Here is a 56,503-nt window from a genome sequence, read left to right on the forward strand (position 1 = left end):
CTCGAAGCACGTCATCTGGAGGCCCCGGCGGCGGAGTCCGACGCCGACGTGAAAGACTGAGGCAATGGCCCCCGCACCCCCGGCGCCCAGAATCCACTGGTTCGCCCGCCTCGAGCACCGACTGCACGTGTGGCGCGAGGGACGCGCGCGCCGTCGCGGCCGCAACGCCACCGTCCTGCCCTTCCCGGGGTACGGGGGTCCCGGGTGGGTGCGTGTGCTCGGCCGCGTCCTCATCGTCCCGCCGCAGCGCCGCAACCGCGACGGCGAGCCGGCGAGCATCCGCGGGTGGCGGAGCTTCGTCGGCATCCCGGTGGGATTCGCCTCGGTCAGCGTCCATCTGGGAGACGGCACCCACCAGGTGGTCGCCGATCGCGGCGGTGTGATCGACTCCGTCATCCGTGCAGACCTCGAGCCCGGCTGGCAGACCTTCACCGTCACGGTCGAGGGACAGGAGCCCATCGAGGCCCGCGCGTTCATCGTCGCGGAGAACACCCGATTCGGTGTCGTCTCCGATGTCGACGACACCGTCATGGTCACGGCGCTCCCCCGCCCGTTCATCGCCTTCTGGAACTCGTTCGTCGTCGACGAGCACGCACGCATCCCCGTGCCGGGCATGGCGGTGCTCCTCGATCAGCTCCTTCGGCAGCACCCCGGCGCGCCGATGGTCTATCTCTCCACGGGTGCCTGGAACGTCGCGCCGACGCTGTCGCGGTTCCTCGGCCGGCACCTCTTCCCCGCCGGCTCGCTGCTCCTCACCGATTGGGGTCCGACGCACGATCGGTGGTTCCGGAGCGGACGCGAGCACAAGCTCACGAACCTGCGGCGCCTGGCCACCGAGTTCCCCGACGTCAAGTGGCTCCTCATCGGTGACGACGGCCAGCACGACGAGGCCATCTACACGCAGTTCCAGGAGGAGCATCCGGACTCGGTCGCCGGAGTCGCGATCCGGCGACTCCTGCCCGCCGAAGCGGTGCTCGCCGGTGGACGTGCCGAGATGGAGTCCCACGACGCCGACGATGCGCCGTGGGTCAGCGCCGAGGACGGCGCCGGACTGCGCGACCAGCTCGGCGACGTCGGCATCCTGCACTGACATGATCCTGACGCGCGACGACTGGCTCCAGCGGGAGCAGGTACACAGGGACCGGGCGGATGCGCTGACCGCGGCGCACCGGGACCGCGTCGCGCGTGGTGAGAAGCACCCCGTATGGGATTTCCTCTTCACCTACTACGGGTACAAGCCAGGGCAGCTCCGTCGCTGGCACCCCGGAGCCGGTGTGGAGCTGCGAGACGCCCCCGAACGCGTCGGCTGGCGCTGGTATCGCTCCGGAGACACGCGAGACGCAGCACGACCTGACCCGGAGCGATTCGCCGCCGAGAAGCCGGAGCTCGCGCGCCTGGTCGAGCTGATGCTGCGCCGTACCGGTTCCCGGCCGGGGCAGTTCGGCTGCTTCGGCTTGCACGAGTGGGCGATGGTCTACCGCGCGCAGGAGCACCGTCATCCCGCGCCGCTGCGGCTCGGTCAGGCGGGCACGGACGCCGTGGTCGAGGCCCATGACCTCCGGTGCACGCACTTCGACGCCTTCCGGTTCTTCACCCCCGCGGCGGTGCCACGCAACCGAGCGGCGCTGACGCGGGACGACCAGCCCGCGATCGAGCAGCCTGGCTGTCTGCACGCGGGGATGGACCTGTACAAGTGGGCCACGAAGCTCGGCCCACTCGTCCCCGGCGAACTGCTGCTGGACTCGTTCGAGCTGGCGCGGGACATCCGGCTGCTCGACATGCAGGCGGCGCCGTACGACCTCTCCGCCTGGGACATCGAACCCGTGCGCATCGAGACGGTGGAGGGCAAGGCCGAGTACGTCCGCCGCCAGCGTGCCTTCGCCGAGCGCGGCGGCGCGCTGCGTGCCGCTCTTCTCACGGCCTGGCTCGGTCCCGTGGGCCGGGTCGCGGCCTGAACGTCAGTTCACCGGCGCGCAGTCGGCGCAGGCCGTCCAGGAAGTCGTCGCCGCGGAGAGCCGGAGGCGTAGTGCGAGCACCCGGGTCGCGGCATCCGCCACGCGGTCGGCGGAGAGCGTGCCCGCGTCGACGGCCGCGGCGATCCCTGCGGCCATCTCCCCCGCTGTCTGCGCGTCGGAACCCGCGATCATGAGGACGAGGTCGTTGCCCGCGGCCACGGCGGCGACGCCATTCGCCACCGGATCGGCATAGGCGGGGTCTCCCGACGACAGCAGCATGCCGAGGTCGTCCGTCACGGCCACACCGTCGAAGCCGAGTTCCTCGCGTGCGATGCGATGCCATTCGGCCGACAGCGAGGCGGGACGGCTGTCGACGCTCGTGTACGCCAGGTGCCCGTACATGAGCATCGAGGCTCCGGCGTCGATCCCTGCGGCGAACGGCACGGCGTCGGCCGCTCGCCACTCGTCCTCGGTCATGTCCGTGCTCGGGATGGCGTGGTGCGAATCCCCCGGCGCCGCTCCGTGTCCGGGGAAGTGCTTGAGGGTCGAAGCGATGAGCTGCTCCTGCGCCTCCGTCGCGGCAGCGGTACGGTCCGCGGCGCCCTCCGGGTCGGCCCCGAGGGCTCGGGCGAAGATGAAGGACTCGGGATCCGCAGGCACATCGGCCACGGTCCCGAAGTCCACGGTGATCCCTGCTCGCGCGACCAGCGCACCGCGCGCGGCGAACGCCGCAGAGGTCTCGTCGACCGGCCGGTTCTTCAGCGTCGGCGACGCCGGGAAGGTGTCCCACGGCAGCCGCGACACGACGCCGCCCTCCTGATCCACGGCGATGAGCGGCGGCATCGCAGGATCGATCGTCAGGGCAGCCGTCAGCGTGCGAAGCTCGGACTCTGTCCCCGGGATGTTCCCGCCCATGAGGATGAAACCGCCCAGTCCCGACTGCATGTAGGCGCGCAGCGCCGCGGGGTCGGTCCCTCCGATGTGTCCCATCACGAGGGACGACGCTTGCTCGGCGGTGCTCATCTCGGCCACGAGCGCGGCCGCTCGCTCCCGGATCGCGTCGGGCTCCGCCGCCCGCACCGTCACGGACTCCGCGGCCTTGTCCGAGGCCGATTGCGCCGCCGTCGGCAGGGCGACGGCGACAACGGCGAGGGCCAGCGCGGCACAGGCGTATCGCCGCGCTGGCCGCTCGAGGAACCTGCGCCGGTTCATCGTCCTCAGCGTGCGAGCGCGTCGGCGATCGGAACCGAGGTCTCCTCGTCGCCGTTGCCGAAGCGGATCGTGCGCCCGATCGTGCCGGGGTCGTCGAGGGCGGCGACGATGACGGCCGCCACGTCGGCGCGGGAGACCTCGCCGCGCCCCTCCGGGTCGATACGGATGCGCCCGGTCGGGTCGTCGAAGGTCAGTGTGCCGGGGCCCAGGATCGTCCCGTCGAGGCCCGAGGCGCGAAGGTGCTCGTCTGCCGCCCACTTCGCGTCGGCGTACGGGAAGAACGAATCGTCTTCCGGAACACCGTGGTCGGCCGTGGAGCCGATCCAGGACACCATGACGTAGCGCCGCACGCCCGCGCGCTCGGCGGCGTCCATGGACCGCTCCGCCGCATCGCGGTCGACGGCGTAGGTGCGCTCGGGGCTTCCGCCGCCGGCACCTGCGGACCAGACAACGGCGTCGTGCCCGCGGATGATCTCCGCGAGCGCGTCGACGTCCATGGTCTCGATGTCGGCGACGAGCGCGATCGCGCCGCCCTCCTCCACTTCGGACACGTGATCGGGGTTCCTGATCACCCCGGTGACCTCATGACCCCGGGCGACGAGGAGCGGTGCGAGCAGCAGGGCGATGCGGCCGTGGCCGCCGAAGACGAGGATGCGCGACATGTCTTCACCCTACGCGCCCGGACCGACGTCAGCCCGGAGTCTGCGAACTGTCGATCACGAAGGCCTGCGGGTGCGAGGGCAGGTAGCGGACGACCACGGGCGCATCGCTGGGGATCCAGGCATCCCGGTCCGGGTACACGGCAGGAGTGAAGAAGTCGCTCTCCAGCGTGTACTCGGTGCCGTCGGCGGCGGTGAACGTCACCCAGTCCCCGTCCATGGTGCCCGTCGTCGGACGCCCGTTCTCGAAGATGTAGGCACGGGTCACCGGCACACCGGTCAGACTGAGGATGCCGATGATGAGAGACCCGAGCATCACGAAGGCCAGGACTCGGAAGACCACACGGATCACAGCGCCGGCGGCGTTCCCCCTGGTTCGCGTCTCCGCCGGAAGCAGCCCTTCGCGCTCGCGAACGGTGCGCAGCGATCCGCCTGTCGCCGTGGATCGCGCGGATATCCCGAACAGCCCGAGGATCGAGAACGCCGCGATGAAGACCATCGCATAGCCGTGCGCAGCCGGGAAGTTCACCAGCCACATCAGCGTGTCCAGGGGGTTCATCGGCCCGCCTCCTTCTCGATCGTGACGGCGACGGTGTGCGGGTCCTCCCGCCGATAGAACGCCCAGACCGGTGCCCCCACCTGCAGGCGTGACACGGCCTGCGGATAGACGAACACGGTGGTGTCCGCCTCCCACGGCTCCGCGCCCTCAGGGGCGAGGAGCACGGTGAGCGCGAGTTCGCTCTGCCCCTCCCGGCGTCGACCGGTCGGACGGACCTGAACGACCGACGCAGGGACCTGCGTTCCCGTCGTCCGGGCTCGTACCTGGGACGGGTCGATGAGGCCACGGTCGATGCGCCACTGCAGCATCGCCTCCCGGACGGCCGGGTCGCTGAGATCGGCGAGCTCGACCGTGTCCGGATCCTGGACGCTGTAGCGGACCGGGACGGGCTGTCCGACCTGCAGCGCTCCGACGTCGCCGGCGTCGAGCAACATGCGGAGTTGTCCGATGAAGTCGTCACCCGCGTTCGGGCTGACGCGGACGAAGAGGTCGTACTGGGGCACGTCGTTCACGGTCAGGCCGGTCCGCGACATCTCCACGATGGTGCCGACGCCGATCTGTGCCGGTCCGCGGACCTTCTTGCGCCGCGTAAGGCCCGTCATCGACCCGCCGAACGTGAGGAGGAGACCCCACGCCACGCCGATCACGATGGGGCCGCCGAGACCGTCGTCGCTCGCGAACGGGAGGATCGACTCGCGCTGGTTCACCCCGAAGAGCCCTTCGCCGACCCACACCACCAGCCACGCGGAAAGCAGCAGCCAGACGACGGTCAGCACGATGCGCAGCATGCCTCCCAGCGTATCCAGAGGTGCCACGCACGGATAAACCGGTCAGGAGGAGACGGGCGTCCCCACCCCCTCGAGGGCACGGATCACGCCGGCGGCAGCAGCCCGCCCCGCCCGGTTCGCGCCGATGGTGCTCGCGGAGGGTCCGTAGCCGACGAGCTGCACCCGCGGATCGGCCACCGCCGTCGTGCCGCGACCGCCCCGGTCGAGTTGGATCCCGCCCGCCGCGCTGCGCAGGTGAAGCGGGGCGAGATGGCCGATCGCGGGCCGGAAGCCCGTCGCCCAGAGGATCGTATCCACGCGCTCGAACGATCCGTCAGCCCAACGCACGCCGTCGGGCTCGATCCGCTGGAAGAGCGGGCGCCGGTGGGCATAGGCACCGAGGCGCTCGGCCTCCCGCTCCTGAGGGCGCAGCATGAGGCCCGTGACGCTGACCACGCTCTCCGGCGGCAGCCCCGCCGCCACGCGCTTCTCGACGAGAGCCACCGCCGCAGCGCCGGCTTCCGGCGTGAAGTCGTCGTCCCGCCACACGGGTGGCCGCCTGGTCACCCACAGGGTGTCCGTGATCGGGGCCAGAGCGCCGAGGAACTGGACCGCGGACGCTCCGCCACCGACCACGAGTACCCGCTTGCCGACGAAGTGCTCCGGTCCCGGGTAGTCCACCGTGTGGAGCTGCTCTCCGAGGAAGGTCTCCATCCCCGGGTAGTGCGGGACGAAGGGCTGCGTCCAGGTGCCGGTCGCATTGACGAGGGTGCGGGTGCGCCACTCCCCCTCCTCCGCCTCGACGAGGAGAACACCCGCGTCGTCGCGAACCCGACGGACGTGGACCGGCCGCAGCACCGGAAGGTCGTGCGCCTCCTCGTAGGCGGCGAAGTACGCGGGCACCACGACGTTCGCCCGACGCTCGTCTCGAGGCGGCGGGGTGTCACCGGGAAGCTCGGCCACCCCGTGTACGTCACGCATCGTGAGGGCGTCCCACCGGTGCTGCCATGCTCCTCCGGCCCGCTCGTCGGCGTCCACGACGAGGTGCTCCACTCCCCGACGCCGCAGATGGAACGACGCGGACAGTCCGGCCTGGCCGGCACCGATCACGAGGCTGTCGAGGATGTCCACGATGGATCGAACGCTCGGGCGTGGATGGATGTTCCGGGCTCCACGACGCGCCCGGGCGGCCCGCCCCGATTGGTGCGGATGCCGAATCGTGTAGTAGTGTTTTCACGTTGCCCGGGGTTCCCGGAGCAGCGTCTGGGCCTGTGGCGCAGCTGGTAGCGCACCTGCATGGCATGCAGGGGGTCAGGGGTTCGAGTCCCCTCAGGTCCACGAAAAACCCCTGGTGATCCAGGGGTTTTTGCGTTTCTGAGGAGCACCGTTTCGAGGCCGCTCACGACTTACTCACGATTTTCCACGAGTTCTAACCATCTCGGACGAAAAGCAACGAGCGCCCACGTGCTGAGCATGCTGAGCTGCCAGTGCACCCTCACCGGCGACTTGCGCCGCGCGATGCGGCCTCGAGGATCTGGGGGGCTCTGGCCGCCCCACTCGCGCACCCTGCTATGAGGCCACGCTAAGGAGGAGACGCTCCGCCAACCCCGACAGTGTCGTGATCGCTGCGGATGCCACAGCTATCAGGATCACCGCGTATGTCGCGACTATTGAGCGCGGCAATTTCTCAGACCAGGCGTAGATCAGTACCCCAGCGGCAGCGCAAAAACTGCACACTGCCGCAGCCACTTGCGCGAAAGCCATTCTCACGAATGCGATTGGCTCCTCGCTGGGGCCAGCGTTAGAGAATACCACCGCCACAAGGATGGGAATTATCACGATTCCGAAGAATGCTACCCACCCTAACCTCTTGGTCAATCGTGCAATATTCCGATGTGCAGTATCCCGATGTGCAGAATCACTCGTTTCGACCATAGGACGAGAATATCGCTATATGCTTCCGCGTACGCCAGTCACCCTGATAGACAGTTGACTCATAGGCATATCAAACGGCACCCGAGTCGCAGCAAAGGTGCCCCAGCACAGGGAGGCAATCATGAGAAAGCAGTCGAATCAGGCCCCCAGGACTCGCGCAACAGCAGCAATCGGAGCCATCGCACTTGCCACAATGATCGCAGTCAGCGGAGTAACTGCAGCTCACGCTGACGGATACAACGTCGTGGGCTCCCACGGCGGCCTCGGCCGCACCGAGCTCAACGTCAAGGGTTCCGGTCTGTACGTCAAGGGTGCGGACATCAGCCACAATCACGCGGCCGAGTTCTATCTGAACTTGTGCGGTCACCAGACGAAGTCGTGGGGGACGCTGAGGGACGGCGGAGGCACCAAGACCTCGTACTCATTCAAGAACAGCGGCTGCAGCTGGTACGCGTTCTGGGGATACACCTCCCCCGCGGCATACTTCAAGCACGGCACGACCCTCAAAGGACAGGCCTACCACGACAAGGATTGGGCCGCGGGCATCCCGCAGGTCGGTATCTGGAGATAGCAGTGACGAGTAACATTCGCGCTTGGCACCGGGCTCAAGTCCTCGTGCCAAGCGTCGTCCTCCTCGGCGCCCTTGCCCTAGCCGGTTGTGCCGCCGAGGCTCCCGTTACCGAACTCGACGTCAGCGAGATCGCGGCTGACACGACCCCATTCCAGGCGAAGATCCTTGAGGACGGGATGGTGAGCCCGGCCGAGTATGAGCGAGCGCTTCTGTCACAGCGTGACTGTGTGGTGTCCGCTGGAGGTGACGCAGGGGAGATCGTGGACATCGGAAACGGTGAGAAGGGCTTTGAGTACTCAGTTACCGCTTCCACAGAACAAGAGCGGCTCAAGCTGGAAGCCGCCACGGAGGCGTGCGCTCGCGACTATATCGAGGACATAGGACTCGTTTGGGGCTTCCAAAACCTCCCGTCCCAGGAAGACCTCGACGACATGCGACCCCAGGTCGCTGCCTGTCTGCGTGGGGTCGGCATCGAAGTCGATGATGACTTCACGCGCGACACGCTAAAGGAAGAGGTGGGAGCGTCTGAGGCGAAGTACGAAGCGATGCGGCCGTGCGCGGAGGAATTCAAGGAGTTCTTCGCAGGAAATCCAGCTGAGCGCGACGAGACCAGCCATGTCGAGGAGGACGGGGGATCTTGAGGTTCCTCCGAAACTGGCTGATCATTCTCTCCTGCGTAGCCATCCCTGTAGTTGGCCTCCTCGCCGGCATCAGCATTCTTCGTGAGATTGAACGCGCAGAGTCATCAGTGGTCCCCGAACGTGTGTGGCTTCCTATAGAGGCGCAGGTACTCGACTCATCCCAAACGCTGACTCTCGCTCTCAAATGGCGAGATGGAGCGCCCGTCGCTGCGCCCGCTTGGGAAGGAACCGTGACGAGCGTGGCAATCGCGCCCGGAGACACTGTGACGACCGGGACACGGGTCGTACAGATCGACGGCATTTGGCGTATCGCGGTCGCATCATCGATTCCGCTCTACACCGCGGTGAATGAGACAAGCACCTCCGCAGAGAAGACACTCGGCGTGGACGTGCTGAACCGTCTCGGATACTCCCATGTAGATCAGTGGGACTGGGATGCCGTTCTCGCGGTCCGAGATCTCGCCTCAAACATCGGTGTTCCACACTCAGAGCTGGCGGACACCCTCGACCCAGCTTGGTTCGTGTGGCTCAGCGCCGAATCGATCAGCGTTGGAGCCGCGTCGGTACGAGCTGGACAACCAGCACCCACGACTGGGGAACCCGTGTTCACGACCAAACCTTCGCTGGCATCAGTCACAGCCGATGAGCAAACGACAACGCTGCCTGAGTTCGACGGCAAGACGGCATGGACCCTCGCGGTCGATGACGCCGAGGTGTCCCTGAAGACGTTGCCGCTCTCTGACACGCCCGCCCTCGAAAAGTTGAGCAGCACGGTGGACGCCGGCACAGAGGAAATCACCGCGACGTTGGCATTGGAGAAGGCACCGACAGGCTGGTCCGTGCCGACCAAGGCTGTCGTCGCGCAACGGGACGGAAAGCAGTGCGTGTTTGTCAAAGGCGGAAAGAACGCCAGCGAGCCAGTCCTCATCACCTTGCTTCCAGGGGCGCCGCCGGGCATTTCGTGGGTTTCTGCTAAAGGCTATGACCCAAGCATCCTCCTGCTCACGAACCCAGGCGAGTTTCGGTCGTCCAGATCATGCAGCTAGTGGTGAATCAGATCCGCTTTCGATACGCACGATCAGGAAGCCCGATCGTCGAGGACCTGACTTTCGCTGCGAAAGCGGGAGAAATCACCGTGCTGAGTGGCCCAAGCGGATGCGGCAAGTCAACGGTGCTCGATCTCCTAGGCGGGCTGCGGGAAGTAGAGGCCGGCAGAATCGAGCTCCAAACGCGCGATGAAACACTGCCCCCAGGCCACTACGGAGTGTCATGGGTGTCCCAGAGCAATCCGGTGATGGGCGGACGGAGCGCGAGGGACAACGCCGCTATTCCGCTTCTATCACTAGGTCACAGCATGCGGAGCGCCCGCGCCTCTGCCGATGAGGCACTCCACCGAGTCGGGCTCGCGCATCGAGCTTCAGCACTCGTCAGAGAGCTATCCGGCGGTGAAGTACAGAGGGTCGTCATCGCTCGGTGTCTGGTTGCTCCCGCAGCAGTACTCCTTGCTGACGAACCAACGGGCCAACTCGACGGGCAGAACACTCGCCTCGTCATCGACGCGATACGCGCAATCGCTGAATCGGGCCGTGTGGTGATCCTCGCGTCTCACGACCCATGGGTGATGAACCAGTGCGATCAGCATCTTCCCCTGCGCACCGGTGCCAGCTATGAGTAACATCAGGGCGAAGGAGATTCTCGCCGAAGCACTTAGATCTGCGGCAGCCAGGCCAGCTAGATTCCTGGCACTGGCCGTCCTGTCCATCTTGCCTCTGGCTGGACTCATCCTTCTCGAGACAGCTGAGTCCAACACCATCCGAACCGCAGAAGAGGACGCAGTCGCCACAGGCGCATATGTTCTCACTGTCACCAACGACGGCAACAAGTTCGACGGCAGCTCGTGTGCCCGCGCGCAAGACCTCGCGATGGTCGTGCGCAGTGGCGTGATCTACGAAACCCGGTCTGCCACCCTCGTCGATTTCCCAACCGTACCCCTCCAGTTAGCGGTGGTGAGCCCCGGTCTCGTCCAGGTCGCGGACCCGAACATCCGCTATGAAGCAGTCGGGACATACGTGCTGGGAGACGCCGTCTCCGAGGAGCTGTCGCTGCAGGCCGGCAGCCCCCTACGCGTAAAGGGCGAGCGAGTAGGCACAGTGGGTGGCTTCGATACCGACACGCGCCGCGCCGAAGCTCAGGCCCGGTGGATGTACCGCGTCGATCAGAGGGCGTTGGATCGACCCATCGTCCAATGCTGGCTGGAAACCGCCCCCGGACAGCTCGCCGAACTCACCGCCTTAGTGCCGCTTCTGTTCGATGGACTCGATACCCTGCGGGCATCGACACTCGCCTCGTCCGATGCACTCGATCAGGTGAAGACACGATTCGAGCAGCGCCCATCGAAGTATGGATGGATCGCCTTGGGCGTGCTGTTGGGCATGATCACGTTCATCTCCATATCGAGCAGGCGATCTGAGTACGCTATCTACATCACATCCGGGCTAGCACGCCACGAAGTAGCGTTAGTAACAACCGTGGAGTACTGGGTTCTTGCGACATTCACTGGCGCTGCGAGTTTCTGCATCGCCGTAGGAATCCAGACCACTTTTGGTGCGCCGTTATACAGCGTGATGGAGGTAGCCCTCCAAACTCTGCTGCTCACTCTCACCACCGGCGCGATCGTGTGCGGATCTCTCAGCGCTTTCGTATGGGCTAACGACCTTTCCCGCGCGCTGAAGAATCGAGACTGACTTGTTGATAGGTCGTCGGGCGGTTGCTCGGCGTCGCTGACGAGCGACTCCGATTCGGTCAACGCGAGGGCGGCCCGCTCCTGCTCGGAGAAGAACGCGGACTCGGCGGCAGGGGTTCGCCCCCATCGAGCTCGCCTTGACGCGAGCGTGAACCGTCACACGCCGCCTCCCCGCAGCCGGCAAGGACTTGGTCGATAGCGTGACGGTCCGCGTCGGCGATCGACAGGCTGTACTTCGCGGAGATCTGCACGTACGAGGCCACATACGTGCACGCGTACGCGGTGTTCGGCGGCATCCAATCCGAGGGGCCCTTCGCGGACTTCGACGTGTTCGTGGGACCGTCGACAGCTAGCAGCACCATCGGGTCGTTTGCGTACGCCTCGCGCTGCTCGTCGGTCCACGCGTACGCGCCCGCCGCCCACACGTCCGCAAGAGCATGCCTACATATGTGCGGCGGCGGCGTCGACGTGCGCAGATGCGCATAAGGCAGTGGCGACAGGATTTGCACCGGACTCCCGGTCTCGGACACCGGCGCTTGGGTCCGCTAGGCGACGCCCCCTCGTCCAGCACGGTTCGCAGACGAGGTGCCGGACATCGTATCCCCTGGACCAACACAGGGACCGGGCGGTGTTGGGTGGCGCGACCTGCATCAGTCGGGCGATGACGCATGGTAGTGCTCGTGGAGGGAGGCGTCGGGCGGGGCGTTCCGATGATCTTGCGCAGGCGCCGTGACTGACGAAGAGGCGGCGCGGCCCACTCCAGCGGTACCTCGGCACGGCCTCACGAGGTCACGTTCGTGAATGTCCCGTCGCACGACCGAAACACAACAGCCGCCGGGGTCAGCATTCCACCCCGGGGCGAGCAGGAACACCAGTAACAGCACCAGGGCTCGGAACGGCGAAGGAGGACGCTGCGACGACGCCACCTGCACCGCCCACGGGCTGGCTCCTAGCGATGACCGAAGTGTGTGCCCGAGACGCGTGCTCGTTCGCTGACTTCAAGGGTCAGTTCATCCTGTGATACCCGAGTGCAGGTGGCGTTGTACAGGCCGGCTACTACAGTCTCGCCTTGTCTGCATGACACCACGAGGGCGTCGAGGGCGAAGCGAGACTCGGCTCGATCGCTCTGCAGAAGGCGGATAACAGGCCCTCCGTCAGTCTCGATTATTCTGATGCTTCCGGCGCTCTTCTTCGCCTCCAGGCTCGTTCAGGGCCGCGGCGTCGGGTACCTGTCGTCCGTCACCGGCCGGCTGCGCATGAGATGGCTCGGGGTGAGCGTCATCATCGCCGCGAGCGTCCTCCCCATCGTGTTGTTGGCCGCTCTGGGGCTCCGGCTGGCCATGGGCGCGCCTACCCGCGTCGACCTCACCCATCCGAACGTCTGGTTGCTGAGCGTTCTCGTAATCGTGTTGATCCCGTTCCAAGCAATGGCAGAAGAGTATGTCTTCCGCGGCTACCTCATGCAGCTCGTCGGTGCCTGGCTCCGCCGCCCCGTCTATGCCATCCTCCTCCCCATCCCGCTGTTCACCTTCGGGCACTACTACGACCTCTGGGGCATGCTCGACGTGACCGTCTTCGCCATCGCCGCCGCCTGGCTCACCTGGCGCACTGGCGGCCTGGAAGCTGCCATCGCTCTCCACGTCGTCAACAACATCCTCGTGATGCTGCTCAACGCGATGGGCATCGATCTCAGCGACGGCGTCCTCGGACTCCCCGGACTACTGATCTCCACCATCGGCGTCGTGGGCTACACCGTCCTCATCGTCCGTTTCGCCGACCGACTCCGAATCGAACGCGGTCGCGCTCTCATCGGAAGCGACCAGGATGGGAGCCTCTCACTCCGCGCGAGGCCCGGTCAGGCGGCACCGCATGGCATTGGCTGACCGCCGCAACATCTGGCGCCTCCCCGCGTGCCGTCACCGCCCGCTTTCTCCCGACCTCCGTTAACTGGGGATAAGCCCCCCGTCAGCGTCACGTCCTCGCCCCCGGACACCCGGAGCGAGCGGCGGAACCGTGCTCGCTCCCTGGCACGTACCCGACGCGAAAGCGGGTGATGCACCAGGTGTGACCTAGGATCCACGCCAGCCAGACACCGGAGAAGTCCCGACTTACTCACGCTAAACAGCAGCAACTAGCGGTAACCAACCCGACTGTTGCCGACACCGAAGCCACGGCAGTTGCTAAAGTCCATCGCAGATCAACAACAACCAGAAAAGACCAGACTGCACGCAAGCCATGCAGGGGGTCAGGGGTTCGAGTCCCCTCGGGTCCACGAAAAACCCTCGGTCCGCCGGGAGTTTTTGCGTACCCGGGTCGGTTGCCGAGGCGCCGCATCAGGCGTTGACGCCGTAAGGCCCGCGCTCGGGGACGACCTGCCTGCTGTGGCCCGATCGCCTGACGCTGCGTGACCTCCTAGCGGCCGCCGGCATGCCCCGTCAACCGCCTCCCCCGCAGACGCGAGCGCGCGTAGACAGAGGGCGTCCGACGAAAGGAGACGACATGTCCAACACGACTCCGCCGATCCCGCCTCTCCCACCGATCGCGGACGGCGACGAGGAAGACGTCCCGACGCGCGAAGTCGACGGCGACGAGGTGCTCGACGAGGACATCGACGACGCACGGATCGACAGCGCGGAGGCCGACCGCGCCGCGACCACCGGCGAAGGCGACTGACTCCGACAGCGATGATGGGCGCCACCTCGGCGAGGGGCGCCCATCTGTCGTGCCGCGCGGACTAGGTGGCCAGCAGCGGCGGACGGTGCGGGATGGAGATGGGCCGTGTGGCCCGGCTCGCTCCCTGCATCCTCTCGACCTCCTCCAGGACCTCGAACGCCGTGCCGTAGCGGATCGCCAGCGGCAGATCACGAAGCCACGTCACCTCGACCTCGGTGTCGGCGAGTTCGTACACGCAGGCGACGACGTGGCGCGGGTCGTTCTGGGGATAGCGCAGGTCGTTGATCACCCACTCCGACGGCGTGATCCGGTGAAGCACGAAACGGGGATCAGGAACTTCTGACATCAGTCGGCCCTCCAGGACTCTCTGACAGGAGTTTTACTATCGCGCGTCCAGGAAGGAAGGCCCTTGACACCCCGACGAGGAGGTGCAGGAGAATAGTCTGATCGGCCGTTCTCAGCCCTGCGGACGCACCGTGAGATCCGTCAGCTGCGCATCGCGGGGAAGGTCGAGGGCCGTGATGATGGTCGTCGCGATCGCCTCCGGCGTGATGAACAACGACGCGTCGTAGTCCTGACCCTCCTGCCGGTGAACGCGCTCCTGCATGGGGGTCGCCGTGCGCCCAGGGTAGACCGAGGTCACTCGGACGCCGTGCTCGGACTCCTCCTGCCGGAGAGCGTCTGCCAGCGCCCGCAGGCCGTGCTTCGACGCGGCATACGCCGACCACCCGGGATTGGCCCGCAGTCCTGCTCCCGAATTGACGAAGACGACGTGCCCACGCGATACCCGCAGGACGGGAAGGAGAAGCCGGGTGAGCTCCGCCGGGGCGACGAGGTTCACGGCCAGTTGCTGATCCCACAGCGCGGGCGTGAGTTCTCCGACCGTGCCGAGGTCCACGACTCCGGCGGCATGCACGAGGGAGTCGATGCGTTCGGGAAGACTCTGCTTCGACAGCGCCCACGAGAGACGCCCGGGTTGCGCGAGGTCGCCGACGACCGTCGAGACCCCGGGGAGTGCGTCCGCGATCTGTCGAGCGCGCCCCGCGTCGCGCGCGAGCGCCACCACCGCGTCGCCCCGCTCCAGGAGTCGACGAGCCAGCGAGGCTCCGATGCCCGAGCCTGCACCGGTGAGCAGGTGCGTCGCCATGTCAGCGCGGATCGGCGGTCGGTTCGGCGACCTCGAGCGGAATCACCGGGCAGTCCTTCCAGAGGCGCTCGAGTCCGTAGTAGACCCGCTCCTCCTGGTGGAAGACGTGCACGATGAGGTCGCCGAAGTCCAGCAGAACCCAGCGAGCCTCGGCGCGACCCTCACGACGTACACGCTTGTGACCAGACTCGACGAGACGGTCTTCGATCTCATCCGCGATCGCGGCGACGTTCCGTTCGCTGTTCCCCGTCACGAGGAGGAAGATGTCGACGAGCGGCAGCGGCTCGGAGACGTTGAGCGCGACGAGGTCCTCGCCGCCCTTGGCGACGGCGGCCTCGGCGGCGATGCGCAGCATCTGTTCGGCGGTTTCGGGTGATTGCATCAGAAGACATTCCCTGTAATGGCGAAGACGAGCGCCGTTCCGAGCCCGAGCGCCAGCGCACCGGCGATGATGGCGGCGACCAGCATCAGCCGGTTGCCCTTCTCGGGCGCCGGCGGGCGGATCACCTCACCCGCGGGCTTGATGGTGCTCACGGCGGAACTGGCGGCGATGGGGGTGGGCGACGACGCGGGAGGCAGTTCCCCGTCGATGAGAACGGCGTCGACCTCTTTGCCGTCCGTGGTGCCGTGGGCGTGGCCCTGTGAGCCCAGCCCCTTCGGAAGCTCATACGAACCCGTGACGAGGATCTCGCCCGTCGACGCGACCGGACCGGACAGCGACCCCTCACCGGGCGAGGGGGTGAAGATCAGAGCGTTCGGTGCCGAGTGCTGCGTACCACCGGAGTCGTTGCTGGTGAGCAGCTCATCGAACGAGGCGCGGAAGGAAGCGCGCTCGGCGGGAGCCTCCTCCTGCAGCACGCCCTCGCCGAAGGATGGGCTCACGGTCGGACGGTCGCCCTCCTCGACGTCGTCCTCAGACTCCTCTGCGAGGAGGTCGTCGGCGGGCTCCGCGTCCGCGGTCACCTCGTCGTCCGAGTGCTGGGGGCGCTCCGCTTCCGGAGCGAGCGGGACCTCTCCCCCGCTCTCAACGACTCCGGACGCGCGCACGGGCGCGATGGTGGCGTCCTCGTCGACCGCGTCTTCGTCGACTGCGTCCTCATCGTCCTGCGTCCGCGCCGCTGGAGCGAAATCCGGAATACCGGACACGATGTCGTCGGGGCTCTCGACGACGGCGGGCTCGTCCGCCGTGTCGGCGGCGGCAGCATCGGGCTGCGCCTCCTCGGGGATCTCCGCTGCCTCGCCGCCGACCACCGGGACGGACGCCGTCTTGATCTTCTCCTGCTCGCGGGCCTGACGCCGCGTCAACGGCGCGGCACCGAGGTCGACCGACGCGTCCGCGACGGGCGCAGGGGGCACGACGACCGGCTCGGCGGCACGGGGCAGCGGCGCGACCGGAGCCGGGGGTGCGGACTCCGCCGCGGCGTTCGCCTGCTCCTCGCTGATGATCGGGGTGGATCCCGTCAACCGGATCTCCCGCAGCTGCTTCCGCGTCAGCGGACCTCGCTGATCCGATGTGCTCATGCCTTGCTCCGATACAGATGATGCTTCGCGATGTACTGGACGACTCCGTCGGGGACGAGGTACCAGACCGGTTGGTCGTCGCGGACGCGTTCACGACAGTCCGTGGACGAGATCGACAGCGCCGGCACCTCGAGCTGGCTGACGTCGTCGCTCGGGAGGCCGTCGATGCTCAGAACGTGTCCTGGTCGGGAGACCGCGACGAAGTGGGCCAGTTCCCACAGCTCATCATGGTCTCTCCAACTGAGAATTTGCGCCACGGCATCGGCACCACTGATGAAGAACAGCTCCGCGTCCGGGCGCTGCGCCTTCAGATCGCGAAGGGTGTCGATCGTGTACGTGGGGCCCGCGCGATCGATGTCGACCCTGCTCACGGTGAACTGCGGGTTCGACGCCGTCGCGATGACGGTCATGAGGTAGCGGTGCTCACTAGGCGTGACGTCGGCCTTCTGCCACGGACGTCCGGTCGGAACGAACACCACCTCGTCGAGATCGAACGAGTGCGCGACCTCGCTGGCGGCGACCAGATGGCCGTGATGGATCGGATCGAAGGTTCCGCCCATCACGCCGATACGCGGTGCGCGCGTGGTCGCGATGCTCATGAGGGCCTAGTGGCCGTGTCCCGCCTCGTGGTCCTTGCCGTGCTTCGCCGCCCAGGCCTCCGCCTTCGCCGAGTGCCGGTTCGCGACGTTCTTGTACGAGAACGTCACGATGCCGAGCGCGGCGAACACGATCGCAGCGATGACTCCGAAGATGAGCGTGTCGAGCGCGACGTTGCCGTGGTGCTCGGTCTCTGCGGCGGTCATCGCGATCTGTGCGACGAGGTTCATCCTGACTCCGTTCGTGGCGTGCTGTCTCGAGGGACCTGTGGGGATACAGCGTTCCCCAGTCTAGCCCTCAGCCGCGGGTCTGACCTGCCCCACGCGCCAGCCATTTCGTACTGGTCAGCTCGGCGAGCCCCATCGGACCTCGCGTGTGGAGCTTCTGCGTGGAGATGCCGACCTCGGCGCCGAAGCCGAACTCGGCACCGTCGGTGAACCGTGTCGACGCGTTCGCCATCACGACCGCGGAGTCGACCTCGGCCAGGAACCGCTCCGCGTTGCGGGTGTCGGTGGTGACGATGGACTCGGTGTGACCGGTGCTGTAGCGGCGGATGTGGTCGAGCGCGTCGTCGAGGCTGTCGACCACCTTCATCGCCACGTCGAGGCTCAGGTACTCGGTGGCCCAGTCCTCCTCGGTCGCCGGGATGATGTTCGCGACGAGTCCCGCGACGACGTCGTCGCCGTGGATGGCGACGCCCTCGCTCATGAGCGCGCTGGCGACGAGCGGGATGAGACGCGGAGCGGCCTGTCGGTGCACGAGCACCGTCTCGACGGCGTTGCACACGCTCGGGCGCTGCACCTTGGCGTTCACGACGATGTCGCAGGCCCAGTCGTCGGGGGCGCTCTCGTCGAGGAGGATGTGGACGTTCCCTGCCCCGGTCTCGATCACGGGAACGGTCGACTCCGTGACGACCGTCTCGATGAGTCCCGCACTGCCTCGGGGCACGAGCACGTCGATGAAGCCTCGCCCGTGCATGAGGGCCTTCGCCCCCTCGCGTCCGAAGTCGTCGACCGTCTGTATCGCCTCCGGCGTGACCCCGGCCTCGGCGAGGGCGGTGCGCATGACGTCGACCAAGACCGTGTTGGACTCGCGCGCGGCGCTCCCTCCGCGCAGGACGACGGCGTTGCCGGAGCGCAACGCGAGGGCGGCGATGTCGACCGTCACGTTCGGCCGCGCCTCGTAGATCGCCCCGACGACACCGAAGGGGACGCGGACCTGTTCGAGCGCCACGCCGTTCGGCATGCGATGTCCGCCGACCACGCGACCGACCGGATCGGGCAGCGCAGCGACCTCCCGCACGGCAGCGGCGAGTGCGGAGACCCGCTTCTCGTCGAGGCGGAGGCGATCGATCAACGACTCCCCGATGCCCTCGTCCCGACCCCGCTCGACGTCTCGCCCGTTCGCGGCGACGATGCGCGACGCGTTCGCCTCCAGGGCCGCGGCGATGGCGTCGAGGGCCCGGGCCTTGTCGTCACTCGTGAGGGCGGCGGTGGCACGGGAGGCCTCCTTGGCCCGCTCCAGGCGCGGCTGAGGGGTGAGGTCGGTCATCCGCCCAGTCTAGGAGGTGGCGGGTTCGAACCAGGTCCCGATGTCGGCTCCCGCAAGGGCCTGGGCGACCAGGTCGGCGCTCGTCACCAGCACACCGATGCCGGAGGCGGCGGCCAGCCGCGCGGCGGAGACCTTCGTGGCCGCTCCGCCCGTGCCGACGCTGTTGACGACGGTCGCACCGAACTCCAGACCGGAGAGATCCGCATCGGGTGCGACCACATCGATGGGCTCGGCGCCGGGATCGCTCGGTGGGCGCGTGTACAGGGACTCGATGTCGCTGAGCAGGATGAGTGCGTCCGCCTCGATGAGCTGCGCCACGAGGGCGCCGAGCCGGTCGTTGTCACCGAACCGGATCTCCTGGGTGGCGACCGTGTCGTTCTCGTTCACGATCGGCAGGGTGCGCAGCCCCAGAAGGCGCTCCATGGCCCGGCGCGCGTTCGATCGCGACGTGGGATTCTCCAGGTCGCCCGTGGTCAGCAGGACCTGGCCCGCGACGATGTCGAACGGACGCAGAGCCTCCTGGTAGCGGTACACGAGGATGTTCTGGCCGACGGCGGCCGCGGCCTGCTGCGTGGCGAGATCGGTGGGCCGCGCGTCCAGGCGCAGGAACGGGATGCCGGAGGCGATCGCCCCCGACGACACGAGCACGACCTCGGCCCCGCGGGCGTGTGCGGCGGCCAGCGCCTCGACGATCACGGGAATGCGCCAGGACGACTCGCCGCTGATGGACGACGAGCCCACCTTCACGACGATCCGCATCGCCGACGCGAGGTCGGCGCGCGTCCGTGCGGTCACGCCTGGTCCTCGCGGTACGTGGCGAGGCGCTCCGCCTCCAGCTCGGCACGCGCCTCGGCCTTGGCGTCCATGCGCTCGTAGTACTGCTCACGCCGCTCGGACGTCGTCCGCCGGGCGTTCGGAGCGAGTCGCGGGTCGATGCCGCGGGGCGCCGTCATCAGCTCGGCCGCCGAGCTCATCGTGGGCTCCCAGTCGAAGACGATGCTGTCGCCCTCGCCGATCACGACGGTCGAGCCCTGCACCGCGCCGAGGCGGAAGAGCTCGTCTTCCACGCCCAGCTTCTCCAGGCGATCGGCGAGGTAGCCCACGGCCTCCTCGTTCTGGAAGTCGGTCTGCTGCACCCAGCGCACCGGCTTCTCGCCGAGGATGCGGTAGATGTTGCCGTACGTGCCGCCCTCGACGCGGATCGTGAACGGCTTGACAGCATCCTTGGGGCGGATGACCACGCGCTCCCGCGGCGCCTCCACCGCAGTCTCCTTGCGGTGCCTCTCCACCAGTTCCCCGAGCGCGAGGGTGAGCGGGCGCAGTCCCTCGTGCGAAACCGTGGAGATCTCGAACACGCGGAATCCGCGGGCCTCCAGATCGGGGCGCACAAGATCGGCGAGGTCACGCGCCTCCGGCACGTCGACCTTGTTCAGAGCCACGAACTGCGGACGCTCCAGCAACGGCGTCTGACCCTCCGGGACCTCGTACGCGGCCAGTTCCGCGAGGATCACGTCGAGGTCGGAGATCGGGTCGCGGTTCGGCTCCAACGTCGCGCAGTCGAGCACGTGCAGCAGGGCCGAGCAGCGCTCCACGTGCCGCAGGAACTCGAGCCCCAAGCCACGGCCTTCGCTCGCGCCCTCGATGAGCCCCGGCACATCGGCGACGGTGTAGCGGAAGTCCTCGACCTGGACGACGCCGAGGTTCGGGTGCAACGTCGTGAACGGGTAGTCGGCGATCTTGGGTCGCGCGGCGGAGATCGCTCCGATGAGGCTGGACTTCCCGGCGGACGGGTATCCGACGAGGGCCACGTCCGCCACGGTCTTGAGCTCGAGCACGACGTCGCCCTCGAAACCGGGCGTGCCGAGCAGCGCGAACCCGGGGGCCTTGCGCTTCGGGGTCGCCAGTGCGGCATTGCCCAGTCCGCCCTGGCCCCCCGCGGCCACGACGAAGCGCTCCCCTGGCTCGATCATGTCGATGAGGACCTCGCCGCTCGGGCTCTTCACGACGGTGCCCACCGGGACGGGGAGCTCGAGGGTCTCGCCGTCGAAACCGGACCGGTGGTCGCCCATCCCGGGACCGCCGTTGCCGGAGGAACGATGCGGCGAGTGGTGGTACGACAGCAAGGTGCCGGTCTGCGTGTCGGCGACGAGCACGATGTCGCCGCCGTCACCGCCGTTGCCGCCGTCCGGGCCGCCGAGGGGCTTGAACTTCTCACGGTGCACGGAGACGCAGCCGTTACCGCCCTTGCCTGCACGCAGGTGCAGCGTGACGGTGTCGACGAACGTGACCATGTGGAGTCCTTCGGTTGCTCAGGGTGCCTGACGGCAGATACGCGGACGGGGCGAGCCGAAGCCCGCCCCGAACCGGATGTCTAACGTGGTGCTGTGATCACTCAGCAGCAGCGACGATGTTGACGACCTTGCGGCCGCCCTTCGCGCCGAACTCGACCGCGCCGGCGGCCAGAGCGAACAGCGTGTCGTCGCCACCACGGCCGACGTTGGCGCCGGGGTGGAAGTGCGTGCCGCGCTGACGGACGATGATCTCGCCGGCGAGGACCTGCTGACCGCCGAAGCGCTTCACGCCGAGGCGCTGTGCGTTGGAGTCACGACCGTTGCGGGTGGAGCTTGCGCCCTTTTTGTGTGCCATGTCCTGGTCTCCTCGGTCTTACTTGATGCCGGTGATCTTGACGCGCGTGAGCTCCTGGCGGTGGCCCTGACGCTTCTTGTAGCCGGTCTTGTTCTTGTACTTCTGGATGACGATCTTCGGCCCGCGGAGGTTGCCGACGACCTCAGCCGTGACGGTCACCTTGGCCAGCGCGTCGGCGTCGGTGGTCACCGTGGAGCCGTCGACGAGCAGCACAGCGGGCAGCTGGATCTTGTCGCCCTGGGCAGCCTGAACACGGTCGAGCTGAACGATGGTGCCGACCTCGACCTTCTCCTGCCGGCCACCGGCGCGCACTACTGCGTAAACCACTTCATACCTGTTTCGTTGGGGAGCACGCGGCTCCGAGAATCTCACGGGAAGACTGTTGCTTGCATGCGTCGCTGGTACGACGGGCGCGAATGCAAGACTCTCCGCTTCGGCCGTCGAGGACGACGCGGCATGCGCACCAAGGGACTACTTTACCGGATGCGGGACGACCTCGCAAAGCGAGCCGGGTCGCCCCCGCGGTCGTAGGCTGACGGAGTGACCGTACTCGTCGACGACCCCCGCTGGCCCGCCCACGGACGCCTGTGGGCGCATCTGGTCAGCGACGAGAACCTCGACGAGCTGCACGCGTTCGCGCGGGCGCACGGCATCCCCGCCCGTGCCTTCGACCTGGACCACTACGACGTGCCGGAGGACGCGGTTCCCCGGCTCATCTCCGGCGGCGCCCAGCATGTCCCCGGCAAGGAGCTGGTGCGCCGCCTGATCGCCTCAGGCCTGCGGGTCCGCGGACGCGACCGGCGGCACTGACGACTCCGATCCGACCGACACCGGCGTACCGGAGAGCGCCGCAGTGGTGACCCGGCGCCGGCCCCGCCCCTGCCCCGGCGCCTTCGGCTCCGGAAGCGCATCGAGCACGGAGTCGAGGAGCTCCTCGGTGGGGGTCTTCGGCGCCTTGCGGTCCCCGCGCTTCTTCCGCGCCTTCTTGGGCCTCTCGACCGCGGAGTCGGCAGTCGAGTCGGCGACGGGAGCCTCGACGGCCGGCTCCCCGGGCGCGGCGATCGTGGATGCCGCGATCTGCGCGAGGGCCGACTTCGCCCCTTCGGTGATGCTGTGCGTGACCGGAGGAGCGACGGGGGCGGCGTTACCGTTCCCGTTCCCGTTGCCACCGCGCTGACGACGCCCGCCGTTGTTGCCGTTACCGTTGCCGCCGTTGCCGTTCGCGCGGTGCTTCACCACGGGGTCATGGTGGACGATCACGCCACGGCCCGCACACACCTCACAGGCCTCGCTGAAAGTCTCCAGCAGCCCGAGACCCAGCTTCTTGCGGGTCATCTGCACGAGCCCGAGCGAGGTGACCTCGGCGACCTGGTGCTTCGTCCGGTCACGGCTGAGGCACTCGATCAGCCGACGCAGTACGAGGTCACGGTTGGACTCCAGCACCATGTCGATGAAGTCGACGACGATGATGCCGCCGATGTCGCGCAGCCGGAGCTGACGGACGATCTCCTCCGCCGCCTCGAGGTTGTTCTTGGTGACGGTCTCCTCGAGGTTGCCCCCGGAACCGACGAACTTGCCGGTGTTGACGTCGACGACCGTCATGGCCTCGGTGCGGTCGATCACGAGCGAACCACCGGACGGCAGCCACACCTTGCGGTCCAGCGCCTTCTCGATCTGCTCCGTGATGCGGAACGCGTCGAACGGATCGACGTCGTCCTCATACGCCTCGACCCGCTCCAGCAGATCCGGCGCGACGCTCTCCAGGTAGGCGCGGATCGTGCGCTGCGAGTCCTCGCCCTGGATGAGCATCTTCGTGAAGTCCTCGTTGAAGACGTCACGGACGATCTTCACGAGCAGATCCGGCTCGGCGTGCAGGAGCGCGGGAGCCTGCTGGCTCTCCACCTGCTTCTGGATGTGCTCCCACTGCGAGGTGAGCCGCTGCACGTCACGCGTGAGCTGCTCCTCCGTCGCCCCCTCGGCCGCCGTGCGCACGATGACGCCGGAGGACTCGGGCAGCACCTCCTTGAGGATGCGCTTGAGACGGGCGCGCTCGTTGTCGGGGAGCTTCCGGCTGATGCCGTTCATCGACCCGCCGGGGACGTACACGAGGTAGCGGCCTGGCAGCGAGATCTGGCTCGTGAGGCGCGCACCCTTGTGACCCACCGGGTCCTTCGTGACCTGGACGAGCACGCGGTCGCCCGGCTTCAGCGCCAGTTCGATGCGGCGAGGCTGGTTGCCGGTCTCGACGCCGTCCCAGTCCACCTCGCCGGAGTAGAGCACGGCGTTGCGGCCGCGACCGATGTCGACGAACGCGGCCTCCATGCTCGGGAGCACGTTCTGCACGCGGCCGAGGTAGACGTTGCCGATCAGCGATGCGTCCTGGTTGCGGGCGACGTAGTGCTCCACGAGCACGCCGTCCTCCAGCACGCCGATCTGCGTACGGCCGTTCTTGGAGCGCACGACCATCTTGCGGTCCACCGACTCGCGCCGGGCGAGGAACTCGGCCTCGGTCACGACGGGACGGCGCCGGCCCGCATCGCGACCGTCGCGACGGCGCTGCTTCTTGGCCTCCAAGCGTGTCGAGCCCTTGATGGCCTTCGGCTCGGTGATGTACTCGACGACGCGCTGGCGCTGCCGCGGCTCATCGCGCTGGTCATCACCCTCGGCGCCTCCGCGGCGACGACGCCCGCGGCGGCCTCCTCCGGACTCCTCCTGGTCGCGCTCCGGCGCACGGTCGTCGCGACCGGGGCGCGCAGGCAGCGGAACGATCTCGGGCGCATAGAAGTGCAGCTGGGTCGAGACCTGAGAGACGAAAACCTCCGGCAGCAGACCGAGCGACACGGCGGTGACGGCCGCGGGCTTCTCCGGCTCGGCGGGCGTTGCGGGCGTCGGCTGCGCCGCGGCCTCCTCGACAGGGACCTCCTCGACGGGGGCCTCTTCGACGGGGACCTCTTCGACAGGGGCCGCCTCGGCAGGAGCCTCCTCGACAGGAGCCTCCTCGACAGGGGCCGCCTCGACAGGAGCTTCCTCCGCCTGCGCCGCGGCGTCGATCGCTTCGGCGGCGGCGTCGTCCGCGGCCGAGGCATCCTCGGCTGCGGCTGCGGCCGCATCGTCCGCCGCCGCAGCGGCGTCATCGGCGGCCGCGTTCGCAGCGTCACGGTCGTCTGCCGCCGACTCGGCGGCGGCGTCGTCCGCGTCCTCCTGGGCCTGCGCGGCGTCCTCCGACTGCTCCGCAGCGGGAGTGGTGGGCGCCGTCAGCGGCTCCGCGGCATCAGCCGGAGCGTCGAGGGCGGGGGCGTTGTTGTCATTGTTCTCATCGGCCATCTCTGGCGTGCTCCCTGGCACGGGCCACCGGGTGTCCCGTGAAATCTCATGCGGCACCCGCGGGTGTCGCGAACTCAATCGGCTTGCGACCGGCTCATGGCTCTGGTCGCGTGGGGCATGGGCCCCGAAGTCTGCTCGACACGTGTCGCGGCAACGCCGTTCATCGCATCACAGGCCATTATCGCATCAAGTGCGTGCGATCGCGGCATCCCGTCGACGCGGACCGGTTTTCTCCGGGCTGCTCTCGCCCTTTCCATAGCCGCCGCTGTGATAATTCGAAGCATGAGCGAGCAGCGCACCCGCCCCGTCGTCTATGCCGTGTGGTTGATCATCGCGAGCGTCGTGGGCTGGTACGCCGCCTTCCAGCTCACCGTCGAGAAGTTCGCGCTGCTGGAGAACCCGCAGGAGGCGCTCGGCTGCGATCTCAGCCCGTTCATCCAGTGCAGCACCAACCTGCAGTCGTGGCAGGGATCGGTGTTCGGGTTCCCGAACCCGATCCTCGGGCTCGCCGGCTGGATGGCGCCGCTCGTCGTCGGTGTCGCGATCCTGTCCGGCGCACGCTTCTCGCGATGGTTCTGGGCCGCGTTCGGCGTCGGCATCACCTTCGCATTCGGGTTCGTGTGCTGGCTGATCGGGCAGAGCCTGTACGACCTCTTCGTGCTCTGCCCCTGGTGCATGGTCACCTGGGCGGTCACGATCCCCACCTTCTTCGCCACCATGGTGCACCTCGCCCGGAACGGCACGTTCACCGCGAACGGGAAGGTTCGCGACCGCGCCGAGAAGCTCATGCCCTGGGTACCGCTGGCGACCGTCATCGCCTACGCCGTGATCATCGTCCTCGCACAGCTGCAGGGCCTCGACTTCCTCGGCGAGATGGCGAGGATCCTCTTCTGAACCGGTCTGCTCTCACGACGAAGCCCGTCCGCCATTCCGGCGGGCGGGCTTCGTCGTGATGATCGGGGTCAGTCGAACCAGATCCCCAGTTCGCGCGCGGCCGACTCGGGGCTGTCCGAGCCGTGCACGAGGTTCTGCTGCACCTTCAGGCCCCAGTCGCGGCCGAAGTCGCCGCGGATCGTGCCGGGAGCGGCGGTCGTCGGGTCGGTCGTGCCGGCGAGGGAGCGGAAACCCTCGATGACGCGGTTGCCGGCGAGCCGGATCGCCACCGAAGGACCGGACATCATGAATTCGAGGAGGGGCTCGTAGAACGGCTTGCCCTCGTGCTCGGCGTAGTGCGCGGCGAGGAGATCGCGGTCGGGCTCGACGAGACGGATGTCGACGAGCGCGTAGCCCTTCGCCTCGATGCGGGCCAGGATCGCTCCGGTGAGGCCGCGGGCGACACCGTCCGGCTTGACGAGGACGAGGGTTTCTTCGGTGGCCATGTCATTCACTCTCTGTGTCTGCGTTCTGCGCGGTCGAGGACTCGCTCGGGCGTCGTGCGTCCAGACGAGCCCCCATGATGGTCGCATACGCCCACATGCCGCCGAAAATCAGGACGACGAGAAGCACCGCGGGGACGGCGATGGCCGAGAGGGCCACGACGATCTGGACGACCCAGCCCGCGGCGATCGCCCACGGCTTCGTGATCATCCCGGCGATGACGACGCACGCCACGGCGACGACGGCTCCGCCCACGATCCCCCACCACTGCTCGATGCCCGGCGGCAGCGCCTTCAGACCGAAGATCGTGAGCCCGACGAGGAAGACCACGATCGCCTCGAACCCGAGCACCACCGGGGCGAGCTTCTGGACGAGAGTGCGTGGAGCACGGGGCCGACGCGGTGCGCCAGCGGCACTCATGCGCGCCACCCCGACTTCCAATCCTCCTCCTCCGAGAGCGCGATCGCCTCCCCGGCGAGGACGACGGAGCCGGCGATGACCACCGCCCGCCTGTCCGACGCGGCGGCCCACTCGCGCGCAGCGTCCGCGGCGTCCGCGAGCGAGGAGTGGACCGTGGCACGCTGCCCGCTCTGCTCGACCAGGTCGGCGATGAGATCCGCGTCGCTCGCGCGGTCGGACTCGGGCGCCGTTGCGAACACGTGAGCGGCCACGGGGGCGAGACGGGCGACGATTCCCGCCGCGTCCTTGTCTGCAAGGACGCCGAGCACGAGGCCCCACTCGTCGAAGTCGAAGCTGTCGTCCAGCGCTTGGGCGAGCGCAGCGGCACCGTGCGGATTGTGCGCCGCGTCGACGATGACCGTCGGCGCGATGCCCAGGAGTTGCAGGCGCCCCGGAGAGGTGCTGCCCTGGAGCCCGTCCGAGATGACTCCCCCTGCGATGGCCTGCCCCGCGCCGCCGATGAGCGACTCGACGGCGGCGACCGCGAGGGCGGCGTTGTGTCCCTGGTGGGCGCCGTACAGCGGCAGGTACTCCTCCTCGTACTGCCCCGCGAGCCCGCGGATCGTCAGGAGCTGACCGCCGACGGCGAGCTTCTGCTCGGCGAGTCCGAAGTCCTCGCCCTCGAAGGCGATCGTGGCATGACGCTCGGCCGCGACGCGGCGCAGCACGGCGGCGGCCTCGGGCGGCTGCTGGGCGGAGACCACGGCAGCGCCCTCCTTGATGATGCCGGCCTTGACCTGGGCGATCTCGGCGATGGTGCCCCCCAGGCGGTCGGCATGATCGATGTCGATGGGGGCGAACACAGCGACGTCACCGTCGGCCGTGTTCGTCGAGTCCCACTCTCCGCCCATGCCGACTTCGAGGACGAGCACGTCGACGGGCGCATCGGCGACGGCGACGAAAGCGAGCACCGTCAGCAGCTCGAAGAACGTCAGCGGAGCCTCCCCCGCCGCCTCGAGCTCGGCGTCGACGATCGCCACGAACGGCTCGATCTCGTCCCAGGCGTCGGCCACGGCCTCGTCCGCGATCGGTTCCCCGTCGATCATGATGCGCTCGGTGAACCGCTCCAGGTGCGGACTCGTGAACAGGCCGGTTCGCAGGTCGTGCGCCCGCAGCAGGCTTTCGATCATCCGCGCGGTCGACGTCTTGCCGTTGGTGCCGGTGATGTGGATGACCCGGTACGTGCGCTGCGGATCGTCGAGGTACTCGAGGATCCGCGCGGTCCGCTCCTTGCGCGGCTGCACCCAGCGTTCCCCCGCGCGGCTCAGCAGCGTCTCGTAGACGGCGTCGGCCCGGTCTCTCGCACTCATGCGCCCACCTTCTCCAGGTTCGTGTCGATCGTGACGAGGAGCGGCGCCTTCCCGGCCCCGAGGGCCTTCGCCCCGCTCCGGTGCACGCCGCCCCCAGGGCTCGTGACCTCGTCGACGAGCCGGTCGAGGTCGTCCGTCGGCTGCACGGCGAACGCGACGGCGAGCGTCTCGGCGGCGATGAGGTAGGCGTGGGTCTCCAGCGCCGCCGCCTCCGCCGGGGCTGCGTTCAGGGCCAGCACGATCCTGTCGCTGACGTCGAGACCGGCGTTCTTACGCGCCTCCTGTACGACGCGGATGGCGTCGCGGGCGATGCCCTCCGCCTCCAGTTCCGGCGTCGTGTCGGTGTCGAGCAGGACGAACCCGCCCGACGGCACGATCGCCAGTGCCTCGCCCTCGGGACGACCGGTGGTCTCCAGGACCAGGTCGTACTCCGCGGGTTCCAGTGCGATGCCACCGGCGGTCACGACGCCGTCGGTCTCGGACCAGTCGCCGGAACGCGCCGCCTGGATGGCCTTCTGCACGTCCTTGCCGAGGCGCGGCCCCGCGGCCCGGGCGTTGACGCTCAGACGGTGGCTGATGCCGTACTCCCCCGCCGCCTCGTCGGTCAGCGGGACGAGTTCCACGGTCTTGACGTTGAGCTCCTCGCGGAGGATGTCCTCGAACTGACCCAGGTCGGCTGCGAGCGGCGACACGACCGTGAGTCGCGCGAGCGGCAGGCGCACGCGGAGCTTCTCCTTCTTGCGCAGCGCGTTGCCGACGCTGGACAGCTCCCGGACGGCATCCATGGCATCGCGGATCTCGTCGGCCGCGGGGAACTGCTTCGCGTCTGGCCAGTCCTGCAGGTGCACGCTGCGCCCGCCGGTGAGGCCCTGCCACACGCGCTCGCTGATGAGCGGGACGAGCGGCGCGGCCACACGGCACAGCGTCTCCAGCACGGTGTAGAGCGTGTCGAAGGCCTCGCGGCTCTTCGGGTCGTCCGTCACGCCCACCCAGAACCGGTCGCGCGAACGGCGGATGTACCAGTTCGTCAGAATCTCGGCGAAGTCGCGAAGTCGTGCGGACGCGGTCGTCGAGTCGAGACCCTCCAGGTCGGCGCGCACCTCCCGGACGAGGTCGCCCAGGCGCGCGAGGATGTAGCGGTCCAGGACGTCGGTCGAGTCGGTGCGCCACGACGCTTCGTACCCGCCCCCCGTGGCCGCTGAGCCGGTCGAAGCATTGGCATACGTCGCGAAGAAGTACCACGAGTTCCACAGCGGCAGCAGGAACTCCCGGACGCCCGAGCGGATGCCCTCCTCGGTGACGATGAGGTTGCCGCCGCGGAGCACCGCGCTCGACATGAGGAACCAGCGCATCGCGTCGGACCCGTCGCGGTCCAGCACCTCCGACACGTCGGGGTAATTCCGCAGCGACTTCGACATCTTGTAGCCGTCGCTGCCGAGCACGATGCCGTGGCAGCTGACGCCGGTGAACGCCGGGCGGTTGAACAGCGCCGTCGAGAGCACGTGCATGACGTAGAACCAGCCGCGGGTCTGACCGATGTACTCCACGATGAAGTCCGCCGGGGAGTGCGAGTCGAACCACTCCTGGTTCTCGAAGGGATAGTGCACCTGGGCGTACGGCATCGACCCGGAGTCGAACCACACGTCGAAGACGTCGCCGATCCGCCGCATCGTGCTCTTTCCCGTCGGGTCGTCCGGATTCGGCCGGGTCAGGTGATCGATGTAGGGACGGTGGAGATCGACCTCACCCTCGGGGTTGCGCGGGAGCGTGCCGAAGTCGCGCTCCAGCTCTTCCAAGGAACCGTAGGCGTCGACCCGCGGGTACTCCGGGTCGTCGCTCTTCCAGATCGGGATGGGCGAGCCCCAGTACCGGTTGCGGCTGATCGACCAGTCGCGTGCACCCTCGAGCCACTTGCCGAACTGCCCCTCCTTCACGTTCTCCGGCACCCAGGTGATCTGCTCGTTGTTGGCGAGGAGGTCGTCCTTGATGTCGGTGACCCGGATGAACCAGCTCGACACGGCCTTGTAGATCAGGGGATTCCGGCAGCGCCAGCAGTGCGGGTACGAGTGCTCGTAGCTGTGCAGCCGGACCAGGCGGCCGTTGTCGCGGATGATCCGCACGAGCGGGGTGTTCGCGTCCATCCACAGTTCGCCCGCGACGTCGGTCACGTTCGGGAGGAAGCGTCCGCCGTCGTCGAGGGACAGGATCGTCGGGATGCCCGCCGCCCCCGCGACGCGCTGGTCGTCCTCGCCGTAGGCCGGTGCCTGGTGGACGATACCGGTGCCGTCGGTCGTGGTGACGTAGTCGTCGACGAGGATGCGCCACGCGTTCGCCGTCCCGTAGGTCTCCTCGTCCGCGTAGTAGTCGAAGAGGCGGTCGTAGGTGACGTCGGCCAGGTCGGAGCCGCGCAGCGTCGCGTCGACCGCGGCGAGCGCATCCTCCGCGCTCTCGTAGCCGAGGTCCTTGGCGTAGCCCCCGAGGAGGTCCTTGGCGAGAAGGTATCGGTGCGCGGAGGCCTCGACGGCGAGCTGGTCGGCCGACGGCAGGGCGCGGCCCTGATGCACGTCCGAGGCGCCGGCGGGACCGGCGGGCAGCACGACGTACTCGATGTCCGGGCCCACAGCGAGCGCGAGGTTCGTCGGCAGCGTCCAGGGTGTGGTGGTCCAGGCGAGGGCACGCACGCCCGTGAGTCCGAGCGCTTCCGCCTTCGCGCCGGTCAGCGGGAAGGTGACGGTCACCGACGGATCCTGACGCATCTGGTACACGTCGTCGTCCATGCGCAGCTCATGCGCGGACAGCGGCGTCTCATCGCGCCAGCAGTACGGGAGTACTCGGTAGCCCTCGTAGGCGAGCCCCTTGTCGTACAGGGTCTTGAACGCCCAGAGCACGCTCTCCATGTATCCGAGGTCGAGCGTTTTGTAGCCGCGCTCGAAGTCCACCCACCGCGCCTGGCGGGTGACGTAGTCCTCCCACTCCCGCGTGTACTTCAGGACCGAGGAACGCGCCTTCTCGTTGAAGACGTCGATCCCCATCTCTTCGATCTCGCTCTTCTCGGTGATCCCGAGCTGCTTCATCGCCTCGAGTTCGGCAGGGAGCCCGTGCGTGTCCCAGCCGAACACCCGGTCCACCTTGTGCCCGATCATGGTCTGGAAGCGCGGGAACACGTCCTTCGCGTAGCCCGTAAGGAGGTGGCCGTAGTGCGGCAGACCGTTCGCGAACGGAGGACCGTCGTAGAACACCCACTCGGGGGCGCCCTCGCGCTGCTCGATGGAGGCGCGGAAGGTGTCGTCGGTCTTCCAGAAGTCGAGCACCTCCTCCTCGATCTGCGGGAAGCGGGGGCTCGGCGCCACAGTGGCGGCCTGGTCGGCGGCGGGGCCGAAGGAGGAGCGCGGGTAGGTCATGGTCTCTCGCAGTGGTCGTCGTGGCGGATGCTGCTGCGAGGACGACCCTCCCGGACCGCGGTACCACCTCGCGTGCCCCTGCGCCCCCGTCGTCAAGCTCAGGGACCCACGGACCACTCTCACTGCGGCTGTGACGGGCCTGCCCCGCTCGGTTCTACTGAGTCCGTCTCCGGACCGTTCTTCCGAGAGCTCCCCGGTGATGGCCGGATCGATGCTCGTACGGCCATTGTACCGTCGCGGATTCTCTTCGATGTCGCAGGATCCGGGGGAATCTCTGCGACCCGGGGCGGTTTCTGCGACGTCACGCGGTCCGGGCACGATGCAATCCCTGGGCGACGGCGCGCATGATGAGGTCCTGCACCACGGGCCACTCGTCCATCACCTGGTGATAGCCGAGGCGGATGACATGGAAACCACGCAGCTTCAGCTCCGCATCGTGACGGTTGTCCTGGTCACGCTGCGGTCCGACATGGGTGCCGCCGTCGATCTGCAGCACGAGCCGTTCGCCGATCAGCGCATCCACCCGATGGCCGGCGATCCACGTCTGGAAGTGCAGCGGGACGCGGAGCCAGCGCAGTCGCACGCGCAAGTACGTCTCGAGCCCCGCGTCCGCGAACGGCATGGCGTCGGCCAGGAGCCTCCGCCCGTGCGGTCCCCACGGGAGTCGGAGCAGCCTCTCTCGATCGACGAGCCCCTTGTTCAACGCCGACTCCCAGGTCGCGAGCGCCCGCTCGTACGGTTCGCACGTGGACACCAGGCTCAGCACGTTCTCGATCGGGTCCTCCAGATTATCGGGGTGTCTCGGGACGAGGGGCCGAGCCCAGTGCACGCGGACCCCCCGTGGCTTCCCGCCCCGGCTCCCCGGGCTGGCGGCGAGGTGAAGGCGCGGTGACTCGTCGTGTACCCAGATCCCCAGCCGCCGCGCCTGCGTCACGCACGTGAGGCGAACGCCGTGCTGTGCCGCGGTCACCCGAAGCGGATCGGCGTCGGGCAGCGCCACCCACCCGACCCGCACCCGGCGGATGATCCGCTCCACGACCGCCGTCTCGAGGTCGTACCGGCTGACCCCGCGTTCTCGGAGCCGCTCGACCCGTGCGATCCCGTCGACCTCGCGCATCGCCCGCAGCAGCCGCGTCCGCCTCGTTCCGTCCATGTCCTCGATGCTGCTCCCCCGTACGCTCCCTCCTCCCTGAGTCGGCCGGGTCAACTCAGCCGCTGTGCACAACCCGCCTTCGCTCCCTCGTGTGCAGTCTCAGTCCCCCGCCTCGGGGCCCCGGCCGACATCGCAGATCCACGCTCGCGGCGGAGATCCCGACCGAGAGTCTGCGACCTCGCACGGATCTGCGACGCTCCGCAGGCGGGAGTCCCGGGGTCGCGTCGGGCAGGGGCGGTCGCAGATCGGACGTCGCGTCGCAGGTTGCCGCGGAGAGCCTGCGACACGGCGCGGATCTGCGACTCCGGAGCTGGAGGTGTCGGAGGGACGACGTAGCCTCGGAGGATGCCGAAGCCCCCGACCGCGCCCCGAATCTCCGCGCCCGATCTGCCGCCCGTGCTGGAGCCGCGCGAAGCCGCCCGCCGCGCCGACCTCGTCGCCGCCGCGCTGGACCTCGCGGGTACCGTCGACCTCGCGTACGCCACGCTCGAGCAGTGCGCGGTGCAGGCGGACGCGGACAGCATCGACCTCACCGGGGGCACCCTGCTGGACGTCGACTTTCCCGACCCGCGCATCGCCTCACTCCGGATGCGGAACGCGAGCGTCCGCCGGCTCCGGGTCACCGCAGGGCGCATCGGTACCCTCGACCTCAGCGACGCCCGCGTGGCGGAGCTCGAGCTGCGCGACGTGCGCATCGACTACCTGAACCTGGGGGCCGCCCGCGCTGACGACGTCGACATCGTCGGCTGTGACATCCGCACGATCGACCTCCCGCAGGCCGAGCTGACGCGCGTCCGGTTCCGGACCACGCGCAGCGACGAGGTCGACCCCCGGGGCTTGCGTGCGAAGGACCTCGATCTGCGGGGCCTCGACGCGCTCTCCTACCTCGACGTCCAGAGCCTCCGCGGAGCGACCCTCTCGTCGATGCAGGTGCAGCAGCTCGCGCCGGTGATGGCGACGGGTCTGGGGATCATCGTCACGGATTGACGGGCCCGCTCGCCGCGAGCAACTCCCGCGTGAACGGATGCTGCGGGGCGGCGAACACGTCCGCCGTCCGTCCCTGCTCCACGATCCTGCCGTCCTGCATCACCACGACGTCATCCGCCACCGCCCCCACGACGTCGAGGTCATGGGAGACGAACACCATCGTCAGCCGGCGTTCCTCCTGCACTCGTGCGAGAAGCCGGAGCACCCGCTCCCGGACCGACGGGTCGAGGGCCGAGACCGGTTCGTCGAGTACCAGCACCTCGGGGTCCGCCGCGAGGGCACGCGCCACGGCGGCCCGCTGCCGCTGACCGCCCGACAGCGCCGAGGGTCGACGCTCCGCCAGCGCCCCGTCGAGCCCGACCTCCGCGAGCAGCGCCGCCACGCGCGCGCGTCGCTCGCCCCGGGGCACGCCGCCCGCTTCCAGCGCCTCCTCCAGAGAACGGCCGACCGTCCACCGGGGGTCGAACGCCCCGAGCGGATTCTGGTGCACGAGCTGCACCCTCGGCGTCCCGTTCCACCGCAGCACTCCCGCATCTGGTGATTCGACCCCGACCATCATCCGGGCGAGAGTCGTCTTGCCCGATCCGGACTCGCCGACGATGCCCAGCGTCCGTCCCGCAGCCACCGTGAACGACGCACCGACGACGGCCGGCGCCCCACGGAACGCCTTGGACACGCCGTCCACCACGAGCATGACCGCGGTCGACCCGGGGCGCTCCGCCCGCGGCTCGTGCATGGTCGCGGCGATGAGCTGCCGGGTGTACGGGTGCTGCGGGTCAGCCAGCACCTCCCCGACCGGTCCGGACTCCACGATCCGGCCTTCCTTCATCACGACCACCCGGTCCGCCACCCGCCGCACGGCCGCGAAATCGTGACTGATGAAGACCACGGCCGTACCGCGGTCGACGATCTCCCGGAGGAGCGCGAGGATCCGCGCCTGCACGGTCGCATCGAGGGCCGTCGTCGGCTCATCCGCCACGAGGACCGCAGGGTCCCCGGCCAGCGCGGAGGCGATGAGCGCGCGCTGCCGAAGACCGCCGGAGAGCTCGTGTGGGCGCTGCCGCGCGCGGCGGTCCGGGTCCGGCATCCACACCCGTCCCAGGAGCTCGCGCACCCGGGTCCGGATGGCCGACCGCCCCCGTGCGAGGGCGTGCAGCCGCAGCGGCTCCGCGATCTCGTCCGCGATCCGGCGCAGCGGGTCCAGCGACACGAGGGCGTCCTGCGAGACGAGGCCGATCCCGGTCCCGCGGATGCGACGCCAGCCGCGCTCGGTCAACGCAGCGGCGTCCACGCCGTCGATGCGGAGCCGGTCGACGTCGACCTCGGCCGCCGTCGGCGTGAGGCCGAGCAGCGCACGAGCAGAGAGCGTCTTACCGGCGCCTGACTCGCCCACGATCGCCACGCACTCGCCGGCCTCCGCCGTGAACGAGACGCCCTCCACCACCGGTGTCCCCGCGAAGGCGATGCGCAGCCCTTCCACCTCCAGTGTCGCGCTCATGCGTCCCTCCCGTCCGCCCGGGCCCGGAGGATCCGTCCGATCACCGTCGCGCAGATCACCGTCAGCGTGATCGCGATACCGGGGAAGACGGACACCCACCACGCCTGTCCGAGGACATTGCGACCGCCCGCGAGCATGAGCCCCCACTCCGGGGTCGGCTCGGACGGTCCGAGGCCCAGGAAGCTCAGTCCGGCGGCGGCGAGGATGCTCGACCCGATGCCGATGGTCGCCAGAACGCTCAACGATCCCAGGACCCCCGGAACGACGTGCCTCCGGAACGCCCGCACCGGCGGCACACCGAGGATGCGTGCGGCCTCGACGTGCTCGGCCACACGCAGCGTGCGTGTCTGCACGCGGGCGAGCCGGACGTACACCGGAGCCGCGGCCAGCGTCACCGCGATCGCGATGTTCACGGGTCCCGGCCCCAGGACGGCCACGACGACCAGCGCCACGAGGAACTCGGGGAACGCCATGAGCACGTCGTTGATGCGCATGAGCGTGACGTCGACACCCCGCGGAGACGTACCGGCGATCGCCCCCACGAGCAGGCCCGCGACGAGGGCGGCCGCGGTGGCGAGCAGCCCGATGCCGACCGAGCGCCCGGCGCCGAAGACCACACGGGAGTACACGTCGCGGCCACTCTGGTCAGTGCCGAAGAGGTGTTCGCCGCTCGGCGGCAGGAGGGCGGCGCGAACCTCGGTCTGCAACGGATCGTGCGTGGCGAGCAGTCCCGGCCACAGCGCGGCGAGCGCGACGACCGCCAGCAGGCTCGCCGCAAGCGCCAGCAGGATCCGCTGCCCTCGACTCATCGGACGGCTCCCGCCCGGGTGTCCGCCACGCGGGGGTCGATCAGTGGATGCACGAGCTCCACCACCACGTTGATGACGACGAAGACGAGGGCACTCAGCAGGATGATCCCGGTGAGGACCGGCAGGTCGCGGTCGTTGATGGCGGCGAGGGTGACCCGGCCGAGACCGGGGCGCGCGAAGACGGTCTCGACGAGAACCGCGCCCCCGAGGACCGAACCGGTGAGGTAGGCGGCGAGGGTGACCGCTGATGCGGCCCCGTGCCGCACCCCGTGCCGCAGGGTGAACCAGGTCGGCCCTGCTCCCCGTGCACGGACCGTCTCCGCGAACGGCAGCCGCTCCGCCTGCATCAGGCCGTCCCGGAGCACCTGGCTCAGCAGCGCCCCCACGGGGAGGGCGAGGGTGACGGCCGGCAACACGATGGTCGCGGGGTTGCGTGCGCCCGAGACAGGGAACCAGCCCAGTCCGAAGGCGAAGACGCTCAGCAGCAGCAGCCCGATCCAGAACACGGGCGACGAGAGCACCACGAGCTCGATCCCTGCGGCGATGGTGCGCCCGACATGTCCCCGCACGAGCACCGTCACCGCGAGGGCGAGGACGACGGCGATCACCAGCGCGAGAGCCGAGAGCTGCACGGTCGCGCCGAGCTGCCGTCCGATGACCTCGGAAACGGGGAGGCGCAGTTGGTACGACTCGCCGAAGTCTCCCCGTGCGAGCTGCCCGATGAAGGAGATGTACTGCTCGAGCGGCGGGCGATCGAGTCCCAGGTCCGCGCGGATGCCGTCCTTGACGGCCTCACTCACCTGCGCCTGCGGCCCCAGCATCACCGACACCGGGTCGCCGGGGATCACCCGGAACGCCAGGAATGCGACGGTGGCCGCCCCCCAGAGCACCACGACCACCGAGGCGGCGAGCCCGAGCGCGCGGCCGAGCACCGCCTTCACGGTTCGATCACTCCGCCTGCTCCCTCGAAACGACGGCCGCCCGATATCAGCCGAGGCTCACATCGTAGAAGAGGGGCCGCCCGTAGAGGTCATACTCCAGGCCCTCGATGCGCTCGCCGACGGCCGTGATCGCCGAGGGGCTGTAGAGCGGGACGATCGCCGTGTACTCGGCGTTCCACTCCTGGAGTTGCGTGTAGAGCTCGTTGCGGGTGTCCTGGTCGCTGGAAGCGACGGCCTGCTCGAGGAGTCCGTCGATTTCAGGGTCGCTCACCTGGGAAGCGTTCTGGAAGCCGTCGGTCTGCAGGTGCGCGCGGAGGAAGTCGGCGTCCACACCGGAGAAACCCCAGTCCGTGAGGTCGAACGTCTTGGGCTCGTACTGGGCGTTGTAGGCGCCGGGCTCGAGTTCCTCGCGCTGCACGTCGAACCCGATCGCCTTGAGGTCGGACTGGATCGCGTTGGCCAGCGCCGCGCGGTCGTCGGGCACCGGAGTCCAGGCGATCCACCGCACGGACAGGCGCTCGCCGTCCTTCATGCGGATGCCGTCGGCGTCGCGTTCGGTCCAGCCCGCCTCGTCGAGCAGGGCGTTCGCGGCGTCGGGGTCGAACGGCCAGGAGCCCTCCAGCGACGCGTCGTACCCGGGGGTGGTGCTGCCGAGGATGCTCCAGGCGCGCGGGAACTGCCCGAAGTAGATCTCTTCGACGGCCGCATCGATGTCGATGCCGCGCGCGAACGCCTGCCGCACCTTCTCATCGGCGAAGAGACCGTACTTCTCGTTCAGGTACAGCGAATAGGGCAGGCCCGGGTACTCGACCGAATCGACGGTCACGCCGGCATCGTCGAGACCGGCGACCTGGTTCGGCGGGATGTTGCTGGCGAGGTCGGCTTCCCCGCTCTCGATCACTCCGGTGCGGACGGACGCCTCGGGCTGGATCTGCACGCGCAGCGTCTCGAACGCTGGTGCCTCCGCATCGTGCGGGCCCCAGGCATAGTCGTCGTTGCGCGTGTAGACGATCTCCTGGTCGGCGGTGTACTCCGTGAGCACGAACGGTCCGGTGCCGACGGTGACATCGGGACCGCCGGCCTTGAGCTTGTCGGCCGACTCCGCGAGAACGGCGGGCGAGTAGAAGCCGAGCTGCGGAGTGCTCGCCGCTTGCAGGAACGGCGCGTAGGGCTGTGTGAACGAGACCTTCACCGTGTGCTCGTCGACGACCTCGGTGCCGGCGTAGAAATCCGCGCCCAGCATGCTCGCCGCCTGGGCCGAGGCCGTCTCCGGGTCGACGATGCGGTCGAAGTTCGCCTTGACGGCCTCCGCATCGAACGGCTCGCCGTCGGTGAAGGTCACGTCGTCACGGAGCGTGAACGTGTACTCGGTGCTGTCGTCCGACACCTCCCACTCCTTCGCGAGCCACGGCGAGAACGTCCCGTCCTCCTCCTGGAAGACGAGCGAGTCGAGCACGGCGCGCTGCACCATCCCGGAGACGTCCAGCTGGCTCACCTGCGGGTCCATGTGCCCGGCCGACAGGTTCGCGCCCTCGATCGACCAGACGAGCTCGCCGCCGTCGCTCTCCGTCGACGGGCCGGCGCATGCGCTGAGCACCAGGGCGGTGGCGGCGGTGAGGGCGGCAAGGGGCAGGAGACGGCGCACGAAGGTGGCGGGCATGGGGATTCCTCAGAACGGGCGAGTCGGGATGCCTCCATCCTAGGGCGGTTTTTTGGACCCGGTCGATCTGCTCGGTCGGGGGGCTCAGCCGGCGGGGAGGACGATCCGGTGGCGTTCGGCCGCGCCGCGTCGCTCGCCGTCGATGAGCGTCTCTCCCGAGGCGACGACCGCGACGCTCAGCCCCTGCACCCGCGGCTCGGGCAGACCGATGAGGCGCACCTCCACGAGAAGGTCGCGCTGGTGGCCGGCGATCCGCCAGCGCAGCTCGGCCTCGGTCGCGGCGGCGACCACGCGGTCGGCGAACGGCGCCTGCTGCGCGCGCAACCCGCCGATCTCGTCCAGCTGCCTGGCGAGCCGGGCGTCCCGCACGTCCGCAGGGACGTCGTCGAGGACGTGGTCGGCGAGGAACGGGTAGTCGGCAGCGGGCTGCCCGGACCGGAGCGCGGCGTCGATCGCCCGCGCCGCGGCGATGGTCTCCGTCCACGGGTGCACGACCGCCGAGGGGGCATGCGTCGTTTCGAGGAGGTCCTGCAGCGCCGCCCCCGCAACCCGGCGGGCACCGAACTCGTCCGAATTGCCGAACGCGATCACGCCGATGCCCGTGGCCGCGTGCCACCGCATGTGCGCCGAGAAGCCGGGAAGCCCTCCGGAGTGCTGCACGACACGACCGAAGCGGCGGTCGTCCTCGACCACGAGCCCGTATCCGTAGCCGGCACCGGCGAGGTCTCGCCCGTCGAACGCGGCGGAGTGCACGGGGATCGGCGTGCGGGCCTGCTGCAGCTCCCGTCGCGACGCCGGCGCCAGCACGTCCGGCGCGACCGGATGGTCGGTGAAGGCCGAGCCGAGGAACCACATCCACGTCGCGATGTCGTCGACCGTGCTGAACATGCTTCCGATGCAGCCGAGCGCCCCGGAGCCCACCAACGGCTCGGCGCGGAACGTCGCACCGTCATCGAACGTCCGGAACCCACCGGCCAACTCCTCCGCGGCGAAGTCGTCCGGGACGTGCGACGTGCGGTGCAGGCCGAGTGGGTGCAGCAGGGCCTCCCGGATCACGTCCTCCACAGCACGCCCCGTCACCGCTTCCACGACGCGCCCGAGCAGCGACTGGCCGAGGTTGGAGTACTGGTAGACGGTCCCCGGCGCGGCCGTGAGGGGCACCCCGCCCGCGAACAGGGCGGCGATCTCGGCGCGGGGCGCGTCGAGGTGCCGGTCCACCCAGGCGTTGTCCTCCCCCAGCCCCGAGCGGTTGGAGAGCAGCAGGTCGCCCGTGACCTCGACGTCCGCATCGCGATGCCGTAATCGGACCTCGGGCAGATACGCGCGGATCGGCACGTGCAGGTCGAGCAGGCCGCGGTCGCGCAGCGAGAGCACTGCGGCGGCGAGGAAGCTCTTGGACATCGACGCGATGCGGAACACGGTGTCCCGTGTCGTCGGGGCCGCGTCGCCTCGGGGATGCCCGTGGGCCAGCACCGCGCGGACGCTCCCGCGTTCGGCGACCGCGGCGATGGCGGAGGGGGCGGCACGACGGGCGCGTTCGTCGAGGCCGTGGCGGAGCGCCTCGCTGGCGGTCTCCGCCGCAACGAGGACGCCCGCATCGTTCCGGGTCACGCCGGGACCCCGGCGCGCACCTCGTCGGCGAAGGCCTCGATGAGACCGCGACTGGCCGCGGTGTTGTGGTCGTGCACGCGCTCGGCGGCGGCGATGAGTGCCGGCAGTGATCGCCCCTCCCCGCGCAGGGCCGCATCGTCCCACCGTGCGAGGTCGGCAGCCGAGGCCTCGGGGTGGAACTGGACACCCCGGACCCGCCTCCCCAGCCGGAACGCCTGATTCTCGACGTCGGCACTCGACGCCAGCAGCACGGCGCCGCGGGGGAGCCGCGTGATCATGTCCTGGTGATTCTCGATCATCGGGGCCTCGTCACCGAGCGTGGCGAACAGCGCGTCCGTCCGCCCGGCGTCGGTCGGGCGGATCGGGGTCGCGCCGCGTTCGATCGGGCCCGTCTTCTCGGAGACCTCGCCGCCGGCGACGTGGGCGAGAAGCTGCCCGCCGAGGCAGATGCCGAGGGTGGGAAGGTCGGCGGCGATGGCCTCCGCGGCGAGCGCCCGCTCGGCCTCGAGCCACGGCGCGCGGTCGTCGTCATCCGGCATGAGGCCGCCGCCGAGCAGCACGAGGCCGGCGTAGCCGTTCAGCGAGGCCGGGAGGGCCTGCTCGGCGCCCACGATCTCCTCGACGTCGATCCCCTTCGCCCGCAGCCAGGTGCCGAGCCGGCGCGGCCCGGAGCTCGCGGAGTTCACGATCACGAGCACGCACGGGTTCACAGCGCGCCCTCCCGCGCCACCGTGTCCACCGCCGGAGCGAGCGCGGCCGCGGCGGGCTCTCCAGCGCGGCCGGCGAGGAAGGCCTCGTGGTCGGGGTCCGACGCCTCCAGCACCCGGAGGACGTTCTCGTGCGCCAGGGCCCGGAGGTCGCCCTCCGACCAGCCTCGACGCCGCAGCTCGGCGAACAGCGCCGGGTACCCCGAGACGTCGCCGAGACCGTCCGGCATCGCGTCGGAGCCGTCGTAGTCGGCGCCGATCCCGACCGTCTGCGCTCCGGCGACGTGACGCACGTGGTCCAGGTGGTCGGCGACATCACGGACGCCGACGCGCGGGGGCTCTCCCTGTCCCCCCGCCTCCCACCAGTCGCGGCGGGCCTGCGAGACGAACGTGGGGACGAAGGGGACCATCACGACGCCGCCCTGCGCGCCGATCGCGGCGAGCACGTCGTCGGGCACGTTGCGCGGGTGGTCGCACAGCGCGAAGGCGCCCGAATGGCTGACCATCACCGGCCGCGTCGTGACCTCGAGGGCATGCCGCATGGTGGTGGGGGCGACGTGGGAGAGGTCCACGAGCACGCCGATGCGGTTCATCTCCCTGACCACCTCGCGGCCGAAGTCCGTCAGCCCTCCGTGCCGCGCCTCGTCCGTCGCGGAGTCCGCCCAGTCGATGGTCCGTGACCAGGTGAGCGTGAGGTACCGCGCGCCCAGACGGGCGAACTGCCGCAGCACCGCGAGCGACCCGCCGAGCTGATCGCCGCCCTCGATCCCGATGAGCGAAGCGATACGGCCGTCCGCCATGGCCGCGCGCGCATCGGCCGCGGTCCGGGCGATCGCGAAGCGCTGCGGGTGGGCGTCGACGAGCCGGTGCACGAAGTCGATCTGCTCGAGCGTGGCCACCACCTGCTCCGCGCCCTCCAGCACGGGGTCGACCCACACCGACCAGAACTGCCCTGCGACGCCCCCGGCGGTCAGGCGAGGGAGATCGGTCTGCGTCGCCGGCACCGACCCGGACAGTTCGGCCACGCGGTAACCGAGCAACGTCCTGCTCGCCCAGGCGAGATCGTTGTGTCCGTCGATCACCCGATCGACGGGGCGCTCCTGGTCGACCATCTCAGTCCTCTCGTCCATCCAGCACCGCGTTCATCCGCGCGGTGAGTTCGCGGTCCACGCCACGAACGACACCATCCAGTTCACGAACCGGTACCGCACCGCGGGTGCTGGAGCACAGCCACAGGGCATCCGCCCGGTCCAGATCGTCCCGCCACATCGTGCCGACCCTCGACGGCACGTCGGCGAGTCCCGCGAACACGTCGGCCTGCGTCGTCCCGGGGAGTACGCCCTGCTCGGGCGGTGGCGTGACCAGTGTTCCATCGAGTCGCGCGATCAGCGTCGACCGCGGCCCTTCCAGCACGAAGCCGTCGGCGCTGACGAAGATGACATCGTCCGCGCCACGCCGCCGCGCCTCCCGCAGCGCCGCCTGGTTCACGGCGTACGCGAGCGACTTCGCCCCCTGCAGCAGCCAGGGCGCCGTCTGCATGACGTCGTGCCGGTACCCGCGGTCGAGGACCACTGCCGAGACACCCCGGTCACGGACGGCATCCGGGTCCTCGCCCGCGAAGCCCAGCACCCACCCCGTCGGTCCGGAGGAGTCGATTTCGTCGCCGCGGGTCATCGCGAACTTGATCGACGCGATCTCCCCGTCGCGGAGGACCCCCGGCCGGGAGACCTCGGCGGCCGCGCGGCGGACCGCCTCGGCCCACAGCTCCCGATGGGGTGTCGGCAGCGCCAGGAGCTGTGCCGAGCGTTCCAGTCGCGTCAGATGCGCCTCCAGGGCCTGCGGCCTCCCCCCGCGCACCACGGCGGTCTCGAAGACACCGTCGCCACGGGTCACGCCGAGGTCGGTCGCCCGGATGATCGGCTCCCGGGGGTCGACGGCATGGATCCCGCCCTCCGCTGCCTCGTCCGCGAGGTCGAGCCGGTACAGCAGCAGTGCACGCATGGGATTCCGCTCTCGCAGGGTCGGGATCGGTCAGCCCGCGGTCAGGACGGCCTCGGGGGCGTCCGCCGGGGAGGAGTCGAAGATGCGGGACGCGTCGCGGGCGATGCGCTCGACCAGCACCTCGTGCCCGATGCCCGGCCCGGTGGGGACCGTGACGCGACCAGCGGCCGCGGTCACCGGAGGAGCGATGATGTCGGACTCGTAGTACTTGTCCGACCCGGACACGTCCGACGGCAGCAGGAAACCGGGCAATGATGACAGCGCGACGTTCGCGGCGCGGCCGATGCCGAACTCGTGCATTCCGCCGCACCAGACGGGGATGCCCGCGTCCCGCGCCACATCGTGTGCCGCGCGAGCCACGGTGAGCCCGCCCATCCGGGACACCTTGATGTTCAGGACCCGTCCCGCCCCGAGCCGGATCATCGTTCGCAGGTCTCCGAGGTCGACGACGGATTCGTCGAGACACACGTCCGTGTCGAGGCGGGCCTGGAGGTCGGCGTGCGCCACGAGGTCGCGGGGCGCGAAGGGCTGCTCGATCATGGTGAGCGCCTCGCGATCCAGGCTCGTGAACACCGCGGCGGCGCGCTCGTCGTCGGCATACGCGCCGTTCGCGTCCACATGGAGGTCGAGGTCGGGGTAGGCGGCGCGCACCGCCCGCACCGGCTCGACGTCCCACCCCGGAGCGATCTTGAGCTTGACCCGGGGGTAGCCGGCCGCGCGCTGCAGCTCGACCTGGGCGAGCAGCTCATCGATCGACGGCTCGATCCCGAGCGACACCCCGGCGACGACCTCGTCGCGCGTCCCGCCCAGCGCTGCGGAGAGCGCGATCCCCCGCATCCGGGCGGCCAGGTCCCAGAGCGCGCCGGAGAACCCGGCCTTGGCGAACTCGTGCCCGCGGACCCGTGCCCACGATGCCTCGAGGTCGGTCGGCTCATCGCCTTCCGCACGCAGCAGCGCGGGCACGAGGTAGCGCGTCGCGATCTCCCACGCGGTGACGGTGGTCTCCGCGCCGTAGAACGGATCGCTCGGCGAGGCGATCTCCCCCCAGCCGGTCTGCCCACCGGCGTCGGTGACCTCGACCAGCACGTGCTCGATGCCGGATTTCCGGTGCGAACTCGTCTCGAAGCTGTGCAGGAGCGGCTGACGCAGGGCGAACAGCCGGACGCGGACGACCCTCACGCGTCCTCCTCCGGTCGGGGGCGCGATGTCTCGGGGCCGTAGAGCCCGAGCCGCGCCACCAGCCGGTCTCGTTCCGCCAGCCGTCGACGCGCGCCCTTCGCGCTCGCGGTGGTGAGCGCGCTCAGGAGATGACAGACCGCGGCGACTGGGGTCGGTGAGTCGGCGTACGACGCCGATCCGGTTCGCACCCGGATCAGGGAGGTCGCGATCGGCGCCAGCGGGGCGTCCTCGCTGTCGGTGATGACGACGAGCTGGCCCCCCGCCTCGTGGAAGAGCCGTCCGAGCCGCACGGTCTCCTCGCGGTAGCGCCGCAGCGAGAACGCGATGAGCACGTCGCTGGCCCGGACGTCCGTGAGCACGGTGAGCGGCTGCAGCGCATGACCGTCAACGAGGAACACGTTCGACAGGGTCGCCGACAGATCCGCGTTGAGGAGTTGCGCGTACGCGGCCGCCTTGCCCTCGCCGGCCACGTAGCGCCGGCGGGCACCGAGCAGCAGCGCCGCCGCGTGCGGGACCTGGGCGGAACGGCTCAGTTCCTCGAAGGTCTGCGCGAGCGTCCGCTGCTCGGTCTCGATGATCCGCGCCTGGATGCTCTCGGCGGAGAGGTTGGTCCGGATGCGCTCGCCGTAGCGGTCACGCGGAGAGACGAGGTCGCGATCCTCCTGGTCGTGGTCGTGGTCGTTCATGCCGTGCCCTCCCCGGGTGTCGCGCGGTAGACCGCCGTGTCCTCGTCGAGGCGTGCGGCCCCGACGAGGACCTCGCCGCGGCGGAACGCCGCGGTCATCGATCGCTCCAGATCCCGCCGCAGCACCGCACGCTCCTCGGCGTCGAGGGCGTCGGGGCGGGTGGGGATCGCGATCCAGGTGTCGCCGTCCGCCGTCACGGCTCGCCCCCCAGTCGTCCGGCCCGAGCATGGGCGGGACAGGGAGGGAGCCGGCGGACCGAGCGATCCGCGCCGTCGAGGTCCCACGAGACCACCAGGCGGTCGGTGTCGGGGCGCGCGTAGTAGTCCCGCTCGTACGCGATGCCGACCGCACCGAGGGAGCTCAGGTTGAAATGCGCGTTCCGGGAGAGCAGCGGATCGAACGTCCATCGCATGCTCCGCTGTCCCCATCGCAGTGCCACGGCGCGCTGCGCGAGCTTGAGCGCCTGGCCGACGCCACGCCCCTGCTGCGCGGGGTCGACGGCGGCCGCCTGCGAGTAGTGGAAACAGGCGCCGTCCGCATCGCAGCCCGCGAAGCCGTAGGCGAAGCCGATCAGCGCACCCTCCTCGGTGAAGGCGCCGACCGCGGAGCCGCCGTTGCGGGCCAGCGCGGTGAGGAGGTTCGCGTTCAGCGCGTACTCGCTCTCCGTGTATGCGAAGACGCGGGCGTACAGCGCGGCCGCCGCTCGGAACTCGGCGTGCTGGGTGAGCTCGCGGCAGCCGTAGCCGACACCGGCGTCGGCAGCCACCGAAGGATGAGGCACGATACGTTTCCTAAGATCGAGGGGTCATGCTGCTCTGAGCGATGCTATCGGCGGGTTGCGAGGCGATCAAGGGGCAAGATACGGTTCGTAACCGTGACGACTTCTCCGAGAGTGCGCGGCGCGGACCATCCTTCCGACGACATCATCGCACTCGTCCGCGAACTCGTGCTGATCGAGACGCCGAGCCGCGACCGGGAAGCGAGCGCCCGGATCGCCGATCTGCTGTCCGCCTGGTTCGCCAGCATCGGCGGGCGCGTTCACCGCAGCACCCACGAGCTCGGAACCGACCTCGTCATCGACGTCCCCGGTACCGGAGAGCCGATCCTGCTCATCGGGCACACGGATACCGTGTGGCCGGTCGGAACGCTCGACGGCGACGTTCCGTGGGCAGAAGAGGGCGATGTCGTGCGCGGCCCCGGCTCCTATGACATGAAGGCCGGCATCGTCGTGATGCTGGAGACGCTGCGCCAGCTGCAACCCCTGCCGGTCGAACGGCGCCGCGCCGTACGGATCGTGCTGGTGTCGGACGAGGAGATCGGCTCGCCCGCATCCGGCCCCCTGCTCGCGGAACGAGCTCGGGGCACGGCCTGTGCCGTCGGGTTCGAATCCCCCCACCCCGACGGCGCTCTGAAGGTCGGCCGCCGCGGCAGCGCCCGCGTGCGCGTCGCCGTCACCGGACGCGCCGCCCATGCCGCGCTCGACCCGGAGCACGGCGTCTCGGCGATCGACGAGCTCGTGGACCAGCTCCTTCGGGTCCGCGAGATCGTCGCCGACCCGGATCTTCCGACCCCGGTGCTGTGCAACGTCGGCGTCATCGGAGGCGGAGCCCGCACCAACGTGGTTCCGGCGCACGCGGAGGCCGAGCTCGGACTCCGCTTCCTCGACTCCGCCGCCGAGGATCTCGTCCTCACCGCGCTCCGGGGCCTGACGCCCGTTCGACCCGGCGCCCGAGTCGAGGTCGACGTTCTCGGAGCGCGTCCCGCCTGGCAGGCCTCCGCGGCGGACGCCGCCTTCCTCGCCCGGATCGCCGGCGCCGGCGCCGCCGTCGGGCAGCACATCGACGGACGCCCTGCGGCCGGAGCGGGCGACACGAACCTCCTGGGCTCTCTGGGCCTCCCGACCGTCGACGGCTTCGGACCTCGGGGCGGCGGCGCACACGCGCGGGACGAGCATTTCCTGCGTTCCTCCCTGCACGAACGCATTGCCCTCCTGCGCGCCGTGCTCACCATCCCGGTGGAGTGACGATACGATTCCGGTTCCCGCGCTCACCCCGAATCACCGCGGGATACGTTCCGGATGTCTTGCCCGGCGATAGCTCGGTAGTTCAGGCCATGTCGATGCGCGCATCCTGGCATCCGCGTGTTTCCGCCGTGTTACACCTCCGCGACGACGGGATCCCTCTCCCGAGCGCGGGACTTTTCTTCGGCGATACGCATCGAATGTCTTGACCGCACGGCCGTCTTCCGCTTGCATGGTCAGCACCGACCCGGCTTCACTGTGGATCCGGGCGGCGCCCGAAGGGACCTTCCATGCGTCTTGCCCCCCGCTCCAGAACCGTGCGAAGTCTGACCGCCGCCGCGATCGCCTCCGCGCTCCTCGTCGCCGCTCCGGTCGGTGCCGCCCAGGCACAGTCCGTCAGCGCGGCCACCGAATCCCCGGCGTCCGAGACAACGCTGCGTATCGCCACCTCCGGATTCGTGGACACGTTCAACCCGTTCATCTCGATCTACCTCACGCCGACGAACATCATCCGATACGTCTACGAGTCGCTCGTCCAGAACGATGCCGAGGACGGCTCCCCCACGAAGGGCCTCGCCGACTCCTGGGAGGCGACGGACGGCGGGCAGACGTGGACCTTCACGCTCCAGGACGACCTCGTGTGGTCGGACGGCGAACCCATCACCTCGGCCGACGTGAAGTACACCTACGACCAGATGATGACGGTTCCCGCGCTGGGCACCGCCAACGGCAACCTCGTCTCGAACTTCGAGAAGGTCGAGGCCCCGGACGACAAGACCGTCGTCATCACCCTGAAGACCCCGCAGGCCCCGAACCCCGGCTCGGAGATCCCGATCGTGCCGAAGCACATCTGGGAGGAGGTCGACGACCCGACGACCTTCACCAACGACGCCGACGTCGTCGGCTCCGGCCCGTTCGTCCTGGACAGCTACTCGGCCAACCAGTCCATCGTGCTGAAGGCGAACGAGAACTTCTGGCGCGGCGCCCCCAAGATCGACGCGATCCAGTACGTGTACTACACGAACTCCGACGCTCAGGTGCAGGCGCTCAAGGCCGGCGACGTCGACCTCGTCACTGGGCTCACCCCGACCCAGTTCTCGGCACTCGACGGCGTCGACGGCATCACCACGCACTCCGGTGAGGGCCGCCGCTACCACTCGATCAGCATCAACGTCGGCCAGCAGACGCGCGACAACGTGCCCTACGGCACGGGCAACGCGGCACTGAAGGAGCTCGAGGTGCGCCAGGCGATCCGTCTCGGCACCGACACGGAGACCCTGCTCGACAAGGTCCTGGACGGCGAGGGCACTCTCGCGACCAGCTTCATTCCCGCATCGTTCCCGAAGTGGCACCTGTCCGACGACGACGTGATCGTCGGCTTCGACCCCGAGGCGGCGCAGGCGAAGCTGGACGAGGCCGGCTGGGTCCCGGGGGCGGACGGTATCCGCGAGAAGGACGGCCAGCGCCTCAGTCTGCGTCTGCTGACGGATGCGGACGACGCCAACGAGCAGTCCATCTCGGACTTCTTCGTGCCCTGGATGAAGGACATCGGCATCGAGATCACGGTCGAGTCCACCGACTCCGACACGATCAGCGCGAAGGCCACCTCCGGCGACTACGACCTGTACTTCAGCGGCTGGTCGGTCAACCCCGACCCCGACTACCAGCTCGGCATCAACACCTGCATGAACCTGCCGACCGCGACCGACGGCACCGGCGGCACCACGCAGGACGGGTACTGCAACCCGGAGTTCGACGAGATGTACGCCGAACAGCGCTCCGAGATCGACGAGGAGAAGCGCCAGGAGATCGTGCACGACATGCTCGCGCTGAACTACACCGACACGGCGCAGGTCGCGACCTGGTACGCCAACTCGCTCGAGGCGTACCGCTCCGACCGGTTCACGGGCTTCACCCTGCAGCCCAAGGACGGCGGCATCATCGCCAACCAGGCCGGCTACTGGGGCTACCTGACCGTCGAGCCGGTCGAGGGGGCGTCCGCCGGCGGCACCGGCACGAACACCGGACTCATCATCGGAGGCGTCGTGGTGGGGGTGGTCCTGATCGGAGGACTCATCTTCTTCCTGATCCGTCGCCGCAACATCGCCGACGTCGAATGAGCCCGGCGAGACGCCGCGGGCGGCGGGCCCCCCCCCCCGCGGCGTCTCCCGCTCCGCTGTAAGGAGTCCCCCATGTCCAACGCGGTACCCCCGTCCACCTCCGCCATCGCCACGAGCGCTGCGGCCGAGGAGCAACCCCAGGGCGTCGGCGCCCTCCGGTACTTCCTGGTCAAGCTCGGCGGCGCGGCGATCAGCCTGGCGATGGTGATCCTCCTCGGATTCTTCGCCTTCAAGATCCTGCCGGGAGATCCCGTGGCGTCGATCGCCCGCGAACGCGGGATGAGCGCCGAGCAGGCCGACCAGCTGCGCGAGCAGCTCGGTCTGAACAAGCCGCTGTGGCAGCAGTTCCTCGACTACCTCGGCAACGTCTTCACCCTGAACTTCGGCACGAGCTACGTCTACCGCACCTCGGTGTCCGAGCTCATCGGCCAATACTTCTGGAACACGATCCTCCTCACCGGCACGGCGGCCGTCATCGCGATCGCCCTCGGCCTCTGGCTCGGACAGAAGGCCGCCTGGAAGCACGGCTCCACGTTCGATCGTCTCGTCTCCGGCACGTCGCTCGTGTTCTGGTCGGTGCCGACCTTCTGGCTGGCGCTGCTGCTCCTGATGATCTTCGGCGGCACGTTGCACTGGTTCCCGACCGGAGGCATGGTCTCGCCCAACCCGCCCACCGATCCGGTCGGCGCGGTCTTGGACGTGATCTCGCACATGGTGCTCCCGGTGATCACGATGGTCGCGGTCGTCTACGCGCAGTACCTGATGGTGATGCGCAGCTCGCTCCTCGAGGAGATGGGCGCCGACTACCTCACGACCGCGCGGGCCAAGGGCCTCCGGGAAGACCTCGTCCGACGCCGGCACGCCGTCCCCAACGCCCTGCTGCCGACCGTGACACTCGTCTTCATGCACATCGGCGGCCTGATCGCCGGCGCGGTCACCGTGGAGACGGTGTTCTCCTGGCCCGGCCTCGGGAAGCTGACCTTCGAGGCCATCTCCGGACCCGACCTCCCGCTCCTGCAGGGCACCTTCGTGGTGTTCTCCACCATCATCATCGCGATGAACCTCGTCGCGGACCTCATCTACCGGCAGCTCGACCCGAGGGTGAGGCGCGCATGACCATGGCATCCCCGACCACCCGTTCCCCCCGCGCCCTGGCGTGGCATCGCCGCGGCACGGCTTTCGCCGACTTCTGCCGGCAGTTCGCCCAGCACCGGGCGGGCATGGTGGGCCTCGTCTTCCTCGTGATCGTGGCTCTCATCGCGATCCTCGCGCCCGTCATCGCCCCCGCCAGCATGCTCGACGTCACGAAGCTCGTCGACGTGCAGCGCTTCGCCCCGCCGTCCTGGGAGCATCCCCTCGGAACCGACCATCAGGGTCGCGAGATCTGGGTCCGCATGGTGTGGGGCGCCCGGGTGTCCCTGCTCGTCGGTCTCGCCGCCACGGCGATGTCGATGATCATCGGCACCCTCGTCGGCCTCTCGGCGGGCCACTTCACCGGATTCTTCGGCGGGCTGATGATGCGCATCATCGACTTCTTCCTCGTGCTGCCGTCGCTGATCCTCGCGATCGTGCTGTCGTCGGTGCTGAGCCGCGGCGTCTGGACGATCATCATCGCGATCGGCCTGACCTCGTGGGCCGGCACCGCCCGCGTCGTCCGCGCGCAAACCCTCTCGGTGGAGTCGCGCGACTACATCGAACGCTCGCGGGCGCTGGGCGCCGGGCACTGGCACATCATCATGAAGCACCTCCTCCCCGGGGTGCTGCCGCTCGTGCTCGCCAACACGACGCTGACGGTCGGCTCGGCGATCATCTCCGAATCCACGCTGGCGTTCCTCGGCCTCGGCGACACCACACTGCAGTCGTGGGGCTCGATCCTGAAGAACGCGATGGACGTCTCCGCGGCGACCAGCGGCTACTGGTGGTACGTGCTCGTGCCCGGCATCGCCATCGTCCTCGTCGTGCTGTCGTTCACCCTGATGGGTCGCGCCGTCGAGAACATCACCAACCCGACGCTGAGGAGCCGCTGAGATGCCCGATCTGATCTTCGACGACGTCTCCATCACCTACCGCACCTCCGGCCGCTCCGGTCGGGACGAGGTGGCGGCCGTGCGCAACGTCTCGCTCACCCTCCCGGCAGGACAGACCCTCGGCATCGCCGGCGAATCCGGTTCCGGCAAGTCCACCCTCGCGATGAGCGTGCTGCGGCTCCTGCCGCGCAACGCGCGTCTCAGCGGTCGCGTGCTGCTCGGCGACCAGGACGTCGCGACGCTGTCCTTCGGGCAGCTGCGCACGGTGCGCTGGGCGCAGACGTCCATCGTGTTCCAGGGGGCGATGCACTCGCTGAATCCCGTCCGCACGGTCGGCTGGCAGCTCCTGGAAGCGTTGGAGCTGCATGCCTCCGAGAAGTGGAAGGGCGAGAAGGCGCGGAAGGAGCGGGTACGGGAGCTGCTCGACATCGTCGACCTGCCGCAGCAGAAGAGCGAGTCGTACCCGCACGAACTCTCCGGCGGTCAGAAGCAGCGCGTCATGATCGCCATGGCCCTCGCGTGCGACCCCGAGGTCATCATCGCGGACGAGCCGACGACAGCGCTGGACGTGATCGTGCAGAAGCAGATCCTCGACATGATCTCGCGTCTGGTGGCGGAGCGTGGCATCTCGATGCTCATGATCAGCCACGACCTTTCGGTGCTCGCCACCGCGTGCGACCGGATCGCCATCATGCGCGACGGCGAGCTCGTCGAGGTCGGCGAGAGCTACGCGGTCTGCACGACTCCCGAGCAGGCGTACACCCGTCAGCTCGCCGACGCCTTCCCCACGATCGGCGACCCGGCGTCGCGGATGGCCCCGGTGACCCGGCACGGTCGCGGCGCGGACGATGTGCCCGAGATCACGCACGGCGACGAGGTGCTGCTCGAGGCGCGCGGGGTCAACGTGACATACCGCTCCGGCGGGCGCCCCGTCCACGCCGTGCGCGATGTCGACCTCTCCGTCCGCAAGGGCGAGATCGTGGCGCTGGTCGGCCAATCCGGCTCGGGCAAGTCGACCCTCGCCCGCGCGCTGATGGGCTTGCAGCCCGCCGACCCCGGGTCGCAGATCCTCTTCGACGGCGCACCGATTCCCTCCAAGGGCCGCGACCTCGCGCGGTTCCGCTCCCAGGTGCAGCTCGTGCTGCAGGACCCGTGGGCGGCTCTGAACCCGAAGCACAGCGTTTACGAGTCCGTGGCCGAGGGGCTGCGCGTGCAGCGCTTCCCCGGCGACGAGCGCGAACGGGTGGCACAGAGTCTCGCCGACGCGGAGCTCACGCCTCCGGAGCGGTACTTCGGCGCCATCCCTCAGGAGCTCAGCGGCGGGCAGCGCCAACGGGTCGTCATCGCGGGTGCGCTCGCCGTACAGCCACAGATGCTCATCGCCGACGAGCCGGTCGCCTCGCTCGACGCCTCCGTACGCGGCGAGATCCTCGGCCTGATGCTGGAGCTGCGTCGCAGGCTGGGGCTCTCGGCCCTCGTCATCACGCACGACCTCGGCCTCGCCTGGAACATCGCCCACTCGGTCGCGGTGATGTACCACGGGCAGATCGTCGAGCACGGACCCACCGAAGAGGTGCTGCTGAACCCGCAGCACGAGTACACCAGGCACCTGCTGTCCGCGGCGCCGCGCATCGAGGAGAAGACGGCATGAGCGTCACGACGGAGGCGGCGGTGTCGCCGTATCTCGACACGGCTCCCCTGCAACCCGGCGACACGGTGGCGATCGTCTCGCCGTCGGGCCCGGGGAACGAGGAGAACACCCAGCGCGCGGTGGACTACTACGAGTCCTGGGGGCTGAAGGTCCGGGTCGGCGCGAACGTCCTCGCCCCGCATCCGCGAGCGTCCTACCTCGCGGGACCGGATGACCTCCGCCGCGCCGACCTCGTCGACGCCTGGCTCGACCCCGAGGTGGATGCCGTCGTGACGGCGCGCGGAGGCTACGGCGCCCTCCGGCTGCTCGACGGCATCGACTGGGCCGCCATGCGCCGCGGTGCGCTCCGCCGCGACGGACGACCCAAGCTGCTCACGGGCTCGTCGGACGTGACGGCGCTGCACGAGACCTGGCGGGCACACCTCGATGTCGCGACGCTGTTCTGTCCCATGGCCGGGAACAACGTCTTCCGCGACTCCGAACAGGTGCGCGACGACGTCCGCCGGTGGCTGTTCGAGCCCTGGCGCGGGCGGGAGCTCATCGGCCCGAAGACCGAGATCATGACGCCGGGCCGTGCCGAGGGGCGCTTCACAGGCGGGAACCTCAGCCTGCTGGCGGCGGGTCTGGGCGCACCGGAGGCCGACGTCCCCGCGCCCGGCATCCTCTTCCTGGAGGACATCACGGAGGAGCCGTACCGCCTCGACAGCTTCGTGACGCAGCTCCGGCGCGCGGGTCGTCTCGCGCAGGCGACCGGAGTCGTCCTGGGATCCTGGCACGAGTGCGGCGATCTCGAGCTCGTCCACGCACTGATGCGCGACGAGTTCCAGGGCGCCGGCGTCCCCGTGCTGTGGGAGCAGGGGTTCGGCCACGACCCTCACGCGCTGACCATCCCCCTGGGTGTCGACGGGGTGCTGGATGCGACCGGCGACGAGCCCCGCCTCACGGTGGGACTGCCCGCATGACCCCGCTCCCATCCCTCGACCCTCGCGTCACCTGGTCCGTCCGGGTGGTGGACGCCGAGACCGGCGCGATCCTCGCCGAGCACGACCCGCATACGCAGTGCGAGACCGCGAGCATCGGGAAGATCTTCCTGCTCCTCGAGGTCGCTCGACGGCTGGAGGCGGGAATGCTCGCACCGGACGACCGGATCACGATCCCCGACGAGCACCGCGTCGAGGACTCCGGGCTTCTCTACCGCATGCACGACCAGCACGTCACGGTGCACGATGCGGCGCTCCTCGTCGGTGCCGTGAGCGACAACCTCGCCACGAACGCCCTCATCCACCTCTGCGGACTGGAGGAAGTGCGGGCCGTGGCGCCGGCCCTCGGGTACCGCGACACCGCACTGCACGACTACATCCGCAACGAGCGCACCCCCGATCTGCCGTGGACGCCGTCGTTCGGCACCGCGGCGGAACTCTCGGACGTGATGCGCCGTCTGGGGACGGGCGACGCGTTCTCCCCCGGCGTGAGCGCCAGGGTGCTGGACTGGCTTGCCGCCGACACGGACACGTCGATGACCGCCGATGCCTTCCTCCTCGACCCGCTCGCCCACGTCGAGGCCGAGTACCAGGGCATGGTGCTGCGCCACAAGACCGGGAGTGTGAGCTTCGCCCGCGTGGACGTCGGGCTCCTGCGCGGACCGCAGGCGGCCGTCGCGTACGCGGTGGCGGCGAACTGGAAGGACTCTGCGGCCGATCTCCGCGCCCCCGTGCTCGACGGGATGCGGGCCGTCGGCGAGCTCATCCGTGCGCACGTGACCGGGCGAGCGAGGGATGAGGCGGACGCATGAGCACCATCGACGTCGACCTCCCGGACGACAACGGCACCGTGTGGTCGGTCCTCGTCCAGGACATCGACTCCGGCGAGGTGCTGCGGGAGCACCACCCCGAAACCGTGATGGACACCGCGAGCATCGGCAAGATCTTCCTCCTGCACCGGCTCCTCACCGAGGTCGACGCCGGCACGCGCACGCTCGAGGAGCGCGTCACGCGACGGCCGGCCGAAGCGATCGAGGACTCTGGCCTCTGGTACCTGTTGCAGACCTCCGAGCTGTCGCTCTACGACGTGGCCGCGCTCATCGGTGCGGTGAGCGACAACGCCGCGACCAACACGCTGGGCCGCGTCATCGGCATCCCGACCGTGCAGGAACACACCCGTGGCCTGGGCTACACGGCATCTGCGCTCGACGACATCGTGCGCTGGCCGATCCCGCCCGGCGCCCCGAAGACGCTGTCCCACGCGAACGCCGCGGAGCTCGTGCGCTTCATGTCGCGACTGGCCGACGGGACCGATCTCTCCCCCGCCTCGGCCGACACGCTGCGCCGCTGGCTCGGCGCCGGGATGGACCTGTCGATGGTCGCCGCGGCGTTCGACCTCGACCCCCTCGCACACTGGGGCTACGACCGTGGCGTCTGGCTGCTGAACAAGACCGGCACGATCTCCCGCGTCCGCGCCGACACCGGGATCGTGATGTCCCCCACCCGCCGGATCGCCTACGCCGTCTTGGCGAACTGGAACCGTGGCGCCGACGGACGCGGCCCCGTGCTGGCTGCCATGCGCCGCATCGGAGACGGCATCCACGCCGCGCTCACCGACTGATCACCGTTCACAACTCAGGAGTTCCGGCCGAGGGCGGCGCGACGCACCGCGCCCGGGGAAACAGCAGCACGGTCTCTCCTGAGTTGTGAACGCGGGTCAGACGGCTCCGGCTCGCGCCAGGCGCTCCCGCACCCGGTCGATCGGCACCGCCTGCGCCGTTCGCCCCTCGGGCCCCACCGTCGTCTCGGCGGCGAGCACGGAGTTGACCAACGCCTCCTCGGCCGCGTCCATCGTCGCGGCGAAGAGCGGCGAGAGCTCGTCGTCGGCCGTGGGGCCGTCCGCGGTCCGCTCGGCCACGGAGAAGGCGATCGCGTAGTCGCCGCTGCCCTGCGCATAGTCCGCCCCGACACCCCGCATGGCGAACACGGCGCGGTTGGCCACGCGGCCGAGCTGGCGGCCGTCGACCGGCGCGTCCGTCGCGACGACGATCATGCAGGAGTTGCCGACGGGCTGCGCCGGAGCGTCCGCGAGCAGCTCCTCCGCGGGCAGCGGGACGCCCGCGATCCGCAGCGTGCCGCTGAAGTTCGTCTGCACGAGCGCACCGACCGTGAACGGGTACCCCGCGACGGCGACGAGTCGGGACGCGGTGCCGATCCCGCCCTTGTACCCGAGGGCGACGGTTCCGGCGCCGGCGCCGACGCACCCTTCCGCGACCGGACCGGGAGCCGCAGCGGCCAGGGCCGTCGTCACCTGCTCCTCGCCCACCGCCCGCCGTCGGATGTCCGAGAGGAAGCCGTCGTTCGTCTCCCCCACCACCGGATTCAGCGTCGTCGTCCGCGCGTGCATCGGAGTCGCCAGCAGATGGCCGACGAGCGCGTCGGCGACACGGAACACCGACAGCGTCGATGTCAGCAGGATCGGCGTCTCCAGAGCCCCGAGCTCGCGGAGCTGAGTGGCGCCGACGAGCTTGCCGTAGCCGTTGCCGACCGACAGGTTCGCGGGCAGGCTGCGGCGCTCGGCACTGAGGGCGTCGGGCACGATCGCCGTCACACCCGTGTGTAGGCCGTCGCCGTGCAGCGTGGCATGGCCGACCCGCACGCCCGGGACGTCCGTGATGGCGTTCCCCGGGCCGCGCGCGAAGGCCCCGGACGGGACGCCGAGATCGGCGAGTCGGGGGCGGGGGCAAGGCGACGACGGCGATGTCATGCCTCGATCCTCCCAGCGGCCGGAGGGCGGGCGGCAGCGCCGCGCCGGAGGCACCCGCGGGGCGAGCACCCCGCTTCGCCGCTCGGTAGACTGGGCGGCACCACTCACACTCAGGCACGCTCACACAGTGCCGCATACATCGCTCGAGGAGACCTCCATGTCCGCCATTCCCGACAAGCCCGCACTCGAAGGTCTCGAAGCGAAATGGGACGCCGCCTGGGCGGAGCAGGGCACCTATCTGTTCGACCGCCTGCGCGCCGCCGAGCTGGGCCGGGAGGGCGTCTACTCGATCGACACCCCGCCGCCCACCGCCTCCGGCAGCCTCCACATCGGCCATGTGTTCTCCTACACGCACACCGACGTGAAGGCGCGGTACGAGCGGATGCGCGGCAAGACCGTGTTCTACCCGATGGGCTGGGACGACAACGGCCTTCCCACCGAGCGCCGCGTGCAGAACTACTACGGGGTCCGCTGCGATCCGTCGCTCCCCTACGACGCCGACTTCACCCCTCCCTTCGAGGGCGGCGACAACAAGTCGAGCCGGGCCGCCGACCAGCAGCCCATCAGCCGCCGCAACTTCATCGAGCTGTGCGAACGCCTCACGATCGAGGACGAGAAGCAGTTCGAGGCGCTGTTCCGTCAGCTCGGACTCAGCGTC

General features: G+C 69.3%; 58 protein-coding genes and 1 tRNA gene (2 of these 59 running past the window's edge). 23 read left to right on the forward strand and 36 right to left on the reverse strand.

The features are described 5' to 3' along the window. The 3 genes in view from FY549_RS13890 to FY549_RS13900 are tightly spaced (at most 4 nt apart) and all read left to right on the forward strand, a layout consistent with a single transcriptional unit that may run on beyond the window. Positions 1-60, forward strand: partial view of a DedA family protein gene (locus tag FY549_RS13890; protein ID WP_149085532.1) — the final stretch only. The gene continues 612 nt to the left of window position 1, outside the view; only the last 60 of its 672 coding nucleotides appear in the window; its start codon lies off the left edge, out of view; its stop codon occupies positions 58-60. A gap of 4 nt (positions 61-64) precedes the next feature. Continuing rightward, a complete protein-coding gene (locus FY549_RS13895) occupies positions 65-1,090 on the forward strand; it encodes an App1 family protein (RefSeq protein WP_149085533.1) in 1,026 nt (341 codons plus the stop codon). Position 1,091: 1 nt separating this feature from the next. Beyond that, a complete protein-coding gene (locus FY549_RS13900) occupies positions 1,092-1,955 on the forward strand; it encodes a 3-methyladenine DNA glycosylase (RefSeq protein WP_149085534.1) in 864 nt (287 codons plus the stop codon). Between the two features lie 3 nt (positions 1,956-1,958). Here the strand turns inward: FY549_RS13900 and FY549_RS13905 are convergent, their stop codons facing one another. Genes FY549_RS13905 through FY549_RS13925 form a run of 5 tightly spaced genes read right to left on the reverse strand, consistent with a single transcriptional unit; the run spans position 1,959 to position 6,283 of the window. After that, the gene (locus FY549_RS13905) at positions 1,959-3,167 is read right to left on the reverse strand and encodes a glycoside hydrolase family 3 protein (RefSeq protein WP_187614876.1); all 1,209 of its coding nucleotides are present in this window, start codon (positions 3,165-3,167) and stop codon (positions 1,959-1,961) included. A 5-nt stretch (positions 3,168-3,172) separates the two neighbouring features. Beyond that, positions 3,173-3,829 (reverse strand): SDR family oxidoreductase, encoded by a 657-nt coding sequence (locus FY549_RS13910; protein WP_149085535.1) that lies wholly within the window; start codon positions 3,827-3,829, stop codon positions 3,173-3,175. A gap of 28 nt (positions 3,830-3,857) precedes the next feature. Continuing rightward, positions 3,858-4,385, reverse strand: a complete 528-nt coding sequence (locus FY549_RS13915) for a hypothetical protein (protein WP_149085536.1) — start codon at positions 4,383-4,385, stop codon at positions 3,858-3,860. Further along, positions 4,382-5,173, reverse strand: coding sequence for a hypothetical protein (locus FY549_RS13920; RefSeq protein ID WP_149085537.1), 792 nt, complete (start codon positions 5,171-5,173; stop codon positions 4,382-4,384). Before FY549_RS13920 ends, FY549_RS13915 begins: the two co-directional genes overlap by 4 nt. Before the next feature lie 42 nt (positions 5,174-5,215). After that, positions 5,216-6,283, reverse strand: coding sequence for an NAD(P)-binding domain-containing protein (locus FY549_RS13925; RefSeq protein ID WP_149085538.1), 1,068 nt, complete (start codon positions 6,281-6,283; stop codon positions 5,216-5,218). A gap of 134 nt (positions 6,284-6,417) precedes the next feature. Here FY549_RS13925 and FY549_RS13930 point away from each other — a divergent pair. The 6 genes from FY549_RS13930 to FY549_RS13955 all read left to right on the forward strand — a co-directional run bounded on the left by FY549_RS13930 (position 6,418) and on the right by FY549_RS13955 (position 11,043). Continuing rightward, positions 6,418-6,490 (forward strand) — tRNA-Ala (locus tag FY549_RS13930). 790 nt (positions 6,491-7,280) lie between these two features. Continuing rightward, positions 7,281-7,658 (forward strand): hypothetical protein, encoded by a 378-nt coding sequence (locus FY549_RS13935; RefSeq protein ID WP_149085539.1) that lies wholly within the window; start codon positions 7,281-7,283, stop codon positions 7,656-7,658. A 44-nt stretch (positions 7,659-7,702) separates the two neighbouring features. Continuing rightward, positions 7,703-8,299, forward strand: coding sequence for a hypothetical protein (locus FY549_RS13940; RefSeq protein ID WP_149085540.1), 597 nt, complete (start codon positions 7,703-7,705; stop codon positions 8,297-8,299). Further along, a complete protein-coding gene (locus FY549_RS13945; RefSeq protein ID WP_149085541.1) occupies positions 8,296-9,345 on the forward strand; it encodes a hypothetical protein in 1,050 nt (349 codons plus the stop codon). Before FY549_RS13940 ends, FY549_RS13945 begins: the two co-directional genes overlap by 4 nt. Beyond that, a complete protein-coding gene (locus FY549_RS16950; RefSeq protein WP_149085542.1) occupies positions 9,336-9,974 on the forward strand; it encodes an ABC transporter ATP-binding protein in 639 nt (212 codons plus the stop codon). The genes FY549_RS13945 and FY549_RS16950 overlap by 10 nt, the downstream gene beginning before the upstream one ends. Next, a complete protein-coding gene (locus FY549_RS13955; RefSeq protein ID WP_149085543.1) occupies positions 9,967-11,043 on the forward strand; it encodes a hypothetical protein in 1,077 nt (358 codons plus the stop codon). The genes FY549_RS16950 and FY549_RS13955 overlap by 8 nt, the downstream gene beginning before the upstream one ends. Positions 11,044-11,101: 58 nt before the next feature. Here FY549_RS13955 and FY549_RS16955 read toward each other — a convergent pair whose 3' ends face one another. Further along, the gene (locus FY549_RS16955; RefSeq protein WP_149085544.1) at positions 11,102-11,572 is read right to left on the reverse strand and encodes a DUF1524 domain-containing protein; all 471 of its coding nucleotides are present in this window, start codon (positions 11,570-11,572) and stop codon (positions 11,102-11,104) included. Positions 11,573-12,214: 642 nt separating this feature from the next. Between FY549_RS16955 and FY549_RS13965 the strand changes: the two genes are divergently transcribed. Both FY549_RS13965 and FY549_RS16575 read left to right on the forward strand, forming a co-directional pair. Further along, the gene (locus tag FY549_RS13965) at positions 12,215-12,925 is read left to right on the forward strand and encodes a CPBP family intramembrane glutamic endopeptidase (protein ID WP_149085545.1); all 711 of its coding nucleotides are present in this window, start codon (positions 12,215-12,217) and stop codon (positions 12,923-12,925) included. Positions 12,926-13,541: 616 nt separating this feature from the next. Next, positions 13,542-13,715, forward strand: coding sequence for a hypothetical protein (locus FY549_RS16575; RefSeq protein ID WP_180964609.1), 174 nt, complete (start codon positions 13,542-13,544; stop codon positions 13,713-13,715). Positions 13,716-13,776: 61 nt separating this feature from the next. On the opposite strand, the gene FY549_RS13970 is transcribed toward FY549_RS16575, so the two are convergent. From FY549_RS13970 to rplU, 11 genes are all read right to left on the reverse strand, one after another. After that, positions 13,777-14,061, reverse strand: a complete 285-nt coding sequence (locus FY549_RS13970; protein ID WP_149085546.1) for a hypothetical protein — start codon at positions 14,059-14,061, stop codon at positions 13,777-13,779. A 111-nt stretch (positions 14,062-14,172) separates the two neighbouring features. Next, the gene (locus FY549_RS13975; RefSeq protein WP_149085547.1) at positions 14,173-14,862 is read right to left on the reverse strand and encodes an SDR family oxidoreductase; all 690 of its coding nucleotides are present in this window, start codon (positions 14,860-14,862) and stop codon (positions 14,173-14,175) included. A 1-nt stretch (position 14,863) separates the two neighbouring features. Further along, positions 14,864-15,244: a ribosome silencing factor gene (gene rsfS, locus FY549_RS13980; protein WP_149085548.1), complete on the reverse strand. Its 381-nt coding sequence runs from the start codon at positions 15,242-15,244 to the stop codon at positions 14,864-14,866. Continuing rightward, positions 15,244-16,383 (reverse strand): hypothetical protein, encoded by a 1,140-nt coding sequence (locus FY549_RS13985; protein WP_149085549.1) that lies wholly within the window; start codon positions 16,381-16,383, stop codon positions 15,244-15,246. Before FY549_RS13985 ends, rsfS begins: the two co-directional genes overlap by 1 nt. Next, positions 16,380-16,982 carry a nicotinate-nucleotide adenylyltransferase gene (gene nadD / locus FY549_RS13990; RefSeq protein ID WP_149085550.1) on the reverse strand — a complete coding sequence of 201 codons (603 nt, stop codon included), beginning with the start codon at positions 16,980-16,982 and terminating at the stop codon, positions 16,380-16,382. Before nadD ends, FY549_RS13985 begins: the two co-directional genes overlap by 4 nt. Positions 16,983-16,988: 6 nt before the next feature. Continuing rightward, positions 16,989-17,210, reverse strand: a complete 222-nt coding sequence (locus FY549_RS13995) for a hypothetical protein (protein WP_149085551.1) — start codon at positions 17,208-17,210, stop codon at positions 16,989-16,991. A gap of 67 nt (positions 17,211-17,277) precedes the next feature. After that, positions 17,278-18,531, reverse strand: coding sequence for a glutamate-5-semialdehyde dehydrogenase (locus FY549_RS14000; protein WP_149085552.1), 1,254 nt, complete (start codon positions 18,529-18,531; stop codon positions 17,278-17,280). Between the two features lie 9 nt (positions 18,532-18,540). Beyond that, on the reverse strand, positions 18,541-19,326 hold the full coding sequence (gene proB / locus FY549_RS14005; protein WP_149085553.1) for a glutamate 5-kinase: 786 nt from the start codon (positions 19,324-19,326) through the stop codon (positions 18,541-18,543). Then, on the reverse strand, positions 19,323-20,822 hold the full coding sequence (obgE, locus tag FY549_RS14010) for a GTPase ObgE (RefSeq protein ID WP_149085554.1): 1,500 nt from the start codon (positions 20,820-20,822) through the stop codon (positions 19,323-19,325). The genes proB and obgE overlap by 4 nt, the downstream gene beginning before the upstream one ends. A gap of 97 nt (positions 20,823-20,919) precedes the next feature. Beyond that, positions 20,920-21,177 (reverse strand): 50S ribosomal protein L27, encoded by a 258-nt coding sequence (gene rpmA, locus FY549_RS14015; RefSeq protein ID WP_025104972.1) that lies wholly within the window; start codon positions 21,175-21,177, stop codon positions 20,920-20,922. 18 nt (positions 21,178-21,195) lie between these two features. Beyond that, positions 21,196-21,504: a 50S ribosomal protein L21 gene (gene rplU, locus FY549_RS14020; protein WP_025104973.1), complete on the reverse strand. Its 309-nt coding sequence runs from the start codon at positions 21,502-21,504 to the stop codon at positions 21,196-21,198. Between the two features lie 213 nt (positions 21,505-21,717). On the opposite strand from rplU, the gene FY549_RS14025 reads away from it, so the two are divergent. Next, positions 21,718-21,987, forward strand: a complete 270-nt coding sequence (locus tag FY549_RS14025; RefSeq protein ID WP_149085555.1) for a DUF4031 domain-containing protein — start codon at positions 21,718-21,720, stop codon at positions 21,985-21,987. On the opposite strand, the gene FY549_RS14030 is transcribed toward FY549_RS14025, so the two are convergent. Then, positions 21,949-24,501, reverse strand: coding sequence for an Rne/Rng family ribonuclease (locus tag FY549_RS14030; RefSeq protein ID WP_149085556.1), 2,553 nt, complete (start codon positions 24,499-24,501; stop codon positions 21,949-21,951). The two genes, FY549_RS14025 and FY549_RS14030, sit on opposite strands and share 39 nt — an antisense overlap. A gap of 282 nt (positions 24,502-24,783) precedes the next feature. Between FY549_RS14030 and FY549_RS14035 the strand changes: the two genes are divergently transcribed. Next, a complete protein-coding gene (locus tag FY549_RS14035) occupies positions 24,784-25,395 on the forward strand; it encodes a vitamin K epoxide reductase family protein (RefSeq protein ID WP_149085557.1) in 612 nt (203 codons plus the stop codon). Between the two features lie 68 nt (positions 25,396-25,463). Here FY549_RS14035 and ndk read toward each other — a convergent pair whose 3' ends face one another. From ndk to FY549_RS14060, 5 genes are all read right to left on the reverse strand, one after another. Beyond that, positions 25,464-25,880, reverse strand: coding sequence for a nucleoside-diphosphate kinase (ndk, locus tag FY549_RS14040; RefSeq protein WP_149085558.1), 417 nt, complete (start codon positions 25,878-25,880; stop codon positions 25,464-25,466). 1 nt (position 25,881) lies between these two features. Then, positions 25,882-26,298 carry a DUF4233 domain-containing protein gene (locus FY549_RS14045; RefSeq protein WP_200839024.1) on the reverse strand — a complete coding sequence of 139 codons (417 nt, stop codon included), beginning with the start codon at positions 26,296-26,298 and terminating at the stop codon, positions 25,882-25,884. Next, the gene (locus tag FY549_RS14050) at positions 26,295-27,647 is read right to left on the reverse strand and encodes a bifunctional folylpolyglutamate synthase/dihydrofolate synthase (protein WP_149085560.1); all 1,353 of its coding nucleotides are present in this window, start codon (positions 27,645-27,647) and stop codon (positions 26,295-26,297) included. The genes FY549_RS14045 and FY549_RS14050 overlap by 4 nt, the downstream gene beginning before the upstream one ends. Beyond that, positions 27,644-31,048, reverse strand: a complete 3,405-nt coding sequence (gene ileS, locus FY549_RS14055; protein WP_149085561.1) for an isoleucine--tRNA ligase — start codon at positions 31,046-31,048, stop codon at positions 27,644-27,646. The genes FY549_RS14050 and ileS overlap by 4 nt, the downstream gene beginning before the upstream one ends. Before the next feature lie 301 nt (positions 31,049-31,349). Further along, positions 31,350-32,201, reverse strand: coding sequence for an endonuclease domain-containing protein (locus FY549_RS14060; RefSeq protein WP_149085562.1), 852 nt, complete (start codon positions 32,199-32,201; stop codon positions 31,350-31,352). Positions 32,202-32,546: 345 nt separating this feature from the next. Between FY549_RS14060 and FY549_RS14065 the strand changes: the two genes are divergently transcribed. After that, positions 32,547-33,188: a pentapeptide repeat-containing protein gene (locus FY549_RS14065; RefSeq protein ID WP_149085563.1), complete on the forward strand. Its 642-nt coding sequence runs from the start codon at positions 32,547-32,549 to the stop codon at positions 33,186-33,188. On the opposite strand, the gene FY549_RS14070 is transcribed toward FY549_RS14065, so the two are convergent. The 12 genes from FY549_RS14070 to FY549_RS14125 all read right to left on the reverse strand — a co-directional run bounded on the left by FY549_RS14070 (position 33,178) and on the right by FY549_RS14125 (position 45,061). Then, complete coding sequence (locus FY549_RS14070; RefSeq protein ID WP_149085564.1) at positions 33,178-34,686, reverse strand: ATP-binding cassette domain-containing protein; 1,509 nt, start codon at positions 34,684-34,686, stop codon at positions 33,178-33,180. The genes FY549_RS14065 and FY549_RS14070 overlap by 11 nt on opposite strands. Then, positions 34,683-35,495, reverse strand: coding sequence for an ABC transporter permease (locus tag FY549_RS14075; RefSeq protein WP_149085565.1), 813 nt, complete (start codon positions 35,493-35,495; stop codon positions 34,683-34,685). Before FY549_RS14075 ends, FY549_RS14070 begins: the two co-directional genes overlap by 4 nt. After that, a complete protein-coding gene (locus tag FY549_RS14080) occupies positions 35,492-36,436 on the reverse strand; it encodes an ABC transporter permease (protein ID WP_149085566.1) in 945 nt (314 codons plus the stop codon). The genes FY549_RS14075 and FY549_RS14080 overlap by 4 nt, the downstream gene beginning before the upstream one ends. Before the next feature lie 46 nt (positions 36,437-36,482). After that, positions 36,483-38,096, reverse strand: coding sequence for an ABC transporter substrate-binding protein (locus FY549_RS14085; RefSeq protein ID WP_149085567.1), 1,614 nt, complete (start codon positions 38,094-38,096; stop codon positions 36,483-36,485). Between the two features lie 84 nt (positions 38,097-38,180). Beyond that, positions 38,181-39,707: a serine hydrolase domain-containing protein gene (locus FY549_RS14090; protein WP_149085568.1), complete on the reverse strand. Its 1,527-nt coding sequence runs from the start codon at positions 39,705-39,707 to the stop codon at positions 38,181-38,183. Further along, a complete protein-coding gene (locus FY549_RS14095; protein WP_149085569.1) occupies positions 39,704-40,417 on the reverse strand; it encodes a type 1 glutamine amidotransferase in 714 nt (237 codons plus the stop codon). The genes FY549_RS14090 and FY549_RS14095 overlap by 4 nt, the downstream gene beginning before the upstream one ends. Further along, on the reverse strand, positions 40,414-41,544 hold the full coding sequence (locus FY549_RS14100) for a dipeptidase (protein ID WP_200839020.1): 1,131 nt from the start codon (positions 41,542-41,544) through the stop codon (positions 40,414-40,416). Before FY549_RS14100 ends, FY549_RS14095 begins: the two co-directional genes overlap by 4 nt. Continuing rightward, positions 41,528-42,415: an aminotransferase class IV gene (locus tag FY549_RS14105; protein ID WP_149085570.1), complete on the reverse strand. Its 888-nt coding sequence runs from the start codon at positions 42,413-42,415 to the stop codon at positions 41,528-41,530. The genes FY549_RS14100 and FY549_RS14105 overlap by 17 nt, the downstream gene beginning before the upstream one ends. A gap of 30 nt (positions 42,416-42,445) precedes the next feature. Further along, positions 42,446-43,594 (reverse strand): o-succinylbenzoate synthase, encoded by a 1,149-nt coding sequence (gene menC, locus FY549_RS14110; protein WP_149085571.1) that lies wholly within the window; start codon positions 43,592-43,594, stop codon positions 42,446-42,448. Further along, entirely contained in the window at positions 43,591-44,280 is a 690-nt protein-coding gene (locus tag FY549_RS14115) for a MurR/RpiR family transcriptional regulator (protein WP_149085572.1), read from the reverse strand. Before FY549_RS14115 ends, menC begins: the two co-directional genes overlap by 4 nt. Continuing rightward, a complete protein-coding gene (locus FY549_RS14120) occupies positions 44,277-44,477 on the reverse strand; it encodes a hypothetical protein (RefSeq protein WP_149085573.1) in 201 nt (66 codons plus the stop codon). The genes FY549_RS14115 and FY549_RS14120 overlap by 4 nt, the downstream gene beginning before the upstream one ends. Then, a complete protein-coding gene (locus tag FY549_RS14125) occupies positions 44,474-45,061 on the reverse strand; it encodes a hypothetical protein (RefSeq protein ID WP_149085574.1) in 588 nt (195 codons plus the stop codon). The genes FY549_RS14120 and FY549_RS14125 overlap by 4 nt, the downstream gene beginning before the upstream one ends. Positions 45,062-45,154: 93 nt before the next feature. Here FY549_RS14125 and FY549_RS14130 point away from each other — a divergent pair, with 93 nt between their 5' ends. The 8 genes from FY549_RS14130 to FY549_RS14165 all read left to right on the forward strand — a co-directional run bounded on the left by FY549_RS14130 (position 45,155) and on the right by FY549_RS14165 (position 54,699). Further along, positions 45,155-46,303, forward strand: coding sequence for a M20/M25/M40 family metallo-hydrolase (locus tag FY549_RS14130; RefSeq protein ID WP_149085575.1), 1,149 nt, complete (start codon positions 45,155-45,157; stop codon positions 46,301-46,303). Between the two features lie 314 nt (positions 46,304-46,617). After that, positions 46,618-48,420, forward strand: coding sequence for an ABC transporter substrate-binding protein (locus tag FY549_RS14135; protein WP_200839133.1), 1,803 nt, complete (start codon positions 46,618-46,620; stop codon positions 48,418-48,420). A gap of 72 nt (positions 48,421-48,492) precedes the next feature. Then, the gene (locus tag FY549_RS14140; protein ID WP_149085577.1) at positions 48,493-49,536 is read left to right on the forward strand and encodes an ABC transporter permease; all 1,044 of its coding nucleotides are present in this window, start codon (positions 48,493-48,495) and stop codon (positions 49,534-49,536) included. Then, entirely contained in the window at positions 49,533-50,447 is a 915-nt protein-coding gene (locus FY549_RS14145) for an ABC transporter permease (protein ID WP_149085578.1), read from the forward strand. Before FY549_RS14140 ends, FY549_RS14145 begins: the two co-directional genes overlap by 4 nt. 1 nt (position 50,448) lies before the next feature. Beyond that, complete coding sequence (locus tag FY549_RS14150; RefSeq protein ID WP_149085579.1) at positions 50,449-52,098, forward strand: ATP-binding cassette domain-containing protein; 1,650 nt, start codon at positions 50,449-50,451, stop codon at positions 52,096-52,098. Further along, a complete protein-coding gene (locus FY549_RS14155; RefSeq protein ID WP_149085580.1) occupies positions 52,095-53,060 on the forward strand; it encodes an LD-carboxypeptidase in 966 nt (321 codons plus the stop codon). Before FY549_RS14150 ends, FY549_RS14155 begins: the two co-directional genes overlap by 4 nt. After that, on the forward strand, positions 53,057-53,890 hold the full coding sequence (locus FY549_RS14160) for a serine hydrolase (RefSeq protein WP_149085581.1): 834 nt from the start codon (positions 53,057-53,059) through the stop codon (positions 53,888-53,890). Before FY549_RS14155 ends, FY549_RS14160 begins: the two co-directional genes overlap by 4 nt. Next, a complete protein-coding gene (locus FY549_RS14165; protein WP_149085582.1) occupies positions 53,887-54,699 on the forward strand; it encodes a serine hydrolase in 813 nt (270 codons plus the stop codon). Before FY549_RS14160 ends, FY549_RS14165 begins: the two co-directional genes overlap by 4 nt. A 96-nt stretch (positions 54,700-54,795) precedes the next feature. On the opposite strand, the gene FY549_RS14170 is transcribed toward FY549_RS14165, so the two are convergent. Beyond that, positions 54,796-55,845 (reverse strand): P1 family peptidase, encoded by a 1,050-nt coding sequence (locus tag FY549_RS14170; RefSeq protein WP_149085583.1) that lies wholly within the window; start codon positions 55,843-55,845, stop codon positions 54,796-54,798. Between the two features lie 157 nt (positions 55,846-56,002). On the opposite strand from FY549_RS14170, the gene valS reads away from it, so the two are divergent. Beyond that, positions 56,003-56,503, forward strand: partial view of a valine--tRNA ligase gene (gene valS, locus FY549_RS14175; protein ID WP_149085584.1) — the start only. Its footprint extends 2,094 nt past the window's final position; 501 of the gene's 2,595 nt are visible here — the first part of the coding sequence; the start codon lies at positions 56,003-56,005; its stop codon lies off the right edge, out of view.

This window comes from Microbacterium sp. 1S1, assembly GCF_008271365.1.
Lineage (GTDB): Bacteria > Actinomycetota > Actinomycetes > Actinomycetales > Microbacteriaceae > Microbacterium.

Bases quoted from the DNA above. Each gene is read 5' to 3' on its own strand.
- FY549_RS13895 (WP_149085533.1), top strand. From the start codon at position 65: ATGGCCCCCGCACCCCCGGCGCCCAGAATCCACTGGTTCGCCCGCCTC.
- FY549_RS13900 (WP_149085534.1), top strand. From the start codon at position 1,092: ATGATCCTGACGCGCGACGACTGGCTCCAGCGGGAGCAGGTACACAGG.
- FY549_RS13905 (WP_187614876.1), bottom strand. From the start codon at position 3,167: ATGAACCGGCGCAGGTTCCTCGAGCGGCCAGCGCGGCGATACGCCTGT.
- FY549_RS13910 (WP_149085535.1), bottom strand. From the start codon at position 3,829: ATGTCGCGCATCCTCGTCTTCGGCGGCCACGGCCGCATCGCCCTGCTG.
- FY549_RS13915 (WP_149085536.1), bottom strand. From the start codon at position 4,385: ATGAACCCCCTGGACACGCTGATGTGGCTGGTGAACTTCCCGGCTGCG.
- FY549_RS13920 (WP_149085537.1), bottom strand. From the start codon at position 5,173: ATGCTGCGCATCGTGCTGACCGTCGTCTGGCTGCTGCTTTCCGCGTGG.
- FY549_RS13935 (WP_149085539.1), top strand. From the start codon at position 7,281: ATGATCGCAGTCAGCGGAGTAACTGCAGCTCACGCTGACGGATACAAC.
- FY549_RS16950 (WP_149085542.1), top strand. From the start codon at position 9,336: ATGCAGCTAGTGGTGAATCAGATCCGCTTTCGATACGCACGATCAGGA.
- FY549_RS13955 (WP_149085543.1), top strand. From the start codon at position 9,967: ATGAGTAACATCAGGGCGAAGGAGATTCTCGCCGAAGCACTTAGATCT.
- FY549_RS13965 (WP_149085545.1), top strand. From the start codon at position 12,215: ATGCTTCCGGCGCTCTTCTTCGCCTCCAGGCTCGTTCAGGGCCGCGGC.
- FY549_RS16575 (WP_180964609.1), top strand. From the start codon at position 13,542: ATGTCCAACACGACTCCGCCGATCCCGCCTCTCCCACCGATCGCGGAC.
- FY549_RS13970 (WP_149085546.1), bottom strand. From the start codon at position 14,061: ATGTCAGAAGTTCCTGATCCCCGTTTCGTGCTTCACCGGATCACGCCG.
- FY549_RS13975 (WP_149085547.1), bottom strand. From the start codon at position 14,862: ATGGCGACGCACCTGCTCACCGGTGCAGGCTCGGGCATCGGAGCCTCG.
- rsfS (WP_149085548.1), bottom strand. From the start codon at position 15,244: ATGCAATCACCCGAAACCGCCGAACAGATGCTGCGCATCGCCGCCGAG.
- FY549_RS13985 (WP_149085549.1), bottom strand. From the start codon at position 16,383: ATGAGCACATCGGATCAGCGAGGTCCGCTGACGCGGAAGCAGCTGCGG.
- nadD (WP_149085550.1), bottom strand. From the start codon at position 16,982: ATGAGCATCGCGACCACGCGCGCACCGCGTATCGGCGTGATGGGCGGA.
- FY549_RS13995 (WP_149085551.1), bottom strand. From the start codon at position 17,210: ATGAACCTCGTCGCACAGATCGCGATGACCGCCGCAGAGACCGAGCAC.
- FY549_RS14000 (WP_149085552.1), bottom strand. From the start codon at position 18,531: ATGACCGACCTCACCCCTCAGCCGCGCCTGGAGCGGGCCAAGGAGGCC.
- obgE (WP_149085554.1), bottom strand. From the start codon at position 20,822: ATGGTCACGTTCGTCGACACCGTCACGCTGCACCTGCGTGCAGGCAAG.
- rpmA (WP_025104972.1), bottom strand. From the start codon at position 21,177: ATGGCACACAAAAAGGGCGCAAGCTCCACCCGCAACGGTCGTGACTCC.
- FY549_RS14030 (WP_149085556.1), bottom strand. From the start codon at position 24,501: ATGGCCGATGAGAACAATGACAACAACGCCCCCGCCCTCGACGCTCCG.
- FY549_RS14035 (WP_149085557.1), top strand. From the start codon at position 24,784: ATGAGCGAGCAGCGCACCCGCCCCGTCGTCTATGCCGTGTGGTTGATC.
- ndk (WP_149085558.1), bottom strand. From the start codon at position 25,880: ATGGCCACCGAAGAAACCCTCGTCCTCGTCAAGCCGGACGGTGTCGCC.
- FY549_RS14045 (WP_200839024.1), bottom strand. From the start codon at position 26,298: ATGAGTGCCGCTGGCGCACCGCGTCGGCCCCGTGCTCCACGCACTCTC.
- FY549_RS14050 (WP_149085560.1), bottom strand. From the start codon at position 27,647: ATGAGTGCGAGAGACCGGGCCGACGCCGTCTACGAGACGCTGCTGAGC.
- ileS (WP_149085561.1), bottom strand. From the start codon at position 31,048: ATGACCTACCCGCGCTCCTCCTTCGGCCCCGCCGCCGACCAGGCCGCC.
- FY549_RS14060 (WP_149085562.1), bottom strand. From the start codon at position 32,201: ATGGACGGAACGAGGCGGACGCGGCTGCTGCGGGCGATGCGCGAGGTC.
- FY549_RS14065 (WP_149085563.1), top strand. From the start codon at position 32,547: ATGCCGAAGCCCCCGACCGCGCCCCGAATCTCCGCGCCCGATCTGCCG.
- FY549_RS14070 (WP_149085564.1), bottom strand. From the start codon at position 34,686: ATGAGCGCGACACTGGAGGTGGAAGGGCTGCGCATCGCCTTCGCGGGG.
- FY549_RS14075 (WP_149085565.1), bottom strand. From the start codon at position 35,495: ATGAGTCGAGGGCAGCGGATCCTGCTGGCGCTTGCGGCGAGCCTGCTG.
- FY549_RS14085 (WP_149085567.1), bottom strand. From the start codon at position 38,096: ATGCCCGCCACCTTCGTGCGCCGTCTCCTGCCCCTTGCCGCCCTCACC.
- FY549_RS14100 (WP_200839020.1), bottom strand. From the start codon at position 41,544: ATGGACGAGAGGACTGAGATGGTCGACCAGGAGCGCCCCGTCGATCGG.
- FY549_RS14105 (WP_149085570.1), bottom strand. From the start codon at position 42,415: ATGCGTGCACTGCTGCTGTACCGGCTCGACCTCGCGGACGAGGCAGCG.
- FY549_RS14115 (WP_149085572.1), bottom strand. From the start codon at position 44,280: ATGAACGACCACGACCACGACCAGGAGGATCGCGACCTCGTCTCTCCG.
- FY549_RS14140 (WP_149085577.1), top strand. From the start codon at position 48,493: ATGTCCAACGCGGTACCCCCGTCCACCTCCGCCATCGCCACGAGCGCT.
- FY549_RS14145 (WP_149085578.1), top strand. From the start codon at position 49,533: ATGACCATGGCATCCCCGACCACCCGTTCCCCCCGCGCCCTGGCGTGG.
- FY549_RS14150 (WP_149085579.1), top strand. From the start codon at position 50,449: ATGCCCGATCTGATCTTCGACGACGTCTCCATCACCTACCGCACCTCC.
- FY549_RS14155 (WP_149085580.1), top strand. From the start codon at position 52,095: ATGAGCGTCACGACGGAGGCGGCGGTGTCGCCGTATCTCGACACGGCT.
- FY549_RS14160 (WP_149085581.1), top strand. From the start codon at position 53,057: ATGACCCCGCTCCCATCCCTCGACCCTCGCGTCACCTGGTCCGTCCGG.
- FY549_RS14165 (WP_149085582.1), top strand. From the start codon at position 53,887: ATGAGCACCATCGACGTCGACCTCCCGGACGACAACGGCACCGTGTGG.
- FY549_RS14170 (WP_149085583.1), bottom strand. From the start codon at position 55,845: ATGACATCGCCGTCGTCGCCTTGCCCCCGCCCCCGACTCGCCGATCTC.